This is a genomic window from Chryseobacterium ginsenosidimutans (assembly GCF_039536845.1).
Taxonomy (GTDB): Bacteria; Bacteroidota; Bacteroidia; order Flavobacteriales; family Weeksellaceae; genus Chryseobacterium; species Chryseobacterium ginsenosidimutans_B.
Genome location: NZ_BAAAZJ010000009.1, coordinates 308,903 through 366,573 on the forward strand (window position 1 = coordinate 308,903; position 57,671 = coordinate 366,573).

The 57,671-nt window shown below is 34.3% G+C and carries 51 protein-coding genes and 1 tRNA gene (2 of these 52 running past the window's edge); 26 read left to right on the forward strand and 26 right to left on the reverse strand.

What is annotated here, in order from left to right; translation table 11 throughout:
- The 7 genes from ABD745_RS11525 to kduI form a co-directional block, all read right to left on the reverse strand.
- Positions 1-1,357: the 5' portion of a tagaturonate reductase gene (locus ABD745_RS11525; RefSeq protein ID WP_344829755.1), read on the reverse strand. Its footprint begins 107 nt before the window's first position; only the first 1,357 of its 1,464 coding nucleotides appear in the window; it begins with the start codon at positions 1,355-1,357; the stop codon falls past the left edge of the window.
- A 166-nt stretch (positions 1,358-1,523) separates the two neighbouring features.
- The gene (locus ABD745_RS11530) at positions 1,524-3,053 is read right to left on the reverse strand and encodes an MFS transporter (RefSeq protein WP_344829758.1); all 1,530 of its coding nucleotides are present in this window, start codon (positions 3,051-3,053) and stop codon (positions 1,524-1,526) included.
- 11 nt (positions 3,054-3,064) lie between these two features.
- A complete protein-coding gene (locus ABD745_RS11535; protein ID WP_344829762.1) occupies positions 3,065-3,724 on the reverse strand; it encodes a beta/alpha barrel domain-containing protein in 660 nt (219 codons plus the stop codon).
- A gap of 88 nt (positions 3,725-3,812) precedes the next feature.
- Positions 3,813-4,820 carry a sugar kinase gene (locus ABD745_RS11540; protein WP_344829764.1) on the reverse strand — a complete coding sequence of 336 codons (1,008 nt, stop codon included), beginning with the start codon at positions 4,818-4,820 and terminating at the stop codon, positions 3,813-3,815.
- A gap of 208 nt (positions 4,821-5,028) precedes the next feature.
- Entirely contained in the window at positions 5,029-6,426 is a 1,398-nt protein-coding gene (gene uxaC, locus ABD745_RS11545) for a glucuronate isomerase (protein ID WP_344829767.1), read from the reverse strand.
- Positions 6,427-6,444: 18 nt separating this feature from the next.
- Positions 6,445-7,227, reverse strand: coding sequence for a gluconate 5-dehydrogenase (locus tag ABD745_RS11550; protein WP_344829770.1), 783 nt, complete (start codon positions 7,225-7,227; stop codon positions 6,445-6,447).
- Between the two features lie 10 nt (positions 7,228-7,237).
- Positions 7,238-8,074, reverse strand: coding sequence for a 5-dehydro-4-deoxy-D-glucuronate isomerase (kduI, locus tag ABD745_RS11555; protein WP_344829773.1), 837 nt, complete (start codon positions 8,072-8,074; stop codon positions 7,238-7,240).
- 878 nt (positions 8,075-8,952) lie between these two features.
- On the opposite strand from kduI, the gene ABD745_RS11560 reads away from it, so the two are divergent.
- The 15 genes from ABD745_RS11560 (at position 8,953) to ABD745_RS11630 (ending at position 30,245) form a co-directional block, all read left to right on the forward strand.
- On the forward strand, positions 8,953-11,967 hold the full coding sequence (locus ABD745_RS11560; RefSeq protein WP_344829775.1) for a SusC/RagA family TonB-linked outer membrane protein: 3,015 nt from the start codon (positions 8,953-8,955) through the stop codon (positions 11,965-11,967).
- 10 nt (positions 11,968-11,977) lie between these two features.
- On the forward strand, positions 11,978-13,801 hold the full coding sequence (locus ABD745_RS11565) for a RagB/SusD family nutrient uptake outer membrane protein (RefSeq protein WP_344829777.1): 1,824 nt from the start codon (positions 11,978-11,980) through the stop codon (positions 13,799-13,801).
- An 83-nt stretch (positions 13,802-13,884) separates the two neighbouring features.
- A complete protein-coding gene (locus ABD745_RS11570) occupies positions 13,885-14,907 on the forward strand; it encodes a pectinesterase family protein (RefSeq protein WP_344829779.1) in 1,023 nt (340 codons plus the stop codon).
- A 40-nt stretch (positions 14,908-14,947) separates the two neighbouring features.
- A complete protein-coding gene (locus ABD745_RS11575) occupies positions 14,948-16,363 on the forward strand; it encodes a pectate lyase family protein (RefSeq protein WP_344829782.1) in 1,416 nt (471 codons plus the stop codon).
- 32 nt (positions 16,364-16,395) lie between these two features.
- A complete protein-coding gene (locus tag ABD745_RS11580) occupies positions 16,396-17,655 on the forward strand; it encodes a glycoside hydrolase family 88/105 protein (protein WP_344829785.1) in 1,260 nt (419 codons plus the stop codon).
- A gap of 44 nt (positions 17,656-17,699) precedes the next feature.
- Positions 17,700-19,340, forward strand: coding sequence for a glycoside hydrolase family 43 protein (locus ABD745_RS11585; RefSeq protein WP_344829788.1), 1,641 nt, complete (start codon positions 17,700-17,702; stop codon positions 19,338-19,340).
- A 67-nt stretch (positions 19,341-19,407) separates the two neighbouring features.
- Positions 19,408-20,253 carry a rhamnogalacturonan acetylesterase gene (locus tag ABD745_RS11590; protein ID WP_344829790.1) on the forward strand — a complete coding sequence of 282 codons (846 nt, stop codon included), beginning with the start codon at positions 19,408-19,410 and terminating at the stop codon, positions 20,251-20,253.
- Between the two features lie 3 nt (positions 20,254-20,256).
- The gene (locus ABD745_RS11595; protein ID WP_344829792.1) at positions 20,257-21,924 is read left to right on the forward strand and encodes a glycoside hydrolase family 28 protein; all 1,668 of its coding nucleotides are present in this window, start codon (positions 20,257-20,259) and stop codon (positions 21,922-21,924) included.
- A 105-nt stretch (positions 21,925-22,029) separates the two neighbouring features.
- Entirely contained in the window at positions 22,030-22,938 is a 909-nt protein-coding gene (locus ABD745_RS11600) for an alpha/beta hydrolase (protein WP_344829794.1), read from the forward strand.
- Between the two features lie 185 nt (positions 22,939-23,123).
- Positions 23,124-24,095, forward strand: coding sequence for a pectinesterase family protein (locus ABD745_RS11605; RefSeq protein ID WP_344829797.1), 972 nt, complete (start codon positions 23,124-23,126; stop codon positions 24,093-24,095).
- A 140-nt stretch (positions 24,096-24,235) separates the two neighbouring features.
- Positions 24,236-24,967 carry a rhamnogalacturonan acetylesterase gene (locus tag ABD745_RS11610; RefSeq protein WP_344829799.1) on the forward strand — a complete coding sequence of 244 codons (732 nt, stop codon included), beginning with the start codon at positions 24,236-24,238 and terminating at the stop codon, positions 24,965-24,967.
- Positions 24,968-25,114: 147 nt separating this feature from the next.
- Positions 25,115-25,456 (forward strand): cupin domain-containing protein, encoded by a 342-nt coding sequence (locus tag ABD745_RS11615; RefSeq protein ID WP_344829802.1) that lies wholly within the window; start codon positions 25,115-25,117, stop codon positions 25,454-25,456.
- 85 nt (positions 25,457-25,541) lie between these two features.
- Positions 25,542-26,444 (forward strand): alpha/beta hydrolase, encoded by a 903-nt coding sequence (locus tag ABD745_RS11620; RefSeq protein ID WP_344829804.1) that lies wholly within the window; start codon positions 25,542-25,544, stop codon positions 26,442-26,444.
- A gap of 30 nt (positions 26,445-26,474) precedes the next feature.
- Positions 26,475-28,949: a glycoside hydrolase family 95 protein gene (locus ABD745_RS11625; RefSeq protein ID WP_344829806.1), complete on the forward strand. Its 2,475-nt coding sequence runs from the start codon at positions 26,475-26,477 to the stop codon at positions 28,947-28,949.
- Positions 28,950-29,126: 177 nt separating this feature from the next.
- Positions 29,127-30,245 carry a pectate lyase family protein gene (locus tag ABD745_RS11630; protein WP_344829808.1) on the forward strand — a complete coding sequence of 373 codons (1,119 nt, stop codon included), beginning with the start codon at positions 29,127-29,129 and terminating at the stop codon, positions 30,243-30,245.
- Between the two features lie 123 nt (positions 30,246-30,368).
- On the opposite strand, the gene pelA is transcribed toward ABD745_RS11630, so the two are convergent.
- The 11 genes from pelA to ABD745_RS11685 all read right to left on the reverse strand — a co-directional run bounded on the left by pelA (position 30,369) and on the right by ABD745_RS11685 (position 41,113).
- Positions 30,369-31,391 (reverse strand): pectate lyase, encoded by a 1,023-nt coding sequence (pelA, locus tag ABD745_RS11635; RefSeq protein ID WP_344829810.1) that lies wholly within the window; start codon positions 31,389-31,391, stop codon positions 30,369-30,371.
- A 10-nt stretch (positions 31,392-31,401) separates the two neighbouring features.
- The gene (locus ABD745_RS11640; protein WP_344829812.1) at positions 31,402-32,586 is read right to left on the reverse strand and encodes a DUF4861 domain-containing protein; all 1,185 of its coding nucleotides are present in this window, start codon (positions 32,584-32,586) and stop codon (positions 31,402-31,404) included.
- Between the two features lie 164 nt (positions 32,587-32,750).
- Positions 32,751-33,536, reverse strand: coding sequence for a GLPGLI family protein (locus tag ABD745_RS11645; protein ID WP_344830068.1), 786 nt, complete (start codon positions 33,534-33,536; stop codon positions 32,751-32,753).
- Positions 33,537-33,598: 62 nt separating this feature from the next.
- Positions 33,599-33,808 (reverse strand): hypothetical protein, encoded by a 210-nt coding sequence (locus tag ABD745_RS11650; protein WP_344829815.1) that lies wholly within the window; start codon positions 33,806-33,808, stop codon positions 33,599-33,601.
- Between the two features lie 282 nt (positions 33,809-34,090).
- Positions 34,091-34,378: a 7(1) septoil knot domain-containing protein gene (locus ABD745_RS11655; protein ID WP_344829818.1), complete on the reverse strand. Its 288-nt coding sequence runs from the start codon at positions 34,376-34,378 to the stop codon at positions 34,091-34,093.
- A gap of 386 nt (positions 34,379-34,764) precedes the next feature.
- Positions 34,765-37,968: a VIT domain-containing protein gene (locus tag ABD745_RS11660; protein ID WP_344829820.1), complete on the reverse strand. Its 3,204-nt coding sequence runs from the start codon at positions 37,966-37,968 to the stop codon at positions 34,765-34,767.
- A 180-nt stretch (positions 37,969-38,148) separates the two neighbouring features.
- Positions 38,149-38,913, reverse strand: a complete 765-nt coding sequence (gene map / locus ABD745_RS11665; protein ID WP_344829824.1) for a type I methionyl aminopeptidase — start codon at positions 38,911-38,913, stop codon at positions 38,149-38,151.
- 202 nt (positions 38,914-39,115) lie between these two features.
- A complete protein-coding gene (locus ABD745_RS11670; RefSeq protein WP_344829826.1) occupies positions 39,116-39,541 on the reverse strand; it encodes a hypothetical protein in 426 nt (141 codons plus the stop codon).
- Between the two features lie 59 nt (positions 39,542-39,600).
- Positions 39,601-39,996: a hypothetical protein gene (locus ABD745_RS11675; protein ID WP_344829829.1), complete on the reverse strand. Its 396-nt coding sequence runs from the start codon at positions 39,994-39,996 to the stop codon at positions 39,601-39,603.
- Positions 39,997-40,007: 11 nt separating this feature from the next.
- Positions 40,008-40,517, reverse strand: a complete 510-nt coding sequence (locus tag ABD745_RS11680; RefSeq protein WP_344829831.1) for an HAD domain-containing protein — start codon at positions 40,515-40,517, stop codon at positions 40,008-40,010.
- A complete protein-coding gene (locus ABD745_RS11685; RefSeq protein ID WP_344829833.1) occupies positions 40,514-41,113 on the reverse strand; it encodes a hypothetical protein in 600 nt (199 codons plus the stop codon). Before ABD745_RS11685 ends, ABD745_RS11680 begins: the two co-directional genes overlap by 4 nt.
- Before the next feature lie 145 nt (positions 41,114-41,258).
- Between ABD745_RS11685 and ABD745_RS11690 the strand changes: the two genes are divergently transcribed.
- Positions 41,259-41,489, forward strand: a complete 231-nt coding sequence (locus ABD745_RS11690; protein ID WP_344829835.1) for a helix-turn-helix domain-containing protein — start codon at positions 41,259-41,261, stop codon at positions 41,487-41,489.
- A gap of 144 nt (positions 41,490-41,633) precedes the next feature.
- Here ABD745_RS11690 and ABD745_RS11695 read toward each other — a convergent pair whose 3' ends face one another.
- Entirely contained in the window at positions 41,634-42,071 is a 438-nt protein-coding gene (locus ABD745_RS11695; protein ID WP_344829838.1) for a JAB domain-containing protein, read from the reverse strand.
- 178 nt (positions 42,072-42,249) lie between these two features.
- The gene (locus tag ABD745_RS11700) at positions 42,250-42,663 is read right to left on the reverse strand and encodes a hypothetical protein (protein ID WP_344829841.1); all 414 of its coding nucleotides are present in this window, start codon (positions 42,661-42,663) and stop codon (positions 42,250-42,252) included.
- A 323-nt stretch (positions 42,664-42,986) separates the two neighbouring features.
- Here ABD745_RS11700 and ABD745_RS11705 point away from each other — a divergent pair, with 323 nt between their 5' ends.
- The 4 genes from ABD745_RS11705 to ABD745_RS11720 are packed head-to-tail and all read left to right on the forward strand — an operon-like array spanning position 42,987 to position 46,468.
- On the forward strand, positions 42,987-43,535 hold the full coding sequence (locus ABD745_RS11705; RefSeq protein ID WP_344829844.1) for a toll/interleukin-1 receptor domain-containing protein: 549 nt from the start codon (positions 42,987-42,989) through the stop codon (positions 43,533-43,535).
- A gap of 14 nt (positions 43,536-43,549) precedes the next feature.
- Positions 43,550-44,320, forward strand: coding sequence for a TIR domain-containing protein (locus ABD745_RS11710; RefSeq protein ID WP_344829846.1), 771 nt, complete (start codon positions 43,550-43,552; stop codon positions 44,318-44,320).
- 17 nt (positions 44,321-44,337) lie between these two features.
- Positions 44,338-45,525, forward strand: a complete 1,188-nt coding sequence (locus tag ABD745_RS11715) for a TIR domain-containing protein (protein ID WP_344829848.1) — start codon at positions 44,338-44,340, stop codon at positions 45,523-45,525.
- Position 45,526: 1 nt separating this feature from the next.
- Positions 45,527-46,468: a hypothetical protein gene (locus ABD745_RS11720; RefSeq protein WP_344829850.1), complete on the forward strand. Its 942-nt coding sequence runs from the start codon at positions 45,527-45,529 to the stop codon at positions 46,466-46,468.
- A 134-nt stretch (positions 46,469-46,602) separates the two neighbouring features.
- Here the strand turns inward: ABD745_RS11720 and ABD745_RS11725 are convergent, their stop codons facing one another.
- The 3 genes from ABD745_RS11725 to ABD745_RS11735 all read right to left on the reverse strand — a co-directional run bounded on the left by ABD745_RS11725 (position 46,603) and on the right by ABD745_RS11735 (position 48,076).
- The gene (locus ABD745_RS11725) at positions 46,603-46,830 is read right to left on the reverse strand and encodes a DUF3871 family protein (protein WP_344830070.1); all 228 of its coding nucleotides are present in this window, start codon (positions 46,828-46,830) and stop codon (positions 46,603-46,605) included.
- 108 nt (positions 46,831-46,938) lie between these two features.
- Positions 46,939-47,157: a hypothetical protein gene (locus ABD745_RS11730; RefSeq protein ID WP_344829852.1), complete on the reverse strand. Its 219-nt coding sequence runs from the start codon at positions 47,155-47,157 to the stop codon at positions 46,939-46,941.
- The gene (locus tag ABD745_RS11735; RefSeq protein ID WP_344829855.1) at positions 47,141-48,076 is read right to left on the reverse strand and encodes an AAA family ATPase; all 936 of its coding nucleotides are present in this window, start codon (positions 48,074-48,076) and stop codon (positions 47,141-47,143) included. Before ABD745_RS11735 ends, ABD745_RS11730 begins: the two co-directional genes overlap by 17 nt.
- 160 nt (positions 48,077-48,236) lie before the next feature.
- Between ABD745_RS11735 and ABD745_RS11740 the strand changes: the two genes are divergently transcribed.
- Positions 48,237-49,673 carry a ferritin family protein gene (locus ABD745_RS11740; protein WP_344829857.1) on the forward strand — a complete coding sequence of 479 codons (1,437 nt, stop codon included), beginning with the start codon at positions 48,237-48,239 and terminating at the stop codon, positions 49,671-49,673.
- Between the two features lie 42 nt (positions 49,674-49,715).
- Here the strand turns inward: ABD745_RS11740 and ABD745_RS11745 are convergent, their stop codons facing one another.
- From ABD745_RS11745 to mce, 3 genes are all read right to left on the reverse strand, one after another.
- Entirely contained in the window at positions 49,716-50,915 is a 1,200-nt protein-coding gene (locus tag ABD745_RS11745; RefSeq protein ID WP_344829860.1) for a site-specific integrase, read from the reverse strand.
- Between the two features lie 186 nt (positions 50,916-51,101).
- Positions 51,102-51,175, reverse strand: a tRNA-Ile gene (locus ABD745_RS11750).
- Positions 51,176-51,237: 62 nt separating this feature from the next.
- Entirely contained in the window at positions 51,238-51,636 is a 399-nt protein-coding gene (gene mce, locus ABD745_RS11755) for a methylmalonyl-CoA epimerase (RefSeq protein ID WP_047397485.1), read from the reverse strand.
- Positions 51,637-51,727: 91 nt separating this feature from the next.
- On the opposite strand from mce, the gene rbfA reads away from it, so the two are divergent.
- The 5 genes from rbfA to ABD745_RS11780 form a co-directional block, all read left to right on the forward strand.
- Positions 51,728-52,087 (forward strand): 30S ribosome-binding factor RbfA, encoded by a 360-nt coding sequence (gene rbfA, locus ABD745_RS11760; RefSeq protein WP_047397484.1) that lies wholly within the window; start codon positions 51,728-51,730, stop codon positions 52,085-52,087.
- A gap of 3 nt (positions 52,088-52,090) precedes the next feature.
- Complete coding sequence (locus ABD745_RS11765) at positions 52,091-53,296, forward strand: ABC transporter permease (RefSeq protein WP_047397483.1); 1,206 nt, start codon at positions 52,091-52,093, stop codon at positions 53,294-53,296.
- A 48-nt stretch (positions 53,297-53,344) separates the two neighbouring features.
- Positions 53,345-55,150, forward strand: coding sequence for an endonuclease (locus tag ABD745_RS11770; RefSeq protein ID WP_344829866.1), 1,806 nt, complete (start codon positions 53,345-53,347; stop codon positions 55,148-55,150).
- Positions 55,151-55,212: 62 nt separating this feature from the next.
- Positions 55,213-55,950: a shikimate dehydrogenase family protein gene (locus ABD745_RS11775; protein ID WP_344829869.1), complete on the forward strand. Its 738-nt coding sequence runs from the start codon at positions 55,213-55,215 to the stop codon at positions 55,948-55,950.
- Between the two features lie 74 nt (positions 55,951-56,024).
- On the forward strand, positions 56,025-57,671 hold the 5' portion of the coding sequence (locus ABD745_RS11780) for a DUF349 domain-containing protein (RefSeq protein ID WP_344829871.1). Its footprint extends 162 nt past the window's final position; only the first 1,647 of its 1,809 coding nucleotides appear in the window; the start codon lies at positions 56,025-56,027; its stop codon lies off the right edge, out of view.

Genomic DNA, 57,671 nt, shown 5'->3' on the forward strand with positions numbered 1-57,671 from the left:
GGTCAGTATCCCAAAACAGCTTTTCGCTCAATGCCTGTTCTGAAACTACTTTGTAATCTTCGTTTTTCCAGATTTCTCTGAATCTGTTCACGATCGCTTCTTCATCATTCAGAGGAAGAGATTTTTCACCAAAACTTCCCTGATAGAATCTGATTAAACATGCCAGAGAGAACGTTAGGTTCAACGGAAGTTTATTATTTCTTTCAACATAAGTCAGCAAACTCGGAACAACTCTCACTTTAAATTTAGAAACAAAATATAAAGCAATGCTTGCCAAATGATGCTTGATGAAAGGATTTCTGAATCTGTCGAAAACCTCTTCTGCAAATTCCTTCAGTTCAGTTTCATCTAAACCTAAAGTCTGATTCACTTCATTAAATATCGATTCGCTTAAAAAAGTTCCGATAAACTGGTCATCAATCGCTTCTTTCACGATTTCTTTTCCTGCTAAAATTGCCGGAGCCAACATCAAGGTGTGACCGCCATTCAGAATTCTTACTTTTCTTAAACGATACGGCTGAATATCATCCACCACCAAAATCTGTTCATTGATCTGATCGAAAGGAATTCTCTTTTTTAAATCCTCACCTCCCTGAATTACCCACAACAGGAATGTTTCAGAAACCACCATCATCGGATCTTCATAATCTAATTGATCTTCGTAAGTTGAAAGATCGTCTTTAGGACAACCAGGAACAATTCTGTCGACCAACGTATTGTGGAAGTGATTGCTTTGTTCAATCCATTGCGCAAAACCTTCTTCTAAATTCCAAAGTTTTGCATATTTTAAAATAATTCCTTTTAGAACAATCGCATTATCTTCAATCAGCTCGCAAGGAATAATTCTCAATCCTTTGTCTGCTGCACCATTGAAATGCCTGTATCTTTCATGAAGTAAAACCGTTACTTTCGCAGGGAAATTTTTGTGTGGATCTTCATAGGTATTTTCAGTTTCGTCGTAAGCAATTCCGGTTTCGGTTGTATTTGAAAAGACAAATTCAAGCTCTTCTTCTTTTGCTAATTCTAAAAAACTGTTGTAATCTGCATAAGGATTGATCGACTTCTGAATCGCTGAAATCACACATTTTTCATCGATGATTTCACCTTTTTTAATTCCTCTTGAGAATAAAGTGTATAAATTTCCTTGTTCTTCAAGCTTGTGAACTGAACCGTTTGGTGTAGGCTGTATATTTACAATTCCTGCATTGAAGTCTGCTTCTTTATTTAATTTATCAATCACGTAATCAGTAAATCCGCGCATGAAGTTTCCTCCACCGAACTGTACTATTTTGATTGGTAATTTTGTATCTATACCGCTGTTTTGGCGATTTAATTTTTGTTTTGTCTGATTTTCCATATTCTTAACTCTGAATATTTTTGTAACGCAAAGTCCGCAAATATTTTTTGGACAAAATGCTATATATTTTTAGTTCGCAAAGGCGTTTCACTAAACAAAGAGCGCTATAATTTTTTTATGTTCTCCAAACCTATAAGGTTTTCGAAACCTTATAGGTTTAATTGCTTTATTTACTTATTACTTTATATTTAGGAACTAAGGTTTTCATTACTGTCCAAGCTATTAAATATGCGACTGCACAGATGGAGAAAATGATCATGTATCCTTTGTCGATACCGTCTGAAACTACGGCTCCTGACTTTTCCAACTGTTCAAAGAATCCATCCGGCAAACGGTCGTTTACGTACTGAGGATATTTTTCCAGTAAAGGAACTCCATCAACTGTTGACCAGGCTTTATGCGCGTGATCGAATAAAACTCCTGAAGATTTATTAATAATAAACGAACCAATTCCTCCTGCCATTCCTCCAATTCCTGTAATTGTTGCGATGGCTTTTTTAGGAAACATATCGCCTACGGTAGAGAAGATATTTGCTGACCAAGCCTGGTGTGCCGCTCCTGCAACTCCGATAATTAAAACCGGAAGCCAATAAGTAATTGTTCCCAAAGGTTGTGCTAAAAGGGCCAACAAAGGGAAAAATGCAAAAATCAACATTGCTTTCATTCTTCCTGTGTAAGCGTTCATTCCTAATTTTTCAACAAAGTATTTTGGAAGCCAACCTCCGATAATTGAAAGCAAAGTAATCATGTATAATACAAATAAAGGCAATGCACTTTGGGTGGAATCCATTCCGTAAACTGAACTTAAATAGGCCGGAGTCCAGAATAAAAAGAACCACCAAACACCGTCTGTCATGAATTTTCCAAAAGCAAAAGCCCAGGTCTGTCTATAACTAAAACATTCTCTGAATGTAAAAACTTTCTCTGGAACTGAAGTATCTTCATTCGGAAGATCGTCCTGATCCTGATTAATATAATTTAATTCATGTTCGTTAACTCTCTTGTGCAGATGAGGCTTTTTGTACACAAAAACCCAAAGTCCCATCCAGATAAATCCTAAAGCACCGATAATGATAAATGCCCATTCCCAACCCATTGATTTTGCAATAAAAGGAATCGTAATCGGCGCTGCTAAAGCACCAACCGTTGCCCCCGCATTCCAGATACTTGTAGAAAATGCTCTGTCTTTTTTAGGAAAATATTCTGCCGTCGTTTTAATCGCCGCCGGGAAATTTCCTGCTTCACCAATTGCCAGTACAAAACGTGCAAAAATGAATAAAGTTACACTTGTACTGATGATTGCAGAAGTATTGGAAACTGTGGAAATCAATTCTTTAGATCCATGAAAACCCGCTAACCAGTTTCCGGTAAGGATTCCTGAAGTAGCAACTCCACAGAAGGCATGTAAAACTGCACCGATCGACCAAACCCCGATTGCCCAAAGGAAACCTTTTTTGGTATCCATGAAATCCACGAATTTTCCCGCGAAAAGCATTCCCACTGCATAAAATATAGAAAATAATGCGGTGATGTTTCCGTAATCATTATTATTCCAATGAAATTCGGGTGCGATAAAATCTTTCCACGTCAATGATAAAACCTGACGATCCAGATAATTGATCGTGGTAGCGAGAAATAACAGTAAACATATGGTCCATCTGTATTTAGTCGGCTTAAGAGATTTAACTGAACTCATAGTCAATTTAATTATTTTAAAGTCTGAATGATATCCAGCACTTTTCTTGTTTCACTTTCTATCGTTGCATAGTCTTTCGCAAGCATCAATTCTTTGCTTACCAATTTGCTTCCCATTCCCACTGCAGAAACTCCTGCTTTGAACCAGCTTTCGATACTTTCCTTTGTAGTATCCACACCTCCTGTCGGCATAAATTTAAGGTTTGGGAAAACATCCTTGATGGCACTCATAAATCCGGCTCCTAAAGCGTTACCAGGAAACAATTTAATGAAAGTTACACCTGCAGCTTCAGCAGCGATAATTTCTGTCGGAGTCATACAACCCGGACTGTACAACACATCTTTCGGAATTAAAAATACTGCAACTTCCGCCACAAAACCAGGACTGATAAAGAAATCCGCTCCTGCTTTGTAATATTCTTCAGCTTGCTGTACATTTTTAATGGTACCGATTCCGAGAAGCATTTCAGGCATTTCTGCATTACGTACTTCTACCATTTTCGTGAAATTGCTCAACGCAGCTTCTCCACGGCTGGTATATTCTACCGCGCGGATTCCTGCTTTGTAAAGCGATCTCAATATTTCTAAAGTTACTATTTCATCAGCATTATAATACAGAGGCAAAGCTCCCTGATTGATGATGGTGTTTGTAACCAATTGAATTTTTGTCATTTTGTTTAATTATTTTGTTTGAAAATAATCTTTATTAAGATGAAATCCATCCTTTAGTATGCTGTCCCTTTAAGACTTTTCGGAGAATTTATCTCTTGATACGTCCTCCGGAATTCCCGTTCATTACTTCTTCAATATCTTCTGCACTACAATAATTGATATCACCTAAAATAGTGTGCTTTATCGCACAGGCTGCATTGGCAAATTTCAAAGCTTTTTCGTCATCAAAATTTAATAACCCATAGATCAAACCTGCGGCAAAAGCATCTCCCGTTCCGATTCTGTCGACAACATTGTCTATTTCTAAAAATTTAGTTTCAAAATAATTTCCGTTAATCAAAGCTCTTCCCTGCGTTTGCTGAGAACTCGCCGTAACCCCGATTCTTATTTTGTCGAAAATTTTATGAATGGAAGGACATTGCTTTTTTAATTCTTCACAAGCTTCCATGAAACCTTGCTGATCTGATGAAAACTGAGTACCTAAAATTTCATTAATTTCATTCACACCACCGATGAAAATCGTTGAGTAAGAAACCAGTTCCTTTAAAACTTCGTTTCCGTTTTTACCATACTTCCAAAGGTTGGAACGGTAAGCCGGATCAGTTGTAACCTCGATTCCCATTTCACGGGCAGTTAGCAAACCTTCTTTCAAAGTTTCGTAAGCACCTTCAGAAATTCCCGGACTGATGCCTGTCCAGTGGAAATATTCGCAACCTTCCAAAGCTTTTTTCCAGTCTACCTGTTCGGGTTTAATGTTGGCAAAAGAACCATTTAGTCTGTTGTAAGCAATTCTGCTCGCACGAACTGATGAACCCACTTCAAGGAAATATAAACCTAAAGGATGCTCATTTTTATTAATGAAAGTTGTATCAATCCCAAAACTTTTGATGAAAGAAAGTGCCGATTCTCCCACAAAATCGTCAGAAACATTGCTGATGTGCGTCACATCGCAGCCCATTGTTGCCAATGAAGAGGCTACGTTGAGCTCAGTTCCGCCGAAAAAGAATTCCATTTCGTGGCTCTGTCTCATCGTTTTATTTCCGGGAGGTGAAAGCCTCATGATTACTTCACCGAATGTGACTATTTTATTGTTCATTTTCTTAATTTAAATAGATTTTATTCTATTTTTAATTTTGATATTTCTTTTTGGAAATCACAAAAGCACAAGGCTTTTAATTTTAAATATTTTTTAAGACATGAAACACTTCGACAAGCTCAGTGTGACATTCCCAATACTAACTATTAGTTTCAACGCTGTCATGCTGAGCTTGTCGAAGCATTTCGCGATTTTCAATTTCAATTATTTAAAAATCGAAATAATTTTTTGCATTATGATAACAAATATCGGAAATTGTTTTACCAATCAGTTCCATATCATCTGGCAATTCGCCGTTTTTCATTTCTTCTCCGAAAAGATTACACAAAACTCTTCTGAAATATTCGTGTCTCGGGTAAGATAAGAAACTTCTTGAATCTGTCAACATTCCTACAAAACAGCTGATTAATCCCATGTTTGAAAGGGCATTCATCTGCTTGATCATTCCGTCTTTCTGATCCAAAAACCACCATCCGGAACCGAACTGTACCTTTCCTTTGATACTGCCGTCATTAAAATTCCCGATCATTGTCGCGAAAATTTCGTTGTCGGCAGGATTTAAGTTATATAGAATTGTTTTGGTCAGTTTGTCTTTTCCGTCTAAAGCGTTTAATAATTTAGATAAAGTTTCAGCCTGAACGAAGTCACCGATAGAATCCCATCCTGTATCAGGACCTAAAATTCTGTGCATTCTTTCGTTGTTGTTTCTCAACGCTCCCAAATGGAACTGCTGAACCCATCCGAATTTGTGATATGTTTCGCCCAAGAACAGTAAAATTGCAGTTTTGAACTGATTTACCTGCTTTTCCGCGATTACTTTTCCTGAAATTTTATCATTGAAGATGGCGCTTACTTCTGCTTCTGAAGCTTCTTCGAAAGAAATATTATTCAATCCGTGGTCACAGAGTCTGCATCCGTTTTCGTGGAAATATTCTACTCTTTTTAATAATGCATCGCACAAGGTCTGGTAAGAATTGATTTCAATTCCTGCTGACTCGCCCAATTTAGAAATATAATCTGCGAAGTTGTGGTTTTCAATTAAAATTGCTTTATCCGGACGGAACGCTGTACTTACTTTAATGCTGAAATCGCTTTTCGCCAAATCCTGATGGTAATTTAAAACATCAATCGGATCTTCTGTTGTACACAAAGATTCTACGTTCATCATTTTCAGCAAACCTCTTGTCGACTTTTCAGGAGCCTGAAGCTGTGCCGTGATGTTATCGTAAATATCTGATGCGTTTTTTTCGTTTAACAATTCATCAATTCCGAAATAACGCTTTAATTCCAAATGCGTCCAGTGGTACAAAGGATTCCTCAACGTATAAGGAACCGTTTTTGCCCAAGCCTCGAATTTTTCTTTATCTGAAGCGTCGCCTGTAATAAACTTTTCGTTCACTCCCATTGTACGCATTGCGCGCCATTTGTAATGATCACCCGCAATCCAAACTTTAGAAATATTTTCGAAAACCGTATCTTCAGCGATATCCTTTGGAATCAAATGATTGTGATAATCGATGATCGGCTGTTTTTCTGCGAAATTGAAGTATAATTCTTCCGCGTATTTATTCTGTAATAAAAATTGATCTGTAATAAAAGATTTCATTTCTGTAAAATTCTTGTGTTATTCATTAGCAGGTTTCCCGATGGTCGCCAAAATACCTCCATCTACATAAATAATGTGTCCGTTGATAAATTTACTTGCGTCTGAAGCTAAGAAAATAGCCGTTCCTGCAAGATCTTCAGGGTTTCCCCATCTTCCTTCCGGAGTTCTGCTGATGATAAATTCGTTAAACGGATGACCGTCTACTCTGATTGGTTCTGTCTGGGTCGTCGCAAAATATCCCGGACCGATACCGTTCACCTGAATATTGTGTTTTGCCCATTCTGTTGCTAAATTTTTGGTAAGCATTTTCAGTCCGCCTTTTGCAGAAGCATACGCTACTACATTGTCGCGACCAAGCTCACTCATCATAGAGCAAATATTAATGATTTTACCGGATTGTCTTTTGATCATGTGTTTTCCAATTAATTTGGACATGATGAAAGGTCCTGTAAGATCTACATCGATTACTTTTCTAAAGTCTTCTACGTCCATATCAATCGCCGGAATACGTTTGATGATTCCTGCATTGTTGACCAGGATGTCAATTTTCCCGTGAGTTGCTTCCATTAAAGCAACCTTCTGAGCAGCTTCAAGCTCGTCTGTCACATCAAAAAGATAACCTGTCGCAGTATATCCTTTGCTGTGATAATACTCTAAAGCTTCATCTAATTTTGAGGGAGTTGTACTTGTGATTGCCAATTCAGCACCTGCAGAGGCAAGACCTTCAGCCATTGCCATTCCTAATCCGTGAGTACCGCCTGTTACAACAGCTACTTTTCCGGATAAATCGAATAAATTCATGTAGAAAAAATTACTTTAGTTCGTTAGTTTTAACAGCGTCCATGTCGCCATAATCCATATTTTCTCCTGCCATTCCCCAGATAAATGTGTAGTTGGAAGTACCAACCCCTGAGTGGATAGACCATTCCGGAGACAAAACCGCCTGATTATTTTGCATGAAAATATGACGGGTTTCCTGAGGCTGTCCCAAGAAATGACTTACAGTCTGCCCTTCTTCCAAATCAAAATAAAAGTATGCTTCCATCCTTCTGGTGTGAGTATGAGAAGGCATTGTATTCCAAACGCTTCCTTCATGAAGTTCGGTCATTCCCATTTGCAGCTGACAGGTTTCCAATACGCTGTTGACAATTAATTTATTGATCGTACGTCTGTTTGCATATTTTGCTTCACCTAATTCTACAATTTCGGCTTCATTTTTAGTGATTTTCTTTGTAGGGAAAGTGTGATGCGCTGGTGCAGAATTGAAATAAAATAAAGTCTGACCTTCATTTCCGTTTTCAAAAACAACATCTTTTGTCCCTTTTCCGATGTATAAAGCTTCTTTATTTCCAAGCTCGAAAACCTCTCCGTCAACGGTTACCTTTCCGGCAGCGCCAACATTAATAATTCCCAATTCTCTTCTGTCCAGGAAGTTTTGTGCCTTCAGATCATCAGTAGGTTCAAGTTTCAATGCGCTGTTTACAGGCATTGCACCTCCTACGATCATTCTGTCGTACATAGAATATACTAAATTGATTTGATCTTCATTAAATAAATCATTGATTAGAAACTCCCTTCTCAGGTCTTCAGTTGTATATTTTTTTACATCTTCCGGATGATGGGCGTATCGAAATTCTGATTTTGTCATACTTTAGATTTTAAACTTAAATTACGGTTTCTTTAAACATGTTAAACATTGCGTAATCGATTGCATTAAATTACACTAAATTTTAATAGAAATACTTACGTGATAAATATATAATTATTCTTCAATTAGTTAATAAAAAATTAATTTTTATTTACAGTAATCTGATTTACAACAAAATAAAATTAAAAAACCTCGAAAATAACAAGAAAAATTAATAAAATTTCATGTTTTATATTAACCAAAATTAATACTTAACTTTAGTTTAAATATAAAATCGTGCCAAAATAAAACCGTGAAAAATCAATATTGATTTAATAAAAATAGTTAAAATTCATTTTATATATTATCGATAATAAGATCAAACCTTATCAAGTATAAAATACTGCTAAAATATCAACTTAAAAAGATGATAAAAATCAGGAAAAGAATAAATTTTTTATTCTTGAGCCTTAATTTGGGGAATTTATTTGCTTCAAAAATGAGAGAATTTTAAGAAAATTTTAAGTTTAAAAATGTCAAACAATAAAAAACAGTCAAATTTTATCATAAAATAATTTGATCATGCAAAACAAAACAATCAACTATATATCAGCATTTTAAATAAAAAAAGTTTTATATATTTTATGAAAATTAATAAACTAAACATTCAAATTAATGAAAAAATAATATTTTTTTCTTTGCATATTGGAAAATAATATTAGTTTAGAAGCCAAGATATTTATAATAAAAAATTACGCAATCGATTGCACTCAAAAAAGCGTAAAGATTTATTAAAAATATCCGTCACTAAAAAACATTAGAAATACTTAAAATCCACCAAAAAGAACAAAGACTGAGAAAAAACTTTCAACCAAAAATTAAAACTATAAGGATACAAAATGGATAAAAAAGTACATTCAATAAAGTGGTTATATCTAACCGTTTTTTTACTTCCGGTCCTTGCAATGGCTCAAGAAAAAGAAACCAAAAAGGAAAAGGAAACCAAAATCGACGAGGTTGTTTTGGTAGGTTATACTAAGGTTTCTAAAAAAGACGTTACCAACTCCGTTGCTTCCGTAAAGGCAGATGCTATCAAAGATATGCCATCGACCAATGCTGCAGAAGCTATCCAGGGAAGAATGGCAGGGGTACAGGTTTCGCTGAGTGAAGGCTCACCCGGAGCAGATGTAGACATTGTAATCAGAGGAGGTAATTCTATTACAGGAAGTAATGCCCCACTCTACATCGTAGACGGCGTTCAAATGGATAACGCCCTATCAATTTTATCACCAAAAGAAATCGAATCTATTGAGGTTTTAAAAGATGCATCTTCTACCAATATTTATGGAGCAAGAGGAGCGAACGGAGTAGTTTTGATCACTACAAAAGGAGGCAGAAAAAGAGCTAAAACATCTATTAATTACAACGGATTCTTAGGAGTAAGAAAGATTCAGAATACTATTGATGTATTAGATCCGTATCAATACGTGCTTTATCAGTACGAACTGTACAACAAAGGCGGCGTACAGACTGATATAGATGCTTTTGTAGCAAGATATGGCACCTACCAAGAGCTGGGTAAATACAAAGATATCAAGAAAAGAGACTGGCAGGATGAAGTTTTTGGCAGAGAAGCTTTCAACTTTACCCATAACCTTTCTGTAACAGGAGGATCTGATAATTCTTCTTTCTCACTATCATTGAATAATGTACAGGAGGACGGGATTATGATCGGTTCCGGGTTTAAAAGAAATATGGCCAACTTCAAATACGATTATGATCTTTCAAAGAAAGTAAGCATGACTTTGAATGCCAGATACAGCCGACAAACCATCTTCGGAGCCGGAACATCTTCTACAGGTTCACAAGGAACAAACAGACTGAGAAATGCAGTAAGATATCAACCATTTGAAGGAGGTTCTACAGTAAACGTTGATGAATTTGATCCTTTGTTTGCTAACGAAACCAACCTTGTAAATCCTGTTCTTTTAGCTAATAATGAAATCAAGGAAAACGGAAGAAATGACTTATTATTAAATGGAACTTTAGAATACAGAATCAACAAAGATTTTACTTTCAGAAGTGTAATCGGATATGTACAGAGAGATGAATATGTCAATCAATTTTCCGGTACTGTAACGACGTTGGCAAGACAAAATAATGACCAGCCCGTTGTATTTTTAAGTAAAGCCCAATCCAGAAGAATTACCAATACCAATACATTAAATTTCAGAAAAACATTCGGAAATCATAAGCTAGACTTATTGGCAGGACAAGAAATTGTGAAAACAGATGGAGAATCATTAATGATGACCATTAAATGGTTTCCGAAATCTATAAGTGCTCAGGAAGCATTTGCCAACATTCAGTCGGCTTCACCGCCAAGCGGACTGGTACAGGATGCTCCAAAAGCTGGAAGAGTACCAGATCGATTAGCATCATTTTTTGGTAGGGCCAACTATATTTTTAAAAATAAATACATCATTACAGCTTCCATGAGAGCCGATGGTTCCAGTGTTTTCGGACCCGGAAACAGATGGGGATATTTCCCTGCAGCTTCTGCCGCATGGAAAATTACTGAAGAAAATTTCTTAAAAGAAAGCAAAACAATCAGCGAATTAAAACTTCGTTTAGGATATGGTTTATCCGGAAACAACAGGATCGGATCTTTCTTGTATGACACCTTCTTTACGACATCTTCTGACTACGGATATGCATTCGGAACAAACGTAACACCAGGTGCTACCACAGGAAATATCTTAGCAAATAAAAACGTAAAGTGGGAAACAGCAACTTCTAAAAATATCGGTTTAGATTTCGGATTGTTTAAAGGAAGAGTTTACGGTAGCTTAGATCTATATCAAACAGATACTAAAGACTTATTACTCTTAGCGCAAATTCCTAAAGACAGAGGGTACGAATATCAATATCAAAACTCAGGAAGCACGACCAATAAAGGAATTGAATTTTCTATCGGAAGCACAATTATCAATAAAGATAATTTTACATGGAAAATTGATGCCAATATATCTTCAAACAAGAATACGATCAAAAGCCTAGGAAACAGCGCATCACCAAGTGCTTATTCTTACTTATATCCTTCAGGATGGCAAAACAGCTTAAACGACTTCTTGGTACAGGTTGGTAAACCGGTAGGTACATTTTGGGGATATGTGACAGCAGGAAGATACGAAATAAGTGATTTTGATTATAATCCGACTACACAGGTTTATACTCTGAAAGCAGGTATCCCAAGTTCTGCTGCTGCTGCAAATGGAGCTAAAGCTATACAGCCAGGAGATCTTAAGCTTCAGGATCTGAATGGTGACGGTATTATCGACAATAAGGATATGACCGATTTAGGAAATGCCCAACCTAAATTCTACGGTGGTTTCAACCAGACTTTCCGTTATAAAAACTGGGATATGAGCCTAATGTTCAACTTCTCAGTTGGAAACAAAGTGTATAACGCCAACAAAATTGAATATTCAACACAATATTTATACAAAGACAATAACATGTTGGCGGAAGTAGCCGACAGATGGAGATGGTTTGATGATGCAGGTGTAAAAGTAAATGACCCAACTGCATTGGCTGCGTTAAATGCCAATACTACAGGATGGACTCCGCCCGCAGGTGCATACTTTTTACATTCATACGCTATTGAAGACGGATCTTTCTTAAGATTAAACAATGTAACATTAGGATATTCTCTTGGAAAAGATTTTACTAAGCAATTAGGTCTTTCAAATTTCAGATTGTACTTCACTATGAACAATGTATTTACAATCACGGGATATTCCGGATATGATCCGGAAGCTAATACAAGAAGAAATCCTTTAACACCTGGTGTAGATTATGCCGCTTACCCGCGTAGCAGATTTATCTTATCAGGAGTTGACATCACTTTTTAACCCTAATATTATGAAGAAAAATAAATTTTTAGCTATTCTATTTTCCATTGTTGGACTAATATCTTTAAATTCATGTGAACAATATCTGGATGTAGAAAGCTTATCTAATACTGCTGAAGCACAGCAATTCGACTCAGCTTCTGATACTTTCTCCGCATTGGTGGGAGTTTACAACGCAACTATGGGTGATAATACCTATGGTCAGAGAATGAACCTGATTCTTACCCAATCAGGAGATGATTTAAGAACTTCAGGAGATTATAATGCCAATGACAGAAGAGGAATCAGTTGCTTTGGTGCAATTCCTACAAATACAGAGCTTTTAAGACCATTCCTAGATACTTACGCCGGTATTGAGAGAGCAAACCTTGTTATTAAAAACATTCCGCTTTCTCCTGTTTATCAGACAGGTTCTGCAGCAGACAAAAAATTAATGGACAGATATTTGGGTGAAGCTTTAACGCTGAGAGCTCAGTTTTATTCTGATCTTATTAAAAACTGGGGAGATGTTCCGTTTCAGGATGTTCCTTCGGCAGATCTTCCGGATTTATATCTTGCAAAAACAGACAGAGACATTATCTATGATAAAATTCTCGATGATTTATTAAAAGCTGAAGGTCTTGTTCCTTGGAGATCTGAAGGAGGAACTACCGCTCAAAGAATTTCAAAAGGCGCCGTAAAAGGTTTAAGAGCAAGAATCGCTTTGGCAAGAGCCGGATATTCTTTAAGAAGAAGTCCACAGCAGATGTTACAAGGTTCTAATCCTCAAAAATATTATCAGATTGCTTATGATGAGTGTAAAGATATCATGAACTCCGGACAGCATCAGCTGAATCCAAGTTATGAAGGATTATTCAGATCTTTACATACCAATACTCAGGACGCAACGAATGAAGTAATCTATGCAATAGGGGCATTCGGAGGAAACTCCAGAACAGACAGTAAAATTGGGTACTACAACGGTTTGAGACATGATGATACAGATTGGAAATCTTCAGGAGGAATCAACGCAATTCCTGTGTATTTCTATGAATTCACTAAATATGACTTAAGAAGAGACGTTAATATCGCCATCTTCAGAGTAAATACTACAAAACAGGAAGAACTTCAGACATCTATCAACTGGAATGACGGTAAATTCAGAAAATCCTGGACATCGATTACAGGAACTTCTCAGAATCTTGGGATCGACTGGCCTTTATTAAGATATTCTGATATTTTATTAATGTTTGCTGAAGCCGATAACGAACTTCACAGCGGACCTTCCACAGAGGCTATTAATGCAGTGATGTCTGTAAGACAAAGAGCTTATGCAGGCAATTTGGGACAGGTAGGAACTATTCCTACAGACAAAACAGGATTCTTTAATTATATTGTAAAAGAAAGACAATTGGAATTTGGTGGAGAAGGACTTAGAAAATATGACCTTATCCGTTGGAATTTATTAGAAACTAAAATTAACGAAACAAAAGCTAAGCTTACCCAATTTATGAATGGCACAGGAGCTTATGCCAACGTTCCGGAATATATTTTCTATAAAAAAGTAACTTATACTCCTACAAAAACAGCTCAGCAAAATGTTTCTGACATTGATTTTTATACAGCTACCGGAGTTGCAAAAGCAGACATTTTCTATAGCCCGAATCAAAGTGTGGCAACACCTTCAGGATATACAAAAGTAAACTGGAGACTTGCCATGACTCAGCCATACATCAGTGGTGATCCAATTAAGAGTTATGCATATTATTTCCAGCCAAACAAAAAAGAATTACTTCCATTGGCGTTAGATGTTGTAAATTCTAACTACAATCTTACACAGGATTACGGTTACTAGATAAAAAATTTCACATTCATATCAAAGAAATACAGGCTTTCTCCGTAAAAAGAGAAGTCTGTATTTTAACTAAAAATCTTTCAATGAAAACCTCCAATTTTATTAAAAGTTTTAAAATCTTTTCAATCTTTTCGATCGTCTTACTAAGTCTTCTTTCTTTCAAAACTACGGATCAGCTAATCACAGTTTCGAAAGACGGAAAAGGCAACTTCACTACAATACAACAAGCCATCGATGCCGTTGAAAATGGTTCTTCTACAAGAACAAAAATTTTAATTAAATCCGGAATTTACAAAGAAAAAATTACCATTCCCGAAACAAAAGGGGCGATTTTAATGGAAGGCGAAAATCCTGAAAACACCATCATCACTTACGATGATTTTGCTTCAAAAAAGAATTCGGAGGGAAAAGATATCGGAACAACAAATTCCTCGACGATTTTTATTCACTCAAATGATTTTACGGCAAAAAATATTTCATTCGAAAACAGTTCAGGAAGAGTCGGACAGGCCGTTGCTGTGTTAACTTCAGGTGACAGAATCTCTTTCGAAAACTGCAGATTCTTAGGAAATCAGGATACTTTATATTTAAAAGGAGTTCAGGATTTAGAAAATAAAACAAAGCCTTCAAGAAATTATTTTAAAAACTGTTACATCGAAGGTACAACCGATTATATTTTCGGAGCCGGAACAGCCGTTTTTGAAAACTGTACAATTTTTTCCAAAGAAAGCGCATCTTATGTGACAGCCGCTTCTACTCCACAGGAAAACGAATTCGGGTTTGTTTTTATCAACTCAAAAATTATCGGAAACGCCAAAGAAAAATCAGTCTATTTAGGAAGACCGTGGAGACCTTTTGCCAAAACAGTTTATATCGATTGTGAAATTAATGAAACGATAAAAACCGAAGGATGGCACAACTGGGGCAAACCCGATGCTGAAAAAACAACTTTATACGCAGAATACAATTCAAAAGGAGCCGGAGCGAATATTACAAAAAGAATTTCATGGTCACATCAATTAACAAAGGAAGAAAGTAAAAAATATACATCACAAAATATTCTCAAAGGAAACGACAACTGGAATCCGAAAAAAAGTTTAAAATAATTTTTAAGATTAAAAATCAACACCAAAAGAATTTTCAATCATGAAAAAAAACTTCACAAAATTATTGACGATAGGGATTATATGCGGAATTTCAATTTTTGCTGAAGCTCAGAATATTGTAAGTTTTCCAGGTGCAGAAGGCTTCGGAAAATACACAACCGGCGGACGCGGCGGAAAGGTGTACGTGATTGATAAACTCACAGACGACGGTTCGAAAGGTACCTTGAGATACGCTTTAGATCAAAAAGGTCCGAGATATATCATTTTTAAAACTGGCGGAACCATTTATCTGGAATCTCCGCTCAGAATAAAAGAAGGTGATGTCACCATTGCCGGACAAACCGCTCCCGGAGACGGAATTACCGTTGCCAATTATGAAACTTTTGTAACTGCTAATAATGTCATTGTGCGTTACATGAGATTCAGGATGGGTGATCAGAAAAAATATGAAGGCGATGCTTTTGGCGCAAGATTTATTAAAAATTTAATCGTGGATCATTGCTCGATGAGCTGGTCTACAGACGAGACGGTTTCCATTTATGTCAACGAAAATACGACGCTTCAATGGTGCGTCATTGCAGAAAGCCTGAGAAATTCTTTTCATCAGAAAGGTCCACACGGATACGGCGGAATTGCAGGCGGAAAATTTGCTTCTTTTCATCATAATATTTATGCCCATCATGACAGCAGAAATCCTAGATTGGGAGAATATGCAGGAAGTAAATTTGCACTGACAGATCTTACCGATTTCAGGAATAATGTAATTTACAATTGGGGCCACAATAATATCTACGGCGGCGAAGGAATGAACGTAAATATCGTCAATAATTACTACAAACCGGGCCCCGCAACAATGACCAGACAAAGAGTTGTTGCCATCGATAAAAACGAAAAACCCGAAACCGAAGTTTACAACATCTGGGGCAAATATTACATCAGCGGAAACGTTGTAGAAGGAAGTCCGGAAGTCACAAAAGATAACTGGACGGAAGGTGTTTTCAATCAAATGAAACCTTCTTATAATCTGACGGATAAAGATAAAAGTTCCATAAAAATTAATCAGCCGCACGATATTCAGAATAATGTCAAAACCTATTCTGCGAAAGAAGCTTATGAAAAAGTTTTACAGTTCGGAGGGGCAAGTTTGATGAGAGATGCGATTGATCTTCATGTTTTAAAAGATGTGAAAAATGGAAGTTTCACTTATAAAGGTTCAAAAGGAAGTACCAACGGAATCATCGATTCGCAAAACGATGTCGGCGGATTTCCAAAATTGAATGAAGGAAAATCTTTAACAGACACAGACAACGACGGAATGCCCGATGAATGGGAAATTAAGAACAAACTAAATCCAAAAGTTGCCAACGCAAACGGACATGATTTAGATAAAAATTATGATAATATCGAAGTTTACTTTAATGATATTGTGAAAAAAATAACAGAAGGACAAGGTTAATCAGATAAAAAATCAACTTTAAAGCTAAAAAAATGAATTTCATTAATCAAAAAATAAAAATACTGGCATTTGCCGCTCTAAGTTCAGGACTATTTTTGACTTGCGCTCAATCAAAAGTTGCAATTCAAACAAAAACCCAGGTTTCAAAATCTCAATCCGGGAAAGTAGTTCCTACCAATCTGAAATGGTCTGAAAGAATGTTACTTTCCGAAATGCACCGCTTCCCGGAATCCTGGATGATAGATTTCAGCAAAAGCCCGAAATGGACTTACCCTACAGCAATTGTTTTGGATGCCGCTGAAAAAATTTATGAAAAAACCGGCAAAAAAGAATATTACAATTATATCACCAGCTTCGGAGACAAGCTGATACAAGAAGATGGTACCATCCTTACCTATGAACTCGACAAATATAACATCGACTTTCTGAACAGCGGAAATGTGCTTCTTTATTTGTATGAAAAAGAGAAAAAAGAAAAATATCTAAAGGCTTTGAAAACGCTTCGTTCCCAGATCGACGGGCAGCCAAGAACATCAGAAGGCGGCTTCTGGCATAAAAAAATCTATCCAAATCAAATGTGGCTGGACGGATTGTACATGGGCGAACCCTTCTACACGCACTACACCAAAGATTTTGTAACGGGAGCCGACGCAGACAAGGCTTACAATGATATTATCAACCAATTTGACTTAATTCAAAAACATCTTTTAGATAAAAAAACAGGGCTTCTTTATCACGCTTGGGATGAAAGCAAAGAACAGGCTTGGGCAAATAAAGAAACAGGGCAATCTCCAAATTTCTGGTCGAGAGCGATGGGTTGGTACGGAATGGCGATGGTAGATGTCTTGGATTATTTACCTAAAGATCATCCGGGAAGAGCAAAATTAATTTCTTACATAAAATCTTATACTGATGCTTTAATCAAAGTTCAGGATAAAGAAACCGGACTTTGGTATCAGGTGTTGGATAAAGGCGGTGAAAAAGGAAATTATCTGGAAGCAACCGGTTCATCGATGTTTGTTTATACGATCATGAAATCTGTTAACAACGGATATTTACCAAAATCATATAAAGCTGCTGCCAAAAAAGGTTACGACGGAATCATCAAAAATTTAATTACAGTTGATGAAAATGGAGTTGTTAATTTAAATAAATGTTGTGCAGTAGCAGGTTTAGGCGGAAAACCTTACAGAGACGGTTCTTATGAATATTATGTGAATGAGGAAATTCGTTCCAACGATGCAAAAGGAACAGGACCTTTCATCTTGGCAAGTTTAGAATTTGAAAAATAGATCTGCAACCTAATCCCTATCACCTAAATAATGAATCTGATTTTATGAGAACAAAAATTTTAAATATAGCAGCAATTACATTATTTTCAGTTGCTTCAACGTATCTCAACGCACAGGAAAAAAACTATGTTTCCGAAGTTTGGACTGCAGATCAGGGAAAAAATTACAGAAACCCAATTTTGTACGCAGATTATTCCGATCCGGACGCGATTCGTGTCGGTGACGATTATTATATGACAGCTTCAAGTTTCAATGAAACGCCGGGATTGCCCATTCTTCATTCAAAAGATATGGTCAACTGGAAATTGGTGAATTATGCGATTCAGGATATTTTACCCGCCGAACATTTTTCCACCCCAAAAAGAGGTGACGGAGTTTGGGCGCCAAGCATCAGATTTCACAAAGGAGAATTTTACATTTATTGGGGTGATCCCGATTTCGGAATTTATATGGTGAAAACTAAAGACCCACTCGGAGTTTGGGAAAAACCAGTTTTAGTGATGGAAGGAAAAGGTCTCATCGATTCTTGTCCGCTTTGGGATGACAACGGAAATGCCTATTTAGTTCATGGTTGGGCGGGAAGCCGTGCCGGTGTGAAAAGTTTATTAACCGTTAATAAAATGAATCCAGAAGGAACAAAAGTTTTAGATAAAGGAGTTCATGTTTTTGACGGTCACGATGCGCATCCGACGGTTGAAGGTCCAAAATTTTATAAAAGAAACGGCTATTACTACATTTTCACTCCTGCGGGCGGTGTCGCAACGGGATGGCAATTGGTATTAAGGTCAAAAAATATTTATGGTCCTTACGAAGAGAAAATCGTGTTGGAACAAGGTTCCACAAAAATCAACGGACCTCATCAGGGAGCTTGGGTAGACACGCCTTCTGGTGAAGATTGGTTCTATCATTTTCAGGATGTTGATACCTACGGAAGAATTGTTCATCTTCAACCAATGAAATGGGAAAAAGACTGGCCTATCATGGGGGTCGACAATAATAAAAACGGAATTGGAGAGCCTGTTTTAACCTATAAAAAGCCAAACGTCGGTCAATCCTACCCTATCGTTACACCAGATGAAACAGATGAATTTGATGGTGAAAAATTAGGAATTCAGTGGCAATGGAGCGCGAATGAAAATATCGTCTGGTCATCAAAGCTTCCGGGACAAAAATTTTTAAGATTATTCTCAATGAAAGTTCCTGAAGGAGAAAAAAACCTTTGGAATGTCCCCAATTTATTAACTCAAAAATTCCCGGCTCCAAATTTTGCGGCTTCTACGAAAGTGAAATTAATACCCGAAGATGCCAAAGAAGGAAAAACAACAGGATTATTAGTGATGGGACTAGATCATGAATCAATCGTGATTACAAACAAACCCGACGGATATTATTTACAATTAAAAAGAGCCGAAAAAGCAGACAAAGGCGGTGAAGAAAAAGTTTTATTTGAAACAAAATTAAAAGGAAACGAAGCTTATTTAAAAGTGAATATCAATGAACCGAATGGTTTATGCCAATTCAGCTACAGTGAAAACGGAAAAACTTTCACAAAAGTCGGCGACGTTTTCCAGGCAAAACCCGGAAAGTGGATCGGAGCCAAAGTCGGTTTGTACAGCGTAAGCACAGCAAAAGCATCTCGCGGTGGATATGCAGATTTTGATTGGTTTAGAATTACTAAAAATTAATTTGAAGTTCTAATCTAAACCTTATAGGTTTTAAAAACCTATAAGGTTTGTGGAAAAATTAAAATCAATGACAAAAAAAACATACAATATAGTTTCATTTTTATTCATCGTTTTGCTGTTGTCTGCGTGTCAATCACAAACTCAGGCACAAAAGTCAACGGAAAAGCGCAATAAAAAAGTTACCCATATTTATCTCATCGGAGACTCCACAATGGCGGATTATGCAGGAGATTACGAGCCTGGAAAAGATTATATGAAAGTCCGTTATCCGATTACGGGTTGGGGACAGGTTTTTCAACCGTTTTTTGTGAAAGACAGTTTAGTTTCATTAAAAGCAGCCATTACAACAGATTCTGTTGAAATTATTGACAGAGCTTATGGTGGAAGAAGCACCCGAACTTTTTTTCAGGAAGGAAGATGGAGATATGTGTACGAACATTTAGAACCAAATGATTATGTGATCATACAGTTTGGGCATAATGACGGTTCAGAAAAAAATCCGGAACGTTATGTAAATATTCAGGGATACAAAGAATTTTTAAGATTATTTGTTTCCCAGACAAGACAAAAAGGTGGAAACCCAATCATTTTAACACCTGTTGCGAGAAATTATCCATGGAAAAACGAAAAATTGGAAAATGTGCACGGAGAATATGCTCAGGCTCCGATTGATATTGCCAAAGAAATGAACGTTCCTTACATTGATTTAAATAAATTATCAATGGAATATTTTACCAAAAAAGGACAGGATTTTACGACCACTCATTACTTTATGAATCTTCCGGAAGGACTGTATGAAGCTTATCCTAAAGGTCAAAAAGACAACACTCACTTCCAGCCGGAAGGCGCAAAAGTAGTGGCGTCGCTCGTTTTCAGAGAATTTAAAAATATAATTAAATCGAATAAAAAATAAATAATGAAGAAGTCTTTCAGAGTTGTTGGTTTCGTTGTAGCTATGATGTTTTCAGGACAAATACAGGCTCAGAACATGGACATTTATAAGAATGTAGAGTTTAAAATGCCTCAGGTTACAGAAGCTTCTTTTCCTGCGAATACAGTTTCTATCACACAATTCAGTGGTGTATCAGGCGGAAAAGTAAAAAATACGGAAGCTTTCAAAAAAGCAATCGAAGACCTTAGCAAAAAAGGTGGCGGTAAATTAGTCGTGCCACGCGGAATGTGGTTAACCGGACCTATTGAGTTAAAAAGCAACATCAATCTTCACTTAGAAGAAGGCGCGTTCATTATTTTTAGCAAATATAAAAACGATTATCCTTTGGTTGACGTGAGCTTTGAAGGATTAAATACCATCCGTTGTCAGTCTCCGATTTCAGCAAGAAATGCAATCAATATTGCCATCACAGGAAAAGGTGTAATCGACGGTAGCGGTGATGCGTGGAGAGCCATCAAGAAAAGTAAAATGGCAGAATCTGAATGGAAAGAAATCGTAAAATCCGGCGGAATTTTATCTTCTGATGGTAAAACGTGGTATCCTTCAGAAAGCTATAAAAAAGGATTTGAAAGCAGCTCAAGTTTCAATGTTCCTGATAAAATTTCTAGAGAAGAGCTGCAATCGGTTAAAGATTTTCTTCGTCCTGTAATGGTAAGTTTAGTGGGTTGCGACAAAGTTTTGTTAGACGGACCAACTTTCCAGAATTCTCCTGCATGGAACCTGCATCCGTTGATGTGTTCAAATGTAATTTTGAGAAATCTTACCGTTAGAAATCCTTGGTTTTCACAAAACGGCGACGGTGTAGACTTGGAATCATGTAAAAATGTTTTGATTTACGACAATACTTTCGACGTCGGTGACGATGCAATTTGTATTAAATCAGGAAAAGATAAAGATGGGAGAAAAAGAGGAATGCCAACGGAAAATGTGATCATTAAAAACAATATCGTGTATCACGGTCACGGTGGTTTCGTTATAGGAAGCGAAATGTCAGGTGGAGCTAGAAATATTCACGTTTCCGACTGTACTTTCATCGGAACCGATATCGGTCTCCGTTTCAAAACAACCCGCGGAAGAGGTGGAATTGTTGAAAATATTTACATTAACAATATTGATATGATTAATATTCCGACACAGGCGATTGGCTTCAACATGTTCTACGAAGGAAGTTCTCCGGTTTTAGAAGACGGACAAAAACAGGAAGGCAACAAAGCACCTGAAAAAGTATATCCTGTAACGGAAGAAACTCCGATTTTCAGAAATATCTTCTTTAAAAACATTAATGCCGTTAATTCTTATGAAGCCATTACTTTATTCGGGTTAGCGGAAATGAATCTTAAAAATATTGTAATCGAAGATTCTCAGTTTGACACAAAAAAAGCAATGACCATTGTAGATGCAGACGGAATTACATTAAAAAATGTTAATCTTAAATATTCTGAAGGAACAGGAATAACGGTTTACAACAGTAAAAATATTAATTTATCTACGGTAAAATTTGAATCACAGAATAAACCGTACATCAAGATTTTAGGAAATAAATCGGGACTTGTATTGTTACCAAGGGAAATAGCGAATGATAAAAACGCAATTTCTATCGGAACTGATGTAGCTAAAAATTCAGTTAAATAGTTGGAGAATCGCAAAGACGTAAATATTGCAACCCTACTTTGCGCCTTTGCGATTTTCCAACACATTAAAAATAAACAAACAGCATTAAAAAAATTCCATAAGCGAATGATTTTTAACAGAAAACATACTTATATTTCTATTTTTTTTGTGGGGACAATGGCATTCGGGCAAATAAATCGACCGAATGCCACTCCTTACACCAACGAAGGAACCTACGAAAAATTCAAGAAGAAATATCCTTTCACATCTCCTATTGACCGACCGGTTCCACAAAATATCACAATTGATAAGAATGTAGAATATGCCAACGTCAATGGAATTTCTTTAAAAGCCGATGTCTACTATCCTCTCGACAATACAAAAAAACACCCCGGAATCGCAATGGTTCACGGCGGCGGTTGGATTTCGGGAAGCAAAGAAAACGAAAAATTCATGGCAATGGAATTGGCTTCAAGAGGTTACACCGTAATCGCAGTCGGTTATCGATTGGCAGATGTCGCAAAATATCCGGCAGGAGTTGAAGATGTTGAAACAGCCATCAAATGGTTAAAGAAAAATCACTCAACATATTCTTTAAATAAAAAGAAAATGGTAGTTTTGGGTGAATCGGCAGGAGCTCAGATTGCCACTTTGGTCGGCGTAAAATCAAAAAATAAAATTAAAGCAATTGTCAATGTTGACGGAATTGTTTCGTTTATTCATCCGGAAGCTGAGGAAAGTACTTATGCTTCATATTGGTTGGACGGTGACAGAAATGTCAATTTAAAAAACTGGACGGAAGCTTCACCTCTGGAATATGTGGATAAAAACACACCTCCTACTCTTTTCATCAACAGTTCGCAGCCTCGTTTTCATGCAGGGCGAGATGATATGATGAAAAAATTGAAAAGCTATAATATTCCGACAGAATTTCATGAAATTAAAGATTCGCCGCATTCATTTTGGTCTGCAGAACCTTGGTTTACAGAAACATTGAATTTAACGGTTGACTTTTTAAATAAAGTTTTGAAATAATTTTAAACGCAAAGATTTAATTTAATATAAATGAATATTTTAGTGAGCAAAGATGAATCAACAAGTTGATTTAATGAAGTTATCATCATAGCTTCGCGAAGCAAATTTTATTTGCCTTTGCTTTCTAAAAATTATGCGGTTTTACAAAAAAATCTTTGCGTCAAAAAAAATAATAAAATCAGTTTATGAAAAAATTATTTATAATTCTCTTCATTTCGATGACAAATTTTCTCTTCGCAGGAAATGATCCGTACATCAAAATTACCGTTTCAAAAGACGGAAGCGGGGATTTTACATCGATTCAGAAAGCGATCAATTCAATTCGAGATTTAGGACCTTCCGAAGCTTTGATTGTCATTAAATCCGGAACTTACAATGAAAAAGTTGTTATTCCTTCTTCAAAACATAAAATCACGTTAGAAGGCGAAAATAAAGACAATACCATCATTACGAACAATGATTTTTCAGGAAAATTGGATGCTTTTAATGAAAAAATGACGACATTTAATTCCTATACTTTGTTGGTGATGGGTGATGAGATTAAAATCAGCAATCTGACAATTCAAAACGGCTCTTGTAATGAAGGACAGGCGGTTTCTCTTCATGTGGAAGGTGACCGTTTTATCATTAAAAATTCGAAAATTCTGGGTTGTCAGGACACAATTTATTCCGCGACCAATCACAGCAGACAATATTTTGAACACTGTTATATCGAAGGAACAACAGACTTTATTTTCGGACAGGCAACAGTTGTTTTTAAAGGCTGCACAATTAAAAGTTTAGCCGATTCTTACATCACCGCAGCCGCAACAGAAGCCGACAGAAAGTACGGTTTTGTTTTTTTTGATTGTCAATTAATTGCTAAAGAAGGCATTACAAAAGTATATTTAGGAAGACCTTGGAGATCTTATGCAAAAACAGTTTTTATCAACACAGAAATGGGAAAACACATCCTTCCCGAAGGCTGGAATCCCTGGAAAGGCGATAAAATGTTTCCTGATAAAGAGAAAACGGCTTTCTATGCAGAATTTGGAAGTAAAGGCGACGGCGGAAACACAACAAATCGCGTAAGCTGGTCGCATCAACTGACGAAAAAAGATTTGAAAAATTATACTTTAGAAAAAATATTCGATGGTTGGAATCCAAATAATAAATAAATAAGATGTTTCGACAAACTCAGCATGACACTGGTAAAACATTGCGCTAATTAAGTGCATATTAAAACAGTTAGTATTAACGATGTCATGTTAAGGTTCTCGAAGCATCTTTATAAGTTTAATAAAAAATCAATTTAAAAATGAAAAAATTTCTTTTACTATTATCCGTTTTCATTTCAATAATAGCATTCGCACAAAAACAAACCTTATTCCTCATCGGCGACTCGACAATGGCGAATAAAGAAAATCCCGATAAAAACCCTGAACACGGTTGGGGACAGGTTCTTCCTAATTTTTTAACAGGAATTGAAATTCAGAATCATGCAATGAACGGCAGAAGTTCAAAAAGTTTCAGAACGGAAGGAAGATGGGATAAAGTTGAGAAACAGCTTAAAAAAGGTGATTTTGTGATCATCCAATTCGGTCATAATGATCAGAAGGTGAATGATTCCACAAAATTTACCAATCCTTATACTCAATACAGAGCCAATCTCGAAAGATATGTGAATGAAACCAGAGCAAAAGGCGCAACTCCGATTCTGATGACATCAATTGTAAGAAGAAATTTCAATGAAAAAGGCGTTTTGGTAGATACTCATAAAGAATATCCATTGGTCGTAAGAATGGTTGCCAATGATATGAAAGTTCCATTTGTAGATATGCAATTATTGACAGAACAGTTAGAAATTTCTTATGGTCCTGAAAATTCAAAAAAACTACATTTACATTATAAAGAAGGCGAAGATCCTTATTATCCAAAAGGAAAAGATGACGACACGCATTTGTCAACGCTTGGAGCAGAATCTGTTGCAAAATTGGCGTTGAAAGATTTGAAAAATTTGAAAATTGGTTTGGAGAAATATATTAAATAGTTTCTCACTCCTGAAAATTTAAAAGTCAGTTTGTCATTCAGAATGAAACGAAAGCGTAGTGAAGAATCCATTAAACAGATAGATTTCTCCTTCGTCTAAATGACAAATTGAGCGCAAAAAATTTAGTTAATAATTAAAAAACATATAATGAAATTCAAAAAAGAACCCTTCTTTGACGGTAATTCCGAATGGGAAGATTTAGGAGGTGGAGTATCCAGACAATTCGTTGGATACAATTCACAGGTAATGATGGTGATTGTAAGATTTGAAAAAGATGCAATTGGGGCTTTACATCAGCATTTTCATTCGCAGATCACGTATGTTACTTCAGGGAAATTTGAAGTTACAGTTGACGGTGAAGTTAAAATTTTACAACAAGGTGACGGATTTTTTGCGCAGCCTAATATTTTTCATGGCGTAAAATGTCTGGAAGCAGGGCAATTGATTGATGCTTTTACTCCGTTTAGAGAGGATTTTCTTAAAGATTAGTTTCTAAAAATTCAAACCTTCAAGGTTTTTGAAACCTTGAAGGTTTAGCAAACATACTTTTACTATAATCACAAATTAACAAGCAATGAAAAAAGCTGTTTTAATAGTATTAATTTCACTTTTCACTCAATTCTCAGCTCAGGAGAAAATCAACGTTTGGCCAAAAGGACAGATGCCGAATTCTAAAGGCTTACCATTGAAGACCGAAGAAAAAGAAGGACGAATTACACAAATTAAGGAAACCGAACTTTTCGCATTTTTACCTCCCAAAGAAGATAGAAAACATATGTCTGTTATCATTATTCCCGGTGGCGGATATTACAAACTTACCTACGATTTGAATGGTTTTCAAATTGCAAAATGGTTCAATACATTGGGAATTTCTGCGTTTGTTTTGAATTACAGATTACCGATTTCGCCCGATGTCAAGCAAAGAGAACTCGCTCCGTTACAGGATATTCAGGCAGCTATAAAATATCTTAGAAAAAATGCTGAGCAATATGGCATTTCACCCGATCAGGTCGGAGTTATAGGAACTTCTGCAGGTGGACATCTGGCTGCAATGGCTAGTAATATTTCTACAGATTATACAGAATTAAAAGGCGATTGGGAAAATATTCCTACCATTCCGAATTTTGCAATTTTGGTCTCTCCGGTTATTGATTTGGGCGAATTTGCACACGTCGGAAGTCGCAACAGTTTGCTTGGCGAAAATGCTTCACAGGAAAAGATAAGCGAATATTCTATGCAAAATCGAGTAACAGAAAAGACACCGCCCACGATTTTGATTCATGCACAAAATGATAAAACGGTTCCTGTAATGAACAGTATTTTGTATTATCAGGCAATGATAAAAAATAAAGTAAAAGGCTCCCTATTTATTTTTCCAGAAGGTGAACATAAAATCGGAATTATGAATAAAACCGAGCTCACGGACAACTGGAAAAAATTATGCTCAGACTGGTTGAAAACGATAAATAATAAGTAATTGGTGATAAGTAATTTTAAATATTAAATCATGCTGAAAACCATTCAACATAAAATCTTTTTATTGGCTTTTGGAGCGGTGATTTCAATCTCTGTTCAAGCACAACAGAATTTAAAACTGACTTACAACAAGCCCGCAGAAAACTGGAACGAAGCTCTACCCATCGGAAACGGAAGATTGGGAGCAATGGTTTTTGGCGGAGCTTCACAGGAACATCTTCAGCTTAACGAAGAAACAATCTGGGCTGGAGAACCGGGAAATAATGTTCCGAAAAATACATTCGACAGTATTCAGAAAATAAGAAGATTATTGAATGAAAGTAAATTCGAGGAAGCTCAAAATCTTTCCAACAAAACATATCCGAGAGCTGCACCGAAAGATCTGAATTACGGAATGCCTTATCAAACGATGGGCGATTTGTTTCTGGATTTTAAAGGTCATGAAAATTTTAAAAATTATACCCGAACTTTAGACATTGAAAAAGCTTTAAACACTGTTTCTTACGAAGTAAACGGAGTAACTTTCAAGCGTGAGATTTTCTCTTCTTTTGTAGATAATGTCATCGTAATTAAGTTATCTTCAAGTAAAAAAGGCAGTTTAAACTTTTCCATTAACGCTTCTACTCCACATTTGAAAAAATCAATTTTTACGGAGAAAAATCAATTGGTGATCACCGGAACGAGTGGCTCAGTTGATAACAAAATTGGGAAAATCAATTTCAAAACGGTTGCTGTTCCTGTTTTAAAAGGTGGAAAATTAACCTCAACTCAAGATCAACTTAATATTTCAGGAGCAGATGAAGTAGTTATCTATGTTTCAATTGCAACCAATTTCAAAAAATATAATGATATTTCAGGAAATCCGGATGCGAAAGTTTCGGAATACTTACAATCAGTTTTAAACAAAAAATACGATATTGAATTAAAAGCTCATATTGAAAAATATCAGAAATATTTCAAGCGTGTCAGTCTGGATTTAGGAACAACAGAACAGGCAAAGAAAACAACCGACGTCAGAATAAAAGAATTTGCCACTTCAAAAGATCCTGATCTGGTTGCTCTGTATTTCCAATTTGGTCGTTATCTTTTGATTTCCTCTTCACAACAGGGAACTCAGCCCGCCAATTTACAGGGAATCTGGAATTATCAGTTAAATCCGGCTTGGGACAGCAAATACACGGTCAATATCAATACAGAAATGAATTACTGGCCCGCCGAAAATACGAATCTGAGTGAAATGCACGAGCCTTTATTTGATATGATTCAGGATCTGTCGGTGACCGGACAGGAATCTGCCAAAGAAATGTATCACGCAAGAGGCTGGAATATGCACCACAACACAGATTTGTGGAGAATCACAGGCATTGTGGACGGTGGCTTCTACGGAATGTGGCCGATGGGCGGAGCGTGGCTTACACAGCATCTTTGGAATCATTATTTATACACCGGAGACAAAGAATTTTTGAAAAAATATTATCCAGCTTTAAAAGGTTCTGCTTTATTTTATTTAGACGTCCTTCAACAAGATCCTTCGAAAAAATATCTTGTAGTTTCCCCATCCATGTCCCCGGAAAATACTTATATGAACAGTGTAGGAATTACTGCCGGAACAACGATGGATAATCAATTGGTTTTTGATGTTTTTAATAATTTTATTAGTGCTTCGAAAGTTCTTAATGAGGATAAAAATCTTTCGGATGAAGTGAAAACCGTCTTAAATAAACTTCCGCCTATGCAAATCGGGCAACACGCTCAATTGCAGGAATGGCTGAAAGATATGGACAGAACCGATGATAAACACAGGCATATTTCGCATTTGTACGGGCTTTTTCCTTCGGGACAAATTTCGCCTTTCAGAAATCCTGACTTGTCGGAAGCTGCAAAAAATTCCATGACTTACAGAGGTGACAAATCTACCGGCTGGTCGATGGGATGGAAAGTTAATTGGTGGGCAAGATTATTGGATGGAAACCGGGCTTTTAAACTAATTTCAGACCAATTAACTCCTGCTCCTATGGAAACAAAAGGGCAATCTGGGGGAACGTATCCTAATCTTCTGGATGCGCATCCGCCTTTTCAGATTGATGGAAATTTTGGCTGTACATCAGGAATTGCAGAGATGCTGCTTCAAAGTTATGACGGTTATCTTTACATTTTACCTGCACTTCCCAACGCTTTACCGAATGGAAATATCAAAGGTTTAAAAGCAAGAGGTGGCTTTGAAATCGATATCGAATGGAAAAATTCTCAATTGACAAAATTGACCATCAAATCTACTTTAGGCGGAAACTGCAGAATCAGAATTGCGAAAAATATCAATCTAAAATCTAAGGCTCAATTAAAAAATTCAACTGGAGAAAATCCTAATGAATATTATCAGGTAAATGCAATTAAAATACCTTTAGTTTCTGAAAAAGCAGAATTAAAAGGTTTTCCAGTTCCTGAAACTCGGATGTTTGATTTTAATACGGAGAAAAATAAAACGTATGTTTTTGAAATAAAATAATTTTTCAATAAAAAAGTCAAACAACAAAAACAATTAATGATATATTAAAGTGTAATCGGTTGAATTAATATAATATTTAACATTATAATTATATAAATATTGATATATTAAAATATAAAACAATTAAGTATCAATTTTGTAATTTTATAATTCAATACATTACAAAATATATATACTATGAAATCAAAAATTAAAGCTGCCCTGTTTACGGCAGTTCTCAGTTCGTCTTTTGCATTAATTGGCTGCGGTCAGGAAGACATTAAAACGGACTTAACAGAAACCCCAAACGAATTTAATCTTAAAAGCGAACTCGTTGCCAATGCAGTGGTTCCTTTAGAAAACTGTACAGCTCCGGGATGGGCTTCCCAAAACGGTGGAACAACCGGCGGAGGAACCGCTGCCGAAACTACAGTAACGACGTATGTACAGTTAAAAGCTGCTATCGAAAACACGGCGGTAAAAGTCATTAAAGTGACAGGAACGATCACTATTACCACTCGTCTGTCACTTCAGGACCAAACAGGAAAAACACTTTACGGTACAAGCGGTGCAAAGTTGGTTTCTACGGATCAGACTGCAAGCGGATCAGGAATTATCAATATTAAAAGATGCAACAATATTGTTATCAGAAACCTGATTTTTGAAGGTCCGGGAGCTTATGATACAGATGGTTGGGACAATGCTATTTTAGATGACTGCAGAAATGTATGGATCGACCATTGTGAGTTCAGAGACGGTGTCGACGGGAATTTTGATATTAAAAACAAATCAGACTTCGTTACAGTTTCTTACACAAAGTTCCATTATCTAAAAGCTCCGAAACCCGGTGGTTCAGGAGGAACGGATGATCACAGATTCTCTAATCTGATCGGATCAAGCGACGGCGCAACTGCTGATGCAGGAAAACTGAATGTAACATTCGTTCGTTGCTGGTGGGCTCCGGGATGCAGAGAGCGTATGCCGAGAGTGAGATTTGGAAAAATCCATATTCTTAACAGCTATTTCAACAGTTCTGTAAGCAACAAATGCATTGCAGCAGGAGTTCAGGCGAATATCCGTGTCGATGGAAACGTATTTGAGAATGTAAAAGAGCCTATTAACCTGATGAGCGGTTACACAGCGGTTACGGTTACTTCCAACAATACATTTACCAATGTTACAGGAAACACAGCAGGAAGTGGTACAGCGTTCACTCCTCCTTATACGATCCCGACGCTTTCTTTATCTTCTGTAAAGTCTGATGTAACGGCAAATGCGGGAGCAACACTAACAGGAAATATCTGTAATTCATTATAATTTTATGAAACAAATTAAAACAAGAAAGACTGAGAAATTCTCAGTCTTTTTTCTTGCAGATACGTAGTTTCCTAATTTTTTTACTAAATATTTTCCTAACTTTTCCTACGAACCTGAAATTAACTATTGATCAGAAATTTTATTTTTTTCAAGCCATTTCGGGTATTCTTTATTAATCAGCTTATCGGCAAAATCACCAAACCAGCTATACCCATTTCTTCGCTCTTCGGAAACTTCGTTGTAATTGTACTTCACACTTCCATCACGGTCACCGAAAAGAGGTTTGTTATTATTAATATCATAAAATCTTGCCCATATCACAGAATTTTTATCTTCCGCCAATGTTCTGACAGCCTTTCCGTTTACTTTTGAAACATTATAACTGTAGCCTTCGATATCATTCTCTTTAAACCATTTTACAGCAGATTTTACAGATTTTTCAATTTCAGGAGTGGCAGGCTGTAACATTAAAAATCTTACGATTCCTACAGATTCTGCGGTTGCCAAAGAAATGGGTTCAAAAGCCCTTGCTTTATCAGGTTGAAGAGTAACTTCATTGTACTGATCTCCCCAAATTGAAGGAATTCCTTTTTGGAGAACCTGAGTTTTTAAAATGCATTCAATTCCTTTTTGGACAGCAATTTTTGATTTTTCTTTTAATTTTGAATCAACCACATTAAAATCATTTTTCCCTTCTGCCACATTATATAAAACCGTCAACGCATTAATCATAGCATTGTCGTTGTACGTAACCTGTTTTCTGTACAATCCTGTATTCGGATAATATTGCGGAAAACCACCATTTTTGTACTGCATCAAAAGAAGATAGCTGATTCCTTTTTCTGCAGACTTCAGATATTCCGGATTTTTTGTGGTTGAATATGCTTTTATTAAAGAATTAATTTCCTTTGAAGTCGCATTGTTATCGATCGTTGCGTGATCATCGCCGGTTTCTTTAATCTTTTTTAGCAGATTTTTATCTAAAGACAAATTGTAATTCACCACAGATTTATCATTCAACTGTTTTCCCCAACCTCCGTTCGGAAGCTGATAGATCAACATTTTTTCAGCCAAAGTATCTTTTACCTGAGCGGAAAGGTTAATGACAATTAACCCAAGAGCGATTGTATATATTTTTAATTTCATCCTTAAAAAATTATTTAACCCTTACTGTTAAAGGATTTGCAATGATCTGAGATTGTTTTTGTAAGATATTTTCCCAGTCTTTTTGCGTATTGATCTGTCCACTTTTTTGCCATGCAAATCCGGCATAATAAACCAATTTTTGCTGTGGTTTTGTAACAACTAATAAATTACTCTGATCGGGAATTTCAGACTTAAAAGCACTAGATTTTTCTACAATTTTTGGATCTACAACGACTCCTTCTCCTACAAAAGCGTCATCAATTTTTTCCCAATGAAGATAATATCCGTTTTTGTCGTTGAGTTTTGCTTCACCTTCATTTTTATGCAAAGTAATTCCTATTGTATAATTTGGAGCAGGTCTTTCTGATTCAAAACCGGATTCAAATTTTGAAAAGTTAGAACCCAGATCCAAAGAAATTCTTTTTGTTTCTTTTACTCCAAATTCACTCCACGGATTGTAGGTCAATTCGAAAACAGTTCTCAAAGGCCCTTCTGCAATGGTTTTAGAACTTACAAAATTCTGAGAAACCTGAAGTTTTTCATCCTTCCAAATTCCGATTCCTCCTGTTCCGCGGCTGTCTCCGACCTGATAAGGATCGTAACCTTCGCCTCTCGTATCTTTGTGATAATACATAGGATCCGTAAGATAACCTTTGTACCATTTATTGATTATCGATTGATCCGTTCTTTTCAGCCAGATATCAACTCCGCTTGAAAGTGTACTTCCTTTAACGCCTTCCAAAGCTTCCTTCTGCCCTTTCGGACCATAAACCCTGAATGCAATTTTATCATTTTCCCATGTATAATCATCCGCTCTTTCCGGAACTAATCTTGAATAGGTTGTTAATTTACTTTCAGGAACCGGAGTTTTTCCGTCTGCTACGATTGTAAAACTTTCAGAAGATTTCCCCGGAATGTTTACCTGAAAAAGTAATTCATCATTTTTTCCGTCTCCATTGAAATCGATCCATTGAATTGTAAGAAATTTTCCTTCGTTGTCTTTTATTCTAAGGTCTGTTTCTTTGTTATTATTCAAAAACGATTTTAATTGTGAAACAGGAACTGCAACCACTTCATTTCTAGAAAAATCCAAAGTATTTTTCACCTGTACCAATGATTGTGCAGATAAAAAACCTGCATTTACGCAACCGATTGCGCAAATTAATCCGATAAAGGAATTTTTAACTATGAACATAATTCTATTCAATAAGATAATTTTATCAAAAGTAGAAATAATTTTTTATTAATCACAAAAAATCCTCATCAATAATAAGGATTTAACAATACTTTTAGAGAAAAAAAAATTGAGTGTTAAAAAACTAATAAAGCCCTGCAAGTTTTGCAAGGCTTTATTAGTTATTACTCTATCTTTAATTCTATTGGGTTAAAGTTTTTTTCTGCTTCAGTAGCATTTCGTCTCATCCTTTCAATATCATCTTTGCTTTCAATAAATTGTTCATTCAATCTCATTTTACCGGCAAGTCTATTCTTAAAAATTTCAACTACTTTTTCCTTTGTTAATTTTTTAACATTGGTTGCATTATTAGCAGATTTGCAAGTATATTTTCTCTTTCTAAAAGTATAAAGTGTATAATGATAATCATCTTTAGTATCATACACTTCGGCAATTAGACCCGGTAAGCCATTAAATTTATAAGGTCCAAACTGGAAGGGAATATCAGGAGTAAACCAGGCAACCCATGTTCTGCCATATTTTGTAGTTTCTGCTTTCTGGCATTTATAACCTGCTACTGTTTTAAATTCATTTTTGATTTTCCAATTGGTATTATTCAATTCTTCATATTCATAAGCTACATAATTAATTTCAGCAGTAACATACATTTTAGCAGATGTTGTTCCAATATAATCCCGAAAATCTGTATTATACTTCATAGCTTCTTCAAGTGAATTTAGCTTCTTTTCTACTTCAAGTGAATCTGAAATATATTTATGTAAATCTTTAAAAAATGAAGATTTTTCATTGACAAGTAGCGCAAAAGTCGTTTCTTTTTTATAATTATTTGCATTAGACAGTTTATAATTTAGTTTATAATCTGCTTCATAGACTACATCAAATTTTTTCTGAGAAAAAACAATGGTTATAATAAATAAATGTAATATAAATAGTTTTTTTTCATTTTTAATTTTTCTTCAAATGTGAAAAATAGACCGCCAATTTTTATGGCGGCCATACAATTTTTAAACGATTAATGATAGTAGATATGAATAACTACAGCACCTGCGTTAGGACAATTTTCACTATTCACGTCACCAAGATAATCTGCCAATTGATTCAATGTCATGTGATCAGCAATAGTTTGACTAACTTGTACTACTTGTCCGCAAGAAGTCCTGAATTGAAATGCACTCGCTACACCCGCCACTAATAAAGCTCCTAATAAAAATGTTTTTTTCATAATCGAAATAATTTATTGGTTTAACATCACAAACCTATAAATTAAAAACCATAAAATTTGCTGTGAAAACCCAACAAATAATGTAGTACTTTCCCAACATTTAACCAAAACAACACACTCACATTCAAAAAATTAACCTACTTTATTATTTTTCAAAATAAATATAATTTAAAATCCATTTTTGGTTAAAAACTTTTTTAATTTATTATAAAAAAGCAAAAGTCTGCTCCAAAGAACAGACTCTTGTTTTATTTATAAGAATATAGACACAAATTTATTTTTCTAGTACATCAAATGCTTCTTAGCATTATTTCTCCAACCCGCCGAACTTGAATATTTCACAAAGAATATTTTCAGGTCTGCAGAACTTTCAGTTTCTACAAAATATATTTTTTTCTTTGCCTGACTGCTATATTTCGTAAAAAACCATTTTCCTTCATTTCCACCTGCCTGGCTGTCGTATTCTGCTTTATAAACTTTCAGATCTGCCTGACTTTCATATTGACAAACAAAAACTTTCACTTCGGCCTGACTCGAATACTGAGTTGAAAAAACTGTCTGAGCATTCATTTTTACCCCGAAAAACAATAATAATAGAATACATATTTGCCTCATAAGGTTCTGTATTAAAATAATTTTAATAAAAAGATACAAAAAATTATCCTTAAAAATAAAAAGCGTCCGCATTTCTGCAGACGCTCCAAACTCAATCTCCTTCATTATACATCGACCACTTCTAACTCACATTCACATTCAATTTTATTTATGTTTTTACCTCTTCTGTTAAAAAATCCCGCAGGTTTGCAGATGATGCAGATTTTTAATTAAATTGATTAAAAGTCTCAGATCATACGGTTTATAAGCTTAATTAAATACTCTACACTTGCTTTGCCTGCGAGAATAAAACCTGAACAAATTCCACAACCACAATCATCGGAATTGTAAAAGTTTTCTACCTAAAACTCAAACTCACCAATCAGAATTCCGTCGTCACTACCTCTTTCATTCTCTTTCTGATTTTGAAAAACCACTATTTTTCTTTCCTGTCTTCCTGTTGCATAATTGATATAAACTTCTGCCATAATCGCTGTCGGTCCTGCAATTCCGACCTGTCTTTCACCAAAGAAATTGGTCTGAATTTTATATTTTCCTTTGATGGCTTTTTTCAGTAAAAACTGCTCCGGACCGAAACCTCTTGTGAAATCATTACTCAATCTTCCTCCTATTTCAGTTGCCGGATGAGAATAATAACAACGTTCATTATTCGGATCTGTTACCCAAAGATCGATGTCTGTATCATCTTTGTTCCAGTTGATTACCACTCTGATGTTTACCGGAAGATCTGCAATGATCTTAGTATTGATCTTTTTCAGGTCTAATTTATTTCTGTAATTAGCAATCAATTGATTGATTTCCATAATGATTGTTTCTTCAATTCCGTCATCACGATCTGCCAATTCCTGAGTATAAGACTGCGTCAAAACTTTATACAAATTATCCAAAGCTCCCTGATATTGTTTATTATCTTCCAAAGCCAAAGCATAATCTCTATAACTTTGAGGATCAAAAGGTCGCCATTCCAATACTTTTTGAGTTACAAAAAGTTCTTTATCAAAAACCTCAGCCTGCTTTAATTTGTAAGCTAATAATTTATATAATTCCTCATTTTCAATATCAAGATCTGCAATAGAACTCAATACCTTTAACCCTAACTTTTTATCATTATATTTAAACAGCAACTGAGCAATATCAAAATAATACTGAGGTAAGCCTTCATAATCTTTTCTGTTTTTAAGATAGGTCTGATAAATCGTTTCTGCATTTTTAGCCTCATTGAAAAGCTTCATGTATTCTGCTTTAGAATTCATATCAATCACACTCATTCTTCCAGAATTTACGACCTCCGAAATATCCTGCGTTCTCACTGAATCTGTTTGTGTACTCCATCCAGAATTGACGGTTATTCCTGAAACTTTACCTTGCAAGGCCTGAACTGCATTATTTGAAGCAACAGAAGACATTCCTCTTACACTGATCTGTGGCTGTTCTCTTACAGGTTCAGAAGTGACACTCACAGATGCCGAAGTTTGTGCTTCTTTTCGAGAAACCTTGTTATAACCTACCATTACTACTTCTTCTATGTCATTAGAGCGACGATCAGCAATAGGTGATCCGGGTTTAGAAATTTCAACAGCTTCGTCAGACTGTGGACTTGAAATTGGCGCCACATCTGCAACCGCATTTGATGCAGGAGGTGTATAAACCGGCGAACTTACACTTTGGCGGGGAGCTGTTACTACAACTTCTTCAATCCTCATACTTCTTCCGGTTGTAGAGTCTATGTCGTAATAGTCTTGATTAGGTTCAGGATAACGTTTTGACTTTTCCTTTTGCTTATATTCTTTTTTCCACCATTCTTTTAAATTCTGCGTCATTTCTTCGGCGTCGCTCATCAGATCATTTACTCTTTCATCTTTTGCTGCCCTGTTATTTTTCACAATTTCATTAAACTGAGTTCTTAGTTCTGCAGGCGGAGTAATGTCGTAACGTACATAATCTTCAACATTTTCCAAGACCATTAAGCTCATATTATTGCTTACCAAACCGAATTGTTTGCTTACACTTTTGATATCATCCTTGTTTTGTTTTTCAAAAATTTCCAGTTCGTTCAGTTTCTTCTGAGCCCAGAATTTTGAGATTTCCCAATCTTTTATGGCTTGTTCATTAACATTTAAAGTAATAGTTTTTGTTTCTGTCACATCATTTCCGTACCCGAATTTTGCTTTGATTGTCGTTTGATTTCCTTTTAAAATACCCGTTAACACAAAATCCTGTGAAATTGTTTGGGTTAAAGAAGGATAAACCTCTGAAAGCGAAGCATTATTTTCAATTCCTAAAAATTTTAAAGGTTGGGATAATAACTTTTTCACTTCTTTTTTAGGATCATTTTCATTTAGGTTCAAAAATTCTCCGCCAGTTTTATTGCTGATGAATTTCAATTGATTAAAATTGACATTATTGGATGATGAAATGGTGTAAGTCGGTTTGCTCCACCCTAATTTCAATTCTCCGAAAGAAGATAGTCCGTCTGTAAAAAATAGAATTTCATCTTCTCTTATTGATTTCAATTGTCCGAAATCTGTTCCGCCATCATATGTTGTCTGAGATAAATATGATTTTAATTCGTCCCAGTTTCCTTCATTTATTTTAAAAGTTTTTCCTTCATCGAAAGTATTATTAATGAAATATGTTTTGACGGTCAGGTTTTTATTGGTCTTAAAATATTCTTCCAACAAGCTCCATTCTTTAGCCTGGTCTCGTTTTTTTCCGCTTAAAGAATTATCCCAGACAATCGCCAGTTTATTCGGAAGCTTTTTTGCTCTTTCATTAGGATTAATATTTAGATTTGCCAGAAAATAGGATGAATCACCGGAAGCTTTTTGAATTAAAACACTTTGGTTTTCATTATTTTGAGGAAAATTTATTTTTAAATTATTTCCGGGTTTATATTTTGTCTTGTGAGTTTCTGCAACCCAGATATTTCCGTTTTTAATAAAATCAAAACTTCCATCCGGTTTTTCTTCCAACTGCGGAGAATCTGTATTCTGGAAAACAGTTGTTTTGATATTGAATTCCGGAATTTCAGACGTATAATTTAACGGTAAAAAATATTGATAATTGGTTCCCGATTTTTTCAATTCATAATTATAAGTAATCTGGACCGTTCTTTCGCCGCCATTTGCATTGATCGGGTAGATCGTTGTACGAAAGTTGTTCCCTTCCACTTTTTCCAAAACTCCGGGATCAATGTTTCTTTTTTTGATCGTTTCGTAAACTTCTTTGGCTTTTTCTTTTTCTACCGGAACGGCATTTCGAAGTTTTCCGTTAATATCTAAAGCATAACCACTCGCATTTACTCCTTCGGGAAGCGGAAAAGTAAGTCGTCCTTCTCTTAAATGATTCGAATTATTCTTAAAAACCATGGTAACTACATTGGTGGAAATCCTTCCAGTGATCTTCGTCTCAATACTTAGTTTCTGAAGAACAACCTGATTGTTTTTTTCATATCCTCCTTTCCCATCTCCCGTTTCAATGGTCGGAATCTGCGCCAGACACAGAACAGGAAAAAATAAGAGTAATTTTATATATAAACTTTTCATAGATAATGTCATTTTAGTTTGTAACAGCTGTTTCTATTTATATAGATGCAGAAAGTTGGAAAAGGGTTGGAAAAATTTTATTTTTTTTTAATTAAAATGAAGAAAAGCTGATATAAGTGAAAAAATAAACCTTCCTATAAGGTATAGAAAGGTTTGAAAATTTTATATCAAATATAAATCTTAGTTTAATATCCCATTCATTTCTGTTAAAATAATTGGTTTTCCATCGGTTACGATAATTGTGTGTTCGTGTTGTGCCATATAACCACCTTTATTGCCAACCATTGTCCAGCCGTCTTTAAGCTCGATTGCAATATTTGATTCTGTAGAAATAAATGTTTCAATAGCAACAACAGAATTTTTCTTAAAACGTCTGTTATCGAAACGGTTTTTATAATTTAATAATTCATCAGGTTCCTCGTGCAAGCTTCTCCCAATACCATGACCACCGAGATTTTTAATTACTTTAAAACCTCTTTTTTTAGCTTCAGTTTCCATCAAAAAACCTATATTGGCTATTTTTACTCCTCCTTTTATATTATTGATCGCCTTTTCCAGAATATCTTTAGAAGCATCAACTAATTTCTGATGCTTATTAATATCTTTTCCAATGATAAAAGAACCTCCATTATCAGCCCAAAAACCATTGAGCTCTGCTGAAACATCGATATTAATTAAATCTCCTTCTTTCAAAACTCGTTGATCCGTCGGAATACCGTGACAAAATTCATTATCTACGCTGATGCACGTCCAACCTGGAAATCCATAAGTGAGGTAAGGAGCAGATTTTGCGCCGAAGTCAGAAAGAATTTTAGCTCCGTACTCATCAAGATCTTTAGTTGTCATACCAGGCTGAGCATAATTAATCATTTCTTTTAAGGTGTATGCAACGGCTTCACTTGCCTTCTGCATTCCGATTAATTCATGTTCATTTGTTATTGACATAATTCTTTTTTTTGATAACACAAAGTTAAGGAATTAACTTTTTTAATACGACAAAAGAAAAAGACACCTACAGAAATGTAAGTGTCTTTTGTAGTGGTCCCACCTGGGCTCGAACAAGTTTATATTTCATATTGATATTTAACATTTTACATATTAGTCTTTAATAAGTTATTCCTAAAAGGATGCCTTTTATATAAAACTACTAACATAATAGGAAATAACTATATGTAGCTAATATATCAGGATTTCCATAGATTATACTTACAGTACCTGATGAATAGTTAGACCATATTTCATGGTTTTTAACTTTGAAAACTTGAATTACTTTTTCATATTTATCAATCTCTGTTGAAACTCCATATGTTACTTCTAGGACATTTAAAATTTTATTGTAGTAACCTACATCTCTATCAAGAAAAGTCATTATCACAATACTTAGAATATCCCATTGAAATAAAAGTTCTATTCTATGAGGTGGAAAACCTAATAATGTCTTTGTCTGATTTCCTACATAAAGATAGCTTGTAAACAATTCATTTTCTTTTATCTTACTTGGTAAGAGTATTAAATCTAACTCCCATTTCTCATATTGTTTTCCAATTTTAAAAGGCAAATCTGTTTTGTTCATTAGAATTTACTTATTAAAAAACCACCTATTTAAGGTGGTTTACTTTACAATTAGGTTCATTATTTATATTTAATAATACTGACTACTTTAGAATAATAGGATTTGATTATTTCTACTACACCAATAATCTTTCCTCCTCTAAAGTAAATCTGATAACCTCTGTAACCATAAGTTTTAAATACTGTACTATCATAGTTTTCTGGACTTATATCAGGTTCTAGATTTACTATAAATGGTTCTTCAGTATCTTTAACATTACTTAGTTTTAGAGGATAGTTGCGAATATCCAATCCATTATCATGATGCACCATAGGAGGTTTACCAGAATCAAAGTAAATTTGAGTAGGTGTATTATAGATTTTTCCATCTACTTCATAATTATCTGAGTTAAAAGTAAACTGTGCTTTTACAATAAATGGAGTTATTAAGACTAAGATAAAAGTAATAAGTTTCATATTGTATTGGTTTAAGGTAATTCTTGTATAGGGATGGTGTAAGAGTTTAGGAACTCTATAATAACATCAGCATTTTGATCTGTTAATCCAACTACATCATTTATGTGGAAGAAGTGTTTCTCTTGAATATCAAGAATATCATCTTCATCATCTATGATTACATAGTTTTCTAAACCCCCTTTTAAAGTTCTGTGATAATCTCTAATCCATTTGAGAATTTCTAAACCTCTTGGAGCTATCTTATAAGTGTCTTTGTAATGTAGAGACTCTGTAAATCCTATTATTTCAGCTTTAATGCCAACCTCATTAAATAACATAGTTATTTCTTCTAAAGTCTTCAACATTCTCCAAGCTGAACTAATAACTATTTTAGCTCTTGTGCTTTCTACAATCTTGTTAAGAGCATTGGTATTATTACTGTCAAAATGAGAACTTTCTTTATGATGGGAATGCAGACTTTTATTTTTGTAATACTCAGCATTGTTTAATACCCCATCAACATCTAAAAAAATGACTTTCATTTCTTTTTCTTTTTAAGTTTAAATATCAAGAATAAGAATCCTATTACTACTAGGCTGATTAATCCCCATTTTAAATACTTCTTTCTTTCATATTCTTTCTGCATCTTTTGGAGATCTATATCATCAGGCATTGCATAAGGATTTAATCTATTTGCTTCTGCCATTTCTTCATACTCTTTTGGAAAGGTCTTTATGTTTTGCCCTCCACTTCCATATAGTCCTGTTGGATCTCTATACTGTTCAGTAGCATCTGTAGACTTATAATTATTAGCCTTTTCTTGTAGCTCATTCCATAGTTCCTCTTTAGATTTAGGTTTTTTAGATGATTTAGCTACTATAGAATTATCTCCAATTCTCAATATTCCATTGTAGTTTCTAAAGCTTTTTATTTTACCATTCTTAAAAGTAATAGTAGCAATACCAGTTTCTCCATATCTCCAAATTTCCTCTTCAACTGTATCATAAGACCCTACACTTGTTGGTTCTCCTTGTATATTCTTAACTTCTGATTTAGTTGAACCTATATTGATGTGTTGTGCATACAGAGTGCTTAAACTTGATAAAGCAAGTACAATTAATGGTAAAATCTTTCTCATTGTTTAGTTTATTTTAATTGGTAATTTATCTTTTAATATTATTGATACCTTACGGAAATCCATAAGTAGAAAAATTAATATTGTCATATATGGCATTTAACCGCAAACATAATAATCTTTTCTTGATTTGCCAAATATGTCAAGTATGGAAAAGTCAGAATTGTTAAAAAGTGTGGGTAAAAGAATACAGGAGATTAGAAATAGTAAAAGTCTAACCCAAGTTGAATTAGTAGGGAGAATTGAAGGAGAAATTGATACTACTAACATTTCAAGAATAGAAGCAGGAAGAACCAATCCAACAATATTTACCCTATACAGAATTGCAGAAGCATTGGAAATTAAACTTTCTGACTTAGTGGATATTGAGCTAGAGTAATAGATAATACACTATTACAAGTATGATTTAGCTATTATATATATATCTGGATTAATAGAGATTTAGAAAAATGGAAAGAATATAATAGCCATTTTATTTCATCTGCTCTTTCACCACTATGAAATACACATCATTGAGCTAGATTTATAATAATCCTTCATCAGCAAAGCTAAAGTAAGATTCCCTATTGATAATTAAATGGTCTAGTAGCTTAATTTCCAAAAAGTCACATCCCGTTTTTAATTTCTGTGTAATATCCATATCTGCCCTACTGGGTTTCAAGTTGGTACTGGGATGATTATGCACTAGGATGATGTGGGTTGCTACAGATTTTAAAGCAATGGACAAAACCAATCTTATATCTACTACAGTAGAAGAAATACCACCTTTTGAAAGGTTATAAAATCCTATTACTTTAAGAGCATTATTAAGAAATATAATCTTAACCTCTTCAAATATTTCAATTGTGTGTAAATTCCAACAGCTTAAAGATATGTCATAAGAAGATTTACTATGAGAGATTATAGTATCTATTATGTTAGGAGAATAAGAGATTTGTATTTCTGATACATGTTGTTTCATAAATAAAAAAGATTAGGTGTGGATTAATAAAAACTTTCACTTCTTTTATTCTATCTATAATAAGATGAAAAACTAAAGTGGAAGTATTTTAGTTGAGCTAGACTAGCGTAATAAAGATATTCCGTCCACTTTTTGTAACTACTATATATAAGCTTACCAAAACTGGACGGATTTAATTCTAATCTGCTAATACAGCTTCATGCTTCTCATTCTTAGAGAATGCTTGTATATCTGCTTCAAAGCTATCAGAACTAGTATTAACACTAGCATGTATTGTACTAGATGAAGCTATAGTTTCTTCTGGTGAATACACAAACCTATGGTTAAGTATAATTACTTCTCCGGTATCTTTAACAGTGTACTCATAGGGCTCACATTCTTGTTTAATGATACTACCCTGCATCTGAGTACCTATTAGAGCCTTACAAGTTTCATCATCAAATGTAGATGAAATAAAAGTTTTCTTTGCTGTGACATAATATTGATTGGTCTTTTGACTTAATACCATCTCAATACCTCCATGAACCTCTAAAAGGTTAAAGTTTGTACCATTTTCTCTTTGTCTTGTTTTGTAACCTACAATTCTTACCATTGTTTTAAGTTTTTGAGTTAAAGATTTACTCTTTCCTAAGAAATCTGTTCAGGTTAAACTATAGTTTAGAAAGAATTTATAGCTGCCTGAAATTTTATTTTCTATTAGGAAAGGTACAGGGGGTGCTCCCTCAAACATATGTGGGGGGCATTAGTTTTGAGGAGGAATGAGCTCTTGCGAAATGCAAAAAAAAATTAAGTTATTACGGATTCCCATAAAATAAAATTATTTATAGTTCCTAAATTAGATTTTCATTAAGAATTTCATCATTAAAAATGAATTATGTAAATTAGTAGCTAACTAAAAACTTATAACCAATTACAATGGCATTGAACAGATACTATTGGCCAACTAAATATGATTCAAGGGCTGATTTCCTGAGACAAGGAGTTAAATGTGTTTTCATTTCACATCAACAAAAGGATAAACAAGAAGCAAAAAAAATAGCAGATTACTTAATTAATGCGGGTATTAATGTTTATTATGATGAATATGATTCAGATTTAAAAGACAATCATCAATCTAATAATGCTAAAGGTGTTACTGATTCTATAAAAAGAGGTATTAATAATAGCTCACATATGTTAGTTTTAGTATCTCCTAATACTTTATATTCAACATGGGTACCTTTTGAAGTAGGATATGGATATGATAAAACAGACCTATGTGTACTATGTTTAAAAGGAATATCTAAGAGTTTACCAGAATATCTAAAAGCTGCAAAAATTGTCCGAGACATTTATGATTTAAATGGCTTAATTTCAAATGTTACTGCTATAAGTAAAGAAACTCTTATTAGAACTAAAAATATTTATGATTATAATGATTACCAAAACCCATTGAGTAATATAATGGATAGAATAATAACCTAAAATAAAAAATTAATATGTGGGGAGATTACTGTGTATCAAAGCTCTCAATGAATGGAGGTTTAATAGACACAATAGAATATTATGAAAACTTGGGAGAGAATATAAGTTCAACAAGTTATCAAGCAGATAGGTCTTGGATGGTAAAACAGATTAGGAATGGTAAATCTTTCTGCTCAATAAAAAAAAATATAGATGAAACATGGACAACTTTAGGATTATTCACATACAATGCTGAAAGGTTTGAATGGTACATTGTACCAGAACACAGTAAAAAAAGAAAAGTTTTCATAAGCTATTACCATTGGGATGACCAACCTTATAAAGAGGCTTTTAAAATCCTATTTGGTGATTTGATTACGCATAAGTCTGTAGAAGATGGTGATATTGATTCTCAAAATTCTGATGGATATATTAAACAACTTATACATAAAGGCTATCTAAATGATACTACAGTTTTAATTGTTCTGGTTGGTCCAAACACGAAACATAGAAAACATGTAGACTGGGAAATTTCTGGTGCTTTAGATTATAGAGTAGGAGACAAATATGCTGGTATTCTAGCTTTAAAACTTCCTGAACATTCAGACTTTGGAACAGGAAAACATACTTCATCCTTATTGCCAGCTAGATTGGCTGATAATATAAAATCAAGCTATGCAATTATCCGGGATTGGACAACTGATAGAATAAAACTACAAAAGTATATTGAGCTAGCTTTTTCAAATCGAGATTTTGATGATAGGATTGATAACTCAAGAATACAAATGCAAGAAAATACAAACTAAAAAACTAATTAATAACAATGAAATATCCATTAAATATAAATGTTGTTTGGCATCCTGATTCTGAAATAGGACAAGAGATAGCAGAATATATCTATAGTACATTTTGTAGAGATTATAAAAGACCTCTTTCAAGAGGTATAGGTATACCTGTTTACTTTAGATATTTTAAAGATAAAGATGGTAAACCTCTTGAGATTGATTGTTCAAAATCTGAAAAAACAGCAATTATTCTTTTAATAGATGAGGAATACTTTATGGATGATAATCTTAGGCGTTATACTTCAGATCTTTTAAAACTTGTTAATAATGATGTAAGAATTTTCCCTATATCTTTATTTGATAAAGCTTATAGTATTAATCCAGAATTAGGGAAACTTCAATTTATAAATGCTCAAAGGTTTCTTAATCAAAAATTAGATTTTACTAATGATTTTGATTTTACTAAAGCGCTAACAAAGATTAAATCTGAATTGCTTCATGATTGTGCTAGACTTTTAATGGATTTTCATCCAGCGTACAAAGACAAAGAGAAACACAGGATTAATTCACCGGTTAAGCTATTCTTAAGTCATGCAAAGAATGATGGAGAAAAAATAACAATCTCTTTCAAACAGTTTATAGAGAACAGTCTTAAATTAGATGTATTCTTTGATACTGTTGATGTTGCAGATGGATACGGATTTGCTGAACAATTTGAAACAGAAATAAAACACTCTGCACTAGTTGTATTTCATACAGACGAATATTCTGACAGAGAATGGTGCCGTAGAGAGGTTATAATAGCAAAAAGACATAAATCACCTATTGTAGTAGCACATAAAATAAAAGATGGAGAAAAAAGAGCCTTTCCATACTTAGGTAATATGCCAACTTCTGTAATTCATAATAATAGTAAGGAAGAAGAAGAGCTAAGTTTTATAAGAATTGTAATTCTTACATTAACACAAGTTTTAAATAATCTTTACCAGCTAAGACTACTAAATAACTATATAGAACTTTACAATGATAACAACATAGAAGTTAAAGCAATAAGTTCTCCTCCTGAATTATTTAACTTTTTAGATATTAGAAAGCATACAGAGAAGCCTAATGCAAAACCCCTTATTATTCTCTACCCAGATCCACCATTAGGAATAGAAGAAGTCAATATTTTAAATGAATTAGACCCTGAAGTAAAATTCTTAACCCCTGTAAATCTTAGCTAATATGTCAAATGAAATAAATATTTCTGGTATTGATTCAACATTAGTTGATGAATCACAAAACCTCGCACAAACAAATACCTCTTCTCCTCAGTTACTTAAAAATAAAAAGATTGCAATTTCAGTTTCAGTAAATGAAGATTTATGTAAATTAGGCTTCTCTGAGCAGCATTTAAATGACATCTCTTTAGAAATTGCGCGATATGTTCTAATTAATGATGGAATTGCCATGTATTGTGGAGATTTAAGAGAAGGAGGATTTACAAAATACTTCACCGACTTATCAAATCAATACAAAAAGCCAGATGATGAAGTTTATAGATTTAAAAACTACTTTGCTTACCCATACAAAAAGAATCTAACAAGAAATGTATTAATTGATTTTAAATCAAAAAAGATAGATGTAGTTATTATGCCTCCCCCTAGCAATATTACTTATGATGATGAAAAAAAATATGATGTTAATAATATAGTTGAGGATAGATATACATATTGTGAATGCTTTAGAGAAATGAGAGAGAAAGTATCTAAAGAAAGTGATGCTAGAATAGTAATTGGAGGAAAAGTAGAAAACTACTTAGGATATGTCCCTGGAATTCTAGAAGAAGCACTATACTCTCTTATAGAAAACAAACCTGTTTATATCATTGGAGGTTTTGGTGGTGCTGCTAAAGAAATAGTTAACATATTAGAAGGTAAAGAAGCAAAAGAATTCAGGAATGATAAACAGTACTCTAATGACTTTTTAATACAATTTAAAAACTACATATCAGATAAGTATCCTTTTTACGACTATGATACATTACTTGACAGATTAAAAAGTTTTACTATTCATGAAATATCAGCCAATAACAAATTATCTATTGAAGAAAACGTAAAGCTATTTCACAGTACAAACATTCATGAGATTACTTACTATTTAATTAAAGGGTTAAAAAAGCTATAATCTAAAAATCAACAAACTATATCTACAATATGTGATACAACTATTCTAAATCTAAGTTTAGAGAAGATGTATTAAATAATTTTTATTATTAAACTATTTATCCACCCTAAAGAATATAGGGTGGATAAATACAACTAACTCAAAAACCAATGGTACTTACTATCACCATTGAGTGCCTTTTGGATGCCCTGAGTAAAATCAAAAGCATCTAAATTCCTGTCAAGAAAGGTGTCTATATAACTACTCTTGTTAGCTTTGGTAAAGAGATTGTAAATATTCCAGAGATTATCCTTAGAAAATACAGAAATAATACAATCATTCTGTAAGTGATGTAAAGTAACTTCTGATGTATTGGCTAGTATAAAATGACTAGGCTAATATCTTCACATTTAGCTAAAACAGCAGAAGTTTGAAATGTAGCCTGTACTTTAGAACTAGGCATTAAAGAAGCCTGAACTACATTTAAAATTTCAGACTTGTGCTTGATTTAATTCTGGTTGTTCAGGAATATTAAGATCATTCATTTTACATGGAAAGAACACCTCAGCATCATCAAGAAACACATCTCTTATAGATTTCCTATATACATTTCTTAACTCTGCACTATCTTTCCCTAATATGTTAGTAGAATTGGAAATATCAAATGCTTCTTCCAAAGTAGCAGGCTTAATTTTATTTCTGATGTCCATTTCTACTGAATTGATTATTTGGGTTAATAATATGAATTAATATTGTTTTTCTAGCTTCAAAATCAGGCTTTAGGGAGATATGATATTGAGGAAATTGCTTATACAAGGCTAAAAGTTCAGCTATAGAATTACTATCCTGAATAGCATTATAGACTTCTTCTTCTGTAGCTTCAAACTGTTGGGATTGTTGAGGTATCTCTATAGGAGTATCTCTAATTGCAGAGCTATTGTCAGACTTTATACCTGAATTACACCATTCTAAGATTAATCTTCCAGTTTCAGGTGTAATCTTAAACTCAGGCTTATTCATAAACAATCCTGTTCTATCCTTTGAAGCTTTAACCAGATGATTCTCATTCATAAGTTCAAAGTTGATAGTTAGTTCATACTCAAATCCATCTCTTGTTATTTCCTTAGTTCCATGCTTTACTACCTGAGTTCTGCCATTAAGTCCTATGTCAAGAGAATAGTCTATCTTTCTTCTAGTTGTAGTAATTATATGACAATTTGACTGTAATATTTTATTAATAAAAGCCTGATGTCTTGGACTCACATTTGCCCAATCTTGGAACCTACCTCCTAATTGCTCGTGAATTTGCAAGCACCCACCAGTACCACTCCACTCATGGCTTGCTGAATCAATGATTACAACTGAAATATTGGATTTTTCACATAATTCAATAGCCTGAATATATCTTTCAGGGCTATAAGGAGCTTGTAAGTCCAATACATTGTAATTTCCTAAGTCTGAATACAGCGAAGAAGAGGAATTCTCTGTATCTATAACAGCTATTTTACTCCAATCCTGTGTCATGCCATAGGCTAATAACAAAGCAGAATAGGTTTTTCCAAATCCACTTGCGCCAGAAAGCCCTAGCCTAAGCTTCACTTGTTGTTTTTGTGATTGTTTTAATTGCATAATCATGTTTTTTAAGTTTTGGAATGAATATTGAGATACCAAAACAATTAATATTATTAAATTTTATGATATATTAAAATGCCACTTGCTTTATAAAAAGCACCCTATAGATTAGAATCTAAGGGAAAGCACCTGCTTCTCTGAAACAGAAGTAAGGGTAATGGCAAAAATTGCTACTACAGTGAGTTCTATATCCAAGACTCACTCTAATCAAATAAGCAGTACAAGTCAGGATATAGGACTTGCCCAAAGAGGAAACTGCAATAAAAGAAGCTCTTTAACATTATTTATACCAAAGAATATTGATATTGACAGAGTTCTAAAGGATAATCCTCCAGCTTTTAGTTATCAAAGAGATTGTTTTGTATACATTTTACATATTATAACTTCAATTCCTTCTGGAAATTGGGATTTAATAGATGACGAAGGTTATACAAATGTGAATAAACAGATCTTACAGAGGAGAATTCATGAATACAAATCTTACTTGAAATATCTAGTGTCAGTAGGTGTAATTGAAGAAGGTAGCTTTTATATTCCTACTGTAAAGTCTAGAGGTATTAGAATTTGTTCATATTATCAATCAGAACTTGTACCCATTGAGATTACTAAACCTACTTTGATTAAAAGTATTACTAAGTCTCATAGCAAAGTACATGTTAAAAAGACAGAGGATGCTCAATTTCTTAGAAAGTGGTTTAATCCTAAAATTGAGGTTGATTTAGAAGGTGCACAAGCTTTTTTGATGAATTTAAAGAGCCAAGAAGAAGCAGAAGGAAATATTCATGCTCAACAAGCATATAATTCAAGGATATTGCCTCTTTTGCAACTAGCTAAAGGAGAATACTCATTTGCTGTAGATAATACAGGTTTTAGACTTCATACAAATCTAACAAGAACAATGAAGGACTTAAGAAAATTCATCAAATATGATGGACAAAATCTTCATTCAATTGACATAGTAAATTCACAGCCTTTTCTAGCAAGACCACTTCTTAATGAAGGTTACTTTCAGAGAAACAAAATTTCAGATAAGATAGTCAATCCAAGACTAACATCTCAACATGACTTCCCTATTATGTTAGTAGAAAACATTACAAAGGTTAAAAACCAAAGTGATGTTAAAAATTACATAAATGTCGTGACACAAGGAAGGTTTTATGAGCAGTTTGCTGAAATCTTAATAGAGAATAGTTTATTTGAAGGTGATATTGAGGACAGCTTAATTAGAAAGAAAGTAAAAGAAATAACATTTGCTTCTTTATATAGTCCTAATACTGCAATAGGTTATAGTGCTGAAGTCAAGATTTTTGCAGATGTATTTCCTGGAGTTTATAGTATGATTAAAATAATTAAGACAGGACATGGAGAACATTCAGCTTATTCAATATTATTACAAAGACTAGAAGCAGAGTTAATTCTTGACAAGGTCTGTAAAAGAATTAATAAAGTATATCCTAAAATTCCAATTTTTACTATTCATGATTCTATTGTAACTACAGAAGAATACATTCCTGTTGTTACCAACTTCATGAGAAAGATAATGAAAATTAATATTGGAGCTTCTCCTGTCTTAAAAATTGAAGAATGGGTATGACTTTAATAAAGAATTTCTTTTAGGGCTACTATCAAGTAGCCCTTATTTTAATTTTTCATTTAACCTACCCATCTGCTCACTCACTTTTTTATTCACCACCTTAGCATAAGATTCCTGAGTAATAGTAATTTTAGAATGCCCTAAAAGTTCACTTACAATCTCCATAGGCACATCATTAAATAACAATACAGTAGTAGCAAAGGTTCTTCTTGCCAAATGATGAGTAAGCCTTTTATCTATTCCAGCTATATCAGCTATTTCCTTTAGATAAGTATTAAACTTTTGATTACTTAAACTGGGTAAAACTTTTGTTTCATCAACATTCTTATATTTTTCAATCATCATTTTACTTTTATTAAGCAGTGGAATTGATAAGGTTTGCTTAGTTTTGGCTCTTTTCATATTAATCCATTCATTCCCATCAAAACCATTTATAATATGAGATTTCTCCAGATTAGCCATCTCATTATAAGCTAGTCCAGTATAGCAACAGAATATAAACATATCTGCTACTATTTGCAATCTCTCTGCTTTAAATTGATACTCTTCAATTTTAGCTAGCTCTTCCCTAGTCAAATAAGTTATTTCTTTTTTGATATGCTTTACTTTGTAGCCAATAAATGGTTCTTTATATATAATATCTTGAGATATAGCAAGTTTGACTATCTTTCTGAACCTTTGTATCATCTTATTAGTAGTTGCAAGAGCTAAAGACTTTTCTGCCTTTAGGAAGAATTCATAATCTTGAATAAATTTTAAGTCTAAATCTTTGAAATGATAGTCTCCCTTATTAAAAGAGTACTTAATAAAGTCTTTTAACAGATCTCTTGCCTGTTTAAACTTCCATAAAGTTGCTATAGAATACTCCTTACCTATCAGCTTTTCAATCCTATCATTATGTTCTTGAAAGAGCTGTAAGATAGTTTTGCTCTTTTTAGGAGAATTTCCTTTATACTGCAAGAAAACATCTTCCACATCAAACTCTTCTTCATTAACCTGTAAAAACAAAAAAGCCTGATTAATCTTGTTCTTAATCAGGCTCAATTGCGTATTGATAGTTTTGTTCTCAGAATTTGGTGGTTTAGCTTTCTGCTGTTTATTATCCCAGTTTTGAGGATTAATAAATATCCCTGTAGCAAAAGGTTTCCTTTCTCCCATGTAAGTAATCCTACACTTTAAGGGAGCCAGACCTTTACTATTAGATTTTGATTTATCTAATACAAATAATATTTTAATTGTCATTTTCTAGTATTAATGAGGGTTATAATGGGGTTCCAATTTCTCAGAATGGGGTTCCTTTTGGGGATCTTTTTTAGTGTAGATTTAAAAGATAATGAGAGTGTTCTAGAAAAAAGAAAAATATAAAACCTTGATTTTAAGGCATAAAAAAAGCCTAAGCAAATCATTTAGATTACTTAGGCTTTAAAGTGGTCCCACCTGGGCTCGAACCAGGGACCACCTGATTATGAGTCAGGTGCTCTAACCAACTGAGCTATAGGACCTCAAAATTTGGTTAAATTTTGTGATTGCAAAAATAGCAAAATTTATTTCACTACAAAACTTTTTATTGCTTTTCTTGACAAAGTTCTACCAGTACCCCATTGGTAGATTTAGGATGCAGGAAGACAACTAATTTATTATCAGCACCTTCTTTCGGCTCTTCAGAAATAAACTGAAATCCTTCTTTTTTTAATCTTTCAATCTCTTCAAGGATATTTTCAACGCCAAAAGCCAAATGATGGATACCTTCTCCTTTCTTATCTATAAATTTTGAGATCGGACTATCCTCTTTGCTTGCTTCGAGAAGTTCAATTTTACTTTCACCAGTGGCATAAAATGAGGTTATCACTCCTTCCCTTTCCACAGATTCTTTTTTGTAAGATTCTTTTCCTAAAAGTTTTGCAAAAAGTTCATCAGAGACTCCTAAAGATTTTACGGCAATACCGATATGTTCTAGTTTCATAAAATAATTAAATAAATTAAGTCGTAAATTTGATACAGCAACCAAATTTCAAAGTATCAATTCAAACAAAAGTACTAAATTTGCAGAAATTATGGAAAGTAACAGACAAAGAAAAGTAGCTCAGATTATACAGGAAGACTTCGCGGAGCTTTTCCGCAAGCAGGCTTCAGAAAGCAAGCAAAGTATTTTAGTATCAGTTTCAGATGTAAAAGTATCTGCAGATCTTGGTATTGCCAAAATTTATTTGAGCATATTTCCGCAGGAGTTTCGTTCTGCAGTGATGAAAGAAATTGAAGAAAATAAAGCTCAATACAGAAATTTCATCGGTCAGAAAATGGCAAAACAGGTACGTGTAATTCCTAATCTTAATTTTTATTTGGATACAGCTCTTGATGATGTTGAAAAATTAGAACGTGAATTAAGAGGAGAAGGTGACAATCCTATTTTATAGAACTTGAAAAACATTGCATTTTACATAGCTTCAAGATACCTTTTGTCAAAAAAAGGGAGTACTGCCGTTACGTTTATTACGTGGTTGGCTGTTGGAGCGATGACGGTTGCCGTTACTGCAATGTTTGTCATTATTTCTGTTTTTTCGGGGCTTGAAGATCTTAATAAAGATTTAATTTCTAATCTTCATGCAGATCTTACAATTAAAAGTACTTCCGGAAAAACATTGAAAGATTTCAATAAAATCAATGCTGTTCTTAAAAACAATAAAGAAATCAGTCATTTTTCAAGGGTAATTGAAGAAAAAATTTACATCAGTTATAATGGAAAAGGTGATATTGCTTATTTAAGAGGTGTTGATTCCGCCTATACAAGGGTAAATCCTATTAATAAAGATGTTTTCTACGGGTCTTATCCGAGCTTTAAATATTCTAACGAAGCATTGATGGAAAATTCTTTAGATAATAGATTATCCATTCCTGTATCGTCAAACAGTGATTACGCAACCATCTTCATGCCTAAACCGGGAACAGGAATCATTAATAAGGAAGAAGATATTTATAATAAAAAAGACATTTTAGTCACAGGAGTTTTTCCAGGGAAAGATCAATTAGACAATTATATCATTGCTCCGATTGAATTAACGGAAGAACTTTTAAATTTACCCAAACATTCCGCCTATCAAATTGTTGTTAAATTAAAAAACTCGGATAATACAGATTCTGTAAAACAGCAACTTCTATCTTCCCTCGGGAAAAATATTGATATTAAAACGAAAGAAGAAGAAAATGCAGCATTCTGGAAGATGATTAATACCGAAAAATTATTTATTTATTTAATTTTCGCTTTGGTTATTTTCATTACGACTTTCAATTTGGCGGGTGCGATTATTATTTTACAATTAGATAAAAAAGAACAGGCAAAATCTCTTATTTCATTAGGCTTTCCTTTAAGCCATTTAAGACAGATTTATTTTTATACAGGAATTCTTATTGTTGTTTTAGGTGTTATTTCAGGGCTGATTCTTGGGACAACACTTTGTTATTTCCAACAATATTCAGAATTTTTCAAAGCCAATGAAACCTTACCTTTTCCTGTAAAAATTGTTGGTAAAAATTATTTGACTGTAGCGATCACGGCATCTGTTTTCGGAATTGGTATTTCGTGGATATTTTCAAAAATAAGTAAGGAGTATATTACTAAAAGTTAATAGAATAAGCGTTCATTTTTTTGTACCTTTGCGTCCCAATTTTTAAAAATGAAACGTACTTTACTCTCTTTTTTAATGAGTTTTGCCTTTATCAGTGCATTTGCTCAGATTCCTGCGGGATATTACGACGGAACTGCAGGTCTTACCGGAGCTGCTTTAAAAACTCAACTTAAACAAATTATTACCAACGGTCACGTTGATCATGGTTATAATGGTTTATGGACTGGTTACCAAACGACTGACCGCGATAATATCGCAATGTCCGGATATGAAAATGACAATACAATCTTAGACATTTATTCTGAAAATCCAAATGGCACAGATCCATATACATTCACTTATGGAAGTGGTCAATGCGGAACTTATAACAGCGAGGGAGATTGCTACAACAGAGAACACGTAGTTCCTCAAAGTTTATTCAGCAGTAATTCTCCTATGGTTGCTGATATTCATTTTATCAGACCTACAGACGGAAAAGTAAACGGGATGAGATCAAATTATCCATACGGAAAAGTAGGTTTAACATCTTATACTTCTCAAAACGGATCGAAATTAGGAACTTCTGTTTCTCCTGGTTATTCAGGAACAGTTTTCGAACCGATTGATGCCTTCAAAGGAGATATTGCAAGAATGATTTTATATTTCGTAACAAGATATGAATCTCAGCTTTCCGGTTTTTCAACAGGAAATATGTTGGGAGGTTCAGCTTTCCCGGGATTACAAACATGGGAACTTAATCAATTGCTTGCCTGGAACACAATGGATCCGGTTTCTGCAACTGAAATTGCAAGAAATAATGCATCTTATGTTTACCAAGGAAACAGAAATCCATATATTGATCATCCTGAATATGTTGCTCAGATCTGGGGAACTCCGGTAGTTGATACTCAAGCTCCTACAGCTCCTACCAATTTATCAACAAGTAACCCTTCTTCCAATACAATTTCTTTAAGCTGGACCGCTTCCACAGATAACATAGGTGTAGTTGCTTATGATATCTACAAAGATGGTGTATTTTATGGTACAGTTAACGGAACAACTGCTACAGTTAACGGATTAAATCCATCTACGACTTACAATTTTTATGTAATTGCAAAAGATGCAGCCGGAAATTCTTCTACTGCAAGTAATACAGCTCCGGGAACTACTCTTGCAGGCGGACAGCCTGGTGGAAGCTGTGGAACGGAAGATTTTTCAAATATTCCGGCAAGTGCATCTAGCTACGCAACCCAAACATGGACAAACAATTCTATTACTTGGATTGCTACTGATTCCAGAACGGATCAAAATATAAACGGAACCGGAGATAAAGCAATCACTATAAGAAACGGAAGCTTAACCAGTTCTACAATTTCTGGCGGAATTCAAAGTTTAACCGTAAAAGCGCAATTGAAATTTTCAGGTACCGCAAGCAACTTAAATCTTCAGATCAATGGTGTGACTGTAGGTACAATTCCTTACACTTCTACTTCAACTGCTCCAGTTACTATTAATAATATTAATGTAAGCGGAAATGTTGTAATTAGTATCGTTAATCCTGTAACAGACAATAGAATCGCCATTGATGACTTAAGCTGGACTTGCTACTCGGCTCCACTGGCAACCTCTGAAACTTCAAAAGACAAATCACAGCTTACAATCTATCCAAATCCTGTAAGAAACAACGAATTATTTGTAAAAGGTGAAAACTTAAGCAAAATTTCAAAAGCTCAGATTTATGATTTCTCAGGAAAATTGATCGAGACCATTGAAAATCCTTTCAAAAACTCAAATAAAATCAATCTTAAAGGCCTGGTAAAAGGAAATTACATCCTTAAAACAGATTCTTTCGCTACAAAATTTATCGTAAACTAAGACTTAAAAAATATTTCATATTAAAGACCGGTTTTTTCCGGTCTTTTTTTTATTTTTATAGTATGAATTCTAATAAAAAACTGGGTTTGATCGGAAGAAACATTTCCTACTCTTTTTCGAAAAAATTCTTTGAAGACAAATTTCAAAAGCTAATGTTAAAAGGCTATTCTTACAACATTTTTGATCTTAACGAAATTAATGAAGTTGAAAATCTGCTTTCCACTCCTGATCTCTTAGGTTTCAATGTAACGATTCCTTACAAAGAAAAAATCATTGATTACTTAGACGAATTGAGTGATGAAGCCGAAAAAATAGGTGCAGTGAATTGTGTTCTTATCAAAAATGGTAAAAAAACAGGCTACAATACCGATGCATTCGGTTTTGAAAAAACGTTGCTTCTTCATAAAAAGCCACATCAAAACTCTGCTTTAATTTTAGGAAGCGGGGGTGCTGCAAAAGCCGTAAAATATGTTCTGGATAAACATGGAATCTCTTCGGTTACAGTTTCAAGAAATTCGGAAACCAACTTCGAAAATTTGGATCAGGAAACAGTAAAAAAACATCAACTTATTATTCAGTGTACTCCGGTCGGAACTTTCCCGAATATTGAAGATTGTCTGAATTTTCCGTTTGAAGGAATCTCTAAAGATCATTTAATTATAGATTTAATTTACAATCCAAATTACACCCAATTCATTATTAAAGCCTCAGAAAAAGGAGCCAAAACAGTGAACGGATATTACATGCTGGAACAGCAGGCAGAAAAAGCCTGGGAAATTTGGAATTTTCAAAAAAAATAACATAAATTAGTACTTTATTTGGCTTTTTAGCTATATTTAGAGGATATTAATGCCACTCACATAAACGATTTGCTATGACTACAGAAAACAATCTTTCTGAAAACGAAGAAATAAAAAATTCTAACGAAGTATCTCCAGAAGAAACATCAGAAAATGTCGTACCCAGCGATGAAAAAGCACATGAAGGGGAAGCCGACCACGAAGAAGAACATGTTGATACAGATATCACTTTAGCCGATGCTTTGAAGGAAATGGAGAGAATCATCAATGCAGCAAACGCAGGTGAAGACTTCAAAAAATTCAATCAGTTAAAAGAAAAAGCAAGTCATTTTATTCATGATGAAGTGGAAGATAAAAAACATGAATATGCAGAAGCCGGAAACGCTCCTGAAAATTTCAGTTACGAGCACCCTTCTCAAGCGAAATTTTCTGCTTTGGTAAATATTTTCAGAGAAAAGCACGACACTTACCAAAAAAGTCAGGAGGAAGAGCAAAAGAAAAACCTGGATCACCGTCAGAATATTATTGAAAGACTTAAAAATCTTTATACTAATTCAGAACCGGGAACTAATCTTTTTAAATCCATCCGTGATATTAAGGAAGAATGGTCAAATGCAGGACAGGTTGCAAAATCTGAATTCAAAATTCTTAACAATAATTATTTCCACCATTTGAATCAGTTTTATCAGATGTTGGATCTTAACAAAGAATTTTTGGAGCAGGAATACAGCCACAATCTTGAAAAAAGACAACACATTATCGAGCGTGCAAAACAGCTTGAGCATGAGCCTGTTATTCAAAAAGCATTAAATGAGCTGCAATATCTTCACAAATTATGGAAAGAAGAAGCAGAGCCTGTTTCAGAAGAATTCCGTGAAAAAACATGGGAAGAGTTTAAAGAAATTTCAAACAAAATTCACGAAAGAAAATCTGAACTTTCTGCAGCCATCGAAACTGAACAGAATGCTAATCTTGAAAAGAAAAATCAGATCATCGCTGAAATTAAAAAACTGGCTGAACCTTCTGAAAATCCTAACCATAATTATTGGCAAAACTCGATCAGAAGAGTTGAAGATCTTCGTTCAGAATTCTTAAAAACAGGAAGTGTTCCAAGAAAACTTTCCAACCAAAACTGGAATGAGTTTAAAACAATTTTAAGAAGTTTCAATACTACAAAAAATACATACTACAAATCTTTAAAAGGTTCTCAGCAAGCTAATCTGGACGAAAAATTAAAATTAATCCAGACTGCTCAGGATAATGCGAACAATGAAGAATGGGATATCGCTGTTCCTTTATTCAAAAAGCTTCAGGAAGACTGGAAAAAAATCGGGCATGTTCCAAAAAGCATGACGAATAAGATTTGGGACGAATTCCGTGATGCCTGTAATGCTTTCTTTAACAATTACAGAGAAAAAAGCAACGCTTCTACCGATAACTGGAAAGAAAATTACAAGAATAAAAAAGTAATTCTTGATGATTTGAAAACCGTTACTGACGAAGAAGGAAGTATCGAAAGAATTGAAGCTATTAAAACAGCATGGAACAATATTGGAAAGGTTCCGAGAGATAAAATTTCAATTAATACCGAATTCAACAAAACGTTGAGAGAAAAATTGAAATTAAACAAAATCAACGAGTTAGAGCTTAAAGAAGAAGGTTTATCTGAAAATCAGTTAACTGATAAGGCAAGAAAAATCAAGAGCCAGATCTCTGATCTT

What these genes read in the sequence shown, in the direction of transcription:
- ABD745_RS11530 (WP_344829758.1), bottom strand. Translation starts at nt 3,053, where the DNA reads ATGAGTTCAGTTAAATCTCTTAAGCCGACTAAATACAGATGGACCATA.
- ABD745_RS11535 (WP_344829762.1), bottom strand. Translation starts at nt 3,724, where the DNA reads ATGACAAAAATTCAATTGGTTACAAACACCATCATCAATCAGGGAGCT.
- ABD745_RS11540 (WP_344829764.1), bottom strand. Translation starts at nt 4,820, where the DNA reads ATGAACAATAAAATAGTCACATTCGGTGAAGTAATCATGAGGCTTTCA.
- uxaC (WP_344829767.1), bottom strand. Translation starts at nt 6,426, where the DNA reads ATGAAATCTTTTATTACAGATCAATTTTTATTACAGAATAAATACGCG.
- ABD745_RS11550 (WP_344829770.1), bottom strand. Translation starts at nt 7,227, where the DNA reads ATGAATTTATTCGATTTATCCGGAAAAGTAGCTGTTGTAACAGGCGGT.
- kduI (WP_344829773.1), bottom strand. Translation starts at nt 8,074, where the DNA reads ATGACAAAATCAGAATTTCGATACGCCCATCATCCGGAAGATGTAAAA.
- ABD745_RS11560 (WP_344829775.1), top strand. Translation starts at nt 8,953, where the DNA reads ATGGATAAAAAAGTACATTCAATAAAGTGGTTATATCTAACCGTTTTT.
- ABD745_RS11565 (WP_344829777.1), top strand. Translation starts at nt 11,978, where the DNA reads ATGAAGAAAAATAAATTTTTAGCTATTCTATTTTCCATTGTTGGACTA.
- ABD745_RS11570 (WP_344829779.1), top strand. Translation starts at nt 13,885, where the DNA reads ATGAAAACCTCCAATTTTATTAAAAGTTTTAAAATCTTTTCAATCTTT.
- ABD745_RS11575 (WP_344829782.1), top strand. Translation starts at nt 14,948, where the DNA reads ATGAAAAAAAACTTCACAAAATTATTGACGATAGGGATTATATGCGGA.
- ABD745_RS11580 (WP_344829785.1), top strand. Translation starts at nt 16,396, where the DNA reads ATGAATTTCATTAATCAAAAAATAAAAATACTGGCATTTGCCGCTCTA.
- ABD745_RS11585 (WP_344829788.1), top strand. Translation starts at nt 17,700, where the DNA reads ATGAGAACAAAAATTTTAAATATAGCAGCAATTACATTATTTTCAGTT.
- ABD745_RS11590 (WP_344829790.1), top strand. Translation starts at nt 19,408, where the DNA reads ATGACAAAAAAAACATACAATATAGTTTCATTTTTATTCATCGTTTTG.
- ABD745_RS11595 (WP_344829792.1), top strand. Translation starts at nt 20,257, where the DNA reads ATGAAGAAGTCTTTCAGAGTTGTTGGTTTCGTTGTAGCTATGATGTTT.
- ABD745_RS11600 (WP_344829794.1), top strand. Translation starts at nt 22,030, where the DNA reads ATGATTTTTAACAGAAAACATACTTATATTTCTATTTTTTTTGTGGGG.
- ABD745_RS11605 (WP_344829797.1), top strand. Translation starts at nt 23,124, where the DNA reads ATGAAAAAATTATTTATAATTCTCTTCATTTCGATGACAAATTTTCTC.
- ABD745_RS11610 (WP_344829799.1), top strand. Translation starts at nt 24,236, where the DNA reads ATGAAAAAATTTCTTTTACTATTATCCGTTTTCATTTCAATAATAGCA.
- ABD745_RS11615 (WP_344829802.1), top strand. Translation starts at nt 25,115, where the DNA reads ATGAAATTCAAAAAAGAACCCTTCTTTGACGGTAATTCCGAATGGGAA.
- ABD745_RS11620 (WP_344829804.1), top strand. Translation starts at nt 25,542, where the DNA reads ATGAAAAAAGCTGTTTTAATAGTATTAATTTCACTTTTCACTCAATTC.
- ABD745_RS11625 (WP_344829806.1), top strand. Translation starts at nt 26,475, where the DNA reads ATGCTGAAAACCATTCAACATAAAATCTTTTTATTGGCTTTTGGAGCG.
- ABD745_RS11630 (WP_344829808.1), top strand. Translation starts at nt 29,127, where the DNA reads ATGAAATCAAAAATTAAAGCTGCCCTGTTTACGGCAGTTCTCAGTTCG.
- pelA (WP_344829810.1), bottom strand. Translation starts at nt 31,391, where the DNA reads ATGAAATTAAAAATATATACAATCGCTCTTGGGTTAATTGTCATTAAC.
- ABD745_RS11640 (WP_344829812.1), bottom strand. Translation starts at nt 32,586, where the DNA reads ATGTTCATAGTTAAAAATTCCTTTATCGGATTAATTTGCGCAATCGGT.
- ABD745_RS11650 (WP_344829815.1), bottom strand. Translation starts at nt 33,808, where the DNA reads ATGAAAAAAACATTTTTATTAGGAGCTTTATTAGTGGCGGGTGTAGCG.
- ABD745_RS11655 (WP_344829818.1), bottom strand. Translation starts at nt 34,378, where the DNA reads ATGAATGCTCAGACAGTTTTTTCAACTCAGTATTCGAGTCAGGCCGAA.
- ABD745_RS11660 (WP_344829820.1), bottom strand. Translation starts at nt 37,968, where the DNA reads ATGAAAAGTTTATATATAAAATTACTCTTATTTTTTCCTGTTCTGTGT.
- map (WP_344829824.1), bottom strand. Translation starts at nt 38,913, where the DNA reads ATGTCAATAACAAATGAACATGAATTAATCGGAATGCAGAAGGCAAGT.
- ABD745_RS11670 (WP_344829826.1), bottom strand. Translation starts at nt 39,541, where the DNA reads ATGAACAAAACAGATTTGCCTTTTAAAATTGGAAAACAATATGAGAAA.
- ABD745_RS11675 (WP_344829829.1), bottom strand. Translation starts at nt 39,996, where the DNA reads ATGAAACTTATTACTTTTATCTTAGTCTTAATAACTCCATTTATTGTA.
- ABD745_RS11680 (WP_344829831.1), bottom strand. Translation starts at nt 40,517, where the DNA reads ATGAAAGTCATTTTTTTAGATGTTGATGGGGTATTAAACAATGCTGAG.
- ABD745_RS11685 (WP_344829833.1), bottom strand. Translation starts at nt 41,113, where the DNA reads ATGAGAAAGATTTTACCATTAATTGTACTTGCTTTATCAAGTTTAAGC.
- ABD745_RS11690 (WP_344829835.1), top strand. Translation starts at nt 41,259, where the DNA reads ATGGAAAAGTCAGAATTGTTAAAAAGTGTGGGTAAAAGAATACAGGAG.
- ABD745_RS11695 (WP_344829838.1), bottom strand. Translation starts at nt 42,071, where the DNA reads ATGAAACAACATGTATCAGAAATACAAATCTCTTATTCTCCTAACATA.
- ABD745_RS11700 (WP_344829841.1), bottom strand. Translation starts at nt 42,663, where the DNA reads ATGGTAAGAATTGTAGGTTACAAAACAAGACAAAGAGAAAATGGTACA.
- ABD745_RS11705 (WP_344829844.1), top strand. Translation starts at nt 42,987, where the DNA reads ATGGCATTGAACAGATACTATTGGCCAACTAAATATGATTCAAGGGCT.
- ABD745_RS11710 (WP_344829846.1), top strand. Translation starts at nt 43,550, where the DNA reads ATGTGGGGAGATTACTGTGTATCAAAGCTCTCAATGAATGGAGGTTTA.
- ABD745_RS11715 (WP_344829848.1), top strand. Translation starts at nt 44,338, where the DNA reads ATGAAATATCCATTAAATATAAATGTTGTTTGGCATCCTGATTCTGAA.
- ABD745_RS11720 (WP_344829850.1), top strand. Translation starts at nt 45,527, where the DNA reads ATGTCAAATGAAATAAATATTTCTGGTATTGATTCAACATTAGTTGAT.
- ABD745_RS11730 (WP_344829852.1), bottom strand. Translation starts at nt 47,157, where the DNA reads ATGGACATCAGAAATAAAATTAAGCCTGCTACTTTGGAAGAAGCATTT.
- ABD745_RS11735 (WP_344829855.1), bottom strand. Translation starts at nt 48,076, where the DNA reads ATGCAATTAAAACAATCACAAAAACAACAAGTGAAGCTTAGGCTAGGG.
- ABD745_RS11740 (WP_344829857.1), top strand. Translation starts at nt 48,237, where the DNA reads ATGGCAAAAATTGCTACTACAGTGAGTTCTATATCCAAGACTCACTCT.
- ABD745_RS11745 (WP_344829860.1), bottom strand. Translation starts at nt 50,915, where the DNA reads ATGACAATTAAAATATTATTTGTATTAGATAAATCAAAATCTAATAGT.
- mce (WP_047397485.1), bottom strand. Translation starts at nt 51,636, where the DNA reads ATGAAACTAGAACATATCGGTATTGCCGTAAAATCTTTAGGAGTCTCT.
- rbfA (WP_047397484.1), top strand. Translation starts at nt 51,728, where the DNA reads ATGGAAAGTAACAGACAAAGAAAAGTAGCTCAGATTATACAGGAAGAC.
- ABD745_RS11770 (WP_344829866.1), top strand. Translation starts at nt 53,345, where the DNA reads ATGAAACGTACTTTACTCTCTTTTTTAATGAGTTTTGCCTTTATCAGT.
- ABD745_RS11775 (WP_344829869.1), top strand. Translation starts at nt 55,213, where the DNA reads ATGAATTCTAATAAAAAACTGGGTTTGATCGGAAGAAACATTTCCTAC.